At 71.7% G+C, this 57671-nt stretch carries 45 protein-coding genes, 9 tRNA genes, 1 pseudogene and 1 riboswitch (1 of these 56 running past the window's edge); of the genes and pseudogenes, 28 read left to right on the top strand and 27 right to left on the bottom strand.

What is annotated here, in order from left to right; all coding sequences use genetic code 11:
• The 3 genes from ACF1A1_RS04620 to ACF1A1_RS04610 form a co-directional block, all read left to right on the top strand.
• On the top strand, window positions 1-450 hold the final stretch of the coding sequence (locus ACF1A1_RS04620) for a hypothetical protein (protein ID WP_391646366.1). It extends 1491 nt beyond the left edge of the window; the window shows 450 of its 1941 coding nt (coding positions 1492-1941); its start codon lies off the left edge, out of view; the stop codon is at window positions 448-450.
• Window positions 451-693: 243 nt separating this feature from the next.
• Complete coding sequence (locus ACF1A1_RS04615) at window positions 694-2187, top strand: N,N-dimethylformamidase beta subunit family domain-containing protein (RefSeq protein WP_391645417.1); 1494 nt, start codon at window positions 694-696, stop codon at window positions 2185-2187.
• 353 nt (window positions 2188-2540) lie between these two features.
• Window positions 2541-3440 carry a phosphoribosylaminoimidazolesuccinocarboxamide synthase gene (locus tag ACF1A1_RS04610; RefSeq protein ID WP_391645415.1) on the top strand — a complete coding sequence of 300 codons (900 nt, stop codon included), beginning with the start codon at window positions 2541-2543 and terminating at the stop codon, window positions 3438-3440.
• Window positions 3441-3604: 164 nt separating this feature from the next.
• Here ACF1A1_RS04610 and ACF1A1_RS04605 read toward each other — a convergent pair.
• From ACF1A1_RS04605 to ACF1A1_RS04570, 8 genes are all read right to left on the bottom strand, one after another.
• Window positions 3605-3677 (bottom strand) — tRNA-Gly (locus tag ACF1A1_RS04605).
• A 23-nt stretch (window positions 3678-3700) separates the two neighbouring features.
• A complete protein-coding gene (locus ACF1A1_RS04600) occupies window positions 3701-4309 on the bottom strand; it encodes a response regulator (protein ID WP_391645413.1) in 609 nt (202 codons plus the stop codon).
• A complete protein-coding gene (locus tag ACF1A1_RS04595) occupies window positions 4306-5691 on the bottom strand; it encodes a sensor histidine kinase (RefSeq protein ID WP_391645411.1) in 1386 nt (461 codons plus the stop codon). Before ACF1A1_RS04595 ends, ACF1A1_RS04600 begins: the two co-directional genes overlap by 4 nt.
• 50 nt (window positions 5692-5741) lie before the next feature.
• Window positions 5742-6485 carry an ABC transporter permease gene (locus ACF1A1_RS04590; protein ID WP_391645409.1) on the bottom strand — a complete coding sequence of 248 codons (744 nt, stop codon included), beginning with the start codon at window positions 6483-6485 and terminating at the stop codon, window positions 5742-5744.
• A gap of 86 nt (window positions 6486-6571) precedes the next feature.
• Complete coding sequence (locus ACF1A1_RS04585) at window positions 6572-7591, bottom strand: ABC transporter ATP-binding protein (RefSeq protein ID WP_391645407.1); 1020 nt, start codon at window positions 7589-7591, stop codon at window positions 6572-6574.
• A 146-nt stretch (window positions 7592-7737) separates the two neighbouring features.
• A tRNA-Gly gene (locus tag ACF1A1_RS04580) sits at window positions 7738-7810 on the bottom strand.
• An 80-nt stretch (window positions 7811-7890) separates the two neighbouring features.
• Window positions 7891-7962: transfer RNA gene (locus tag ACF1A1_RS04575), tRNA-Gly, on the bottom strand.
• Between the two features lie 287 nt (window positions 7963-8249).
• Window positions 8250-8567 (bottom strand): Lsr2 family protein, encoded by a 318-nt coding sequence (locus ACF1A1_RS04570; protein ID WP_391645405.1) that lies wholly within the window; start codon window positions 8565-8567, stop codon window positions 8250-8252.
• A gap of 362 nt (window positions 8568-8929) precedes the next feature.
• Between ACF1A1_RS04570 and purS the strand changes: the two genes are divergently transcribed.
• The 6 genes from purS (at window position 8930) to purM (ending at window position 15931) form a co-directional block, all read left to right on the top strand.
• Window positions 8930-9202, top strand: coding sequence for a phosphoribosylformylglycinamidine synthase subunit PurS (purS, locus tag ACF1A1_RS04565; RefSeq protein WP_391645403.1), 273 nt, complete (start codon window positions 8930-8932; stop codon window positions 9200-9202).
• Entirely contained in the window at window positions 9199-9903 is a 705-nt protein-coding gene (gene purQ, locus ACF1A1_RS04560) for a phosphoribosylformylglycinamidine synthase subunit PurQ (protein WP_391645401.1), read from the top strand. Before purS ends, purQ begins: the two co-directional genes overlap by 4 nt.
• Window positions 9900-12158, top strand: a complete 2259-nt coding sequence (purL, locus tag ACF1A1_RS04555; RefSeq protein ID WP_391645399.1) for a phosphoribosylformylglycinamidine synthase subunit PurL — start codon at window positions 9900-9902, stop codon at window positions 12156-12158. Before purQ ends, purL begins: the two co-directional genes overlap by 4 nt.
• 82 nt (window positions 12159-12240) lie before the next feature.
• Window positions 12241-13038, top strand: a complete 798-nt coding sequence (locus ACF1A1_RS04550; protein WP_391645397.1) for a sterol carrier family protein — start codon at window positions 12241-12243, stop codon at window positions 13036-13038.
• Between the two features lie 222 nt (window positions 13039-13260).
• The gene (purF, locus tag ACF1A1_RS04545) at window positions 13261-14787 is read left to right on the top strand and encodes an amidophosphoribosyltransferase (RefSeq protein ID WP_391645395.1); all 1527 of its coding nucleotides are present in this window, start codon (window positions 13261-13263) and stop codon (window positions 14785-14787) included.
• 37 nt (window positions 14788-14824) lie between these two features.
• Complete coding sequence (gene purM / locus ACF1A1_RS04540) at window positions 14825-15931, top strand: phosphoribosylformylglycinamidine cyclo-ligase (RefSeq protein WP_391645393.1); 1107 nt, start codon at window positions 14825-14827, stop codon at window positions 15929-15931.
• 68 nt (window positions 15932-15999) lie between these two features.
• Here purM and ACF1A1_RS04535 read toward each other — a convergent pair whose 3' ends face one another.
• Both ACF1A1_RS04535 and ACF1A1_RS04530 read right to left on the bottom strand, forming a co-directional pair.
• A complete protein-coding gene (locus ACF1A1_RS04535) occupies window positions 16000-16248 on the bottom strand; it encodes a DUF3073 domain-containing protein (protein ID WP_391645391.1) in 249 nt (82 codons plus the stop codon).
• 338 nt (window positions 16249-16586) lie between these two features.
• Window positions 16587-17690 carry a Leu/Phe/Val dehydrogenase gene (locus ACF1A1_RS04530; protein WP_391645389.1) on the bottom strand — a complete coding sequence of 368 codons (1104 nt, stop codon included), beginning with the start codon at window positions 17688-17690 and terminating at the stop codon, window positions 16587-16589.
• Window positions 17691-17911: 221 nt separating this feature from the next.
• Here ACF1A1_RS04530 and ACF1A1_RS04525 point away from each other — a divergent pair, with 221 nt between their 5' ends.
• Window positions 17912-18754, top strand: coding sequence for a hypothetical protein (locus ACF1A1_RS04525; RefSeq protein ID WP_391645387.1), 843 nt, complete (start codon window positions 17912-17914; stop codon window positions 18752-18754).
• 558 nt (window positions 18755-19312) lie between these two features.
• On the top strand, window positions 19313-19519 hold the full coding sequence (gene bldC / locus ACF1A1_RS04520; protein ID WP_003949541.1) for a developmental transcriptional regulator BldC: 207 nt from the start codon (window positions 19313-19315) through the stop codon (window positions 19517-19519).
• Window positions 19520-19981: 462 nt separating this feature from the next.
• Here bldC and ACF1A1_RS04515 read toward each other — a convergent pair whose 3' ends face one another.
• The 8 genes from ACF1A1_RS04515 to ACF1A1_RS04480 form a co-directional block, all read right to left on the bottom strand.
• Complete coding sequence (locus tag ACF1A1_RS04515; RefSeq protein ID WP_391645385.1) at window positions 19982-20173, bottom strand: DUF6274 family protein; 192 nt, start codon at window positions 20171-20173, stop codon at window positions 19982-19984.
• A gap of 316 nt (window positions 20174-20489) precedes the next feature.
• A tRNA-Asp gene (locus tag ACF1A1_RS04510) sits at window positions 20490-20564 on the bottom strand.
• Window positions 20565-20658: 94 nt separating this feature from the next.
• Window positions 20659-24603, bottom strand: coding sequence for an ATP-dependent RNA helicase HrpA (gene hrpA / locus ACF1A1_RS04505; protein WP_391645383.1), 3945 nt, complete (start codon window positions 24601-24603; stop codon window positions 20659-20661).
• A 171-nt stretch (window positions 24604-24774) separates the two neighbouring features.
• Window positions 24775-25242, bottom strand: a complete 468-nt coding sequence (locus tag ACF1A1_RS04500; protein WP_391645381.1) for a hypothetical protein — start codon at window positions 25240-25242, stop codon at window positions 24775-24777.
• 144 nt (window positions 25243-25386) lie between these two features.
• Window positions 25387-25460, bottom strand: a tRNA-Phe gene (locus ACF1A1_RS04495).
• Window positions 25461-25484: 24 nt separating this feature from the next.
• Window positions 25485-25559, bottom strand: a tRNA-Asp gene (locus ACF1A1_RS04490).
• A 37-nt stretch (window positions 25560-25596) separates the two neighbouring features.
• Window positions 25597-25669: transfer RNA gene (locus ACF1A1_RS04485), tRNA-Glu, on the bottom strand.
• An 80-nt stretch (window positions 25670-25749) separates the two neighbouring features.
• Complete coding sequence (locus tag ACF1A1_RS04480; RefSeq protein ID WP_391645379.1) at window positions 25750-27363, bottom strand: metallophosphoesterase; 1614 nt, start codon at window positions 27361-27363, stop codon at window positions 25750-25752.
• 84 nt (window positions 27364-27447) lie between these two features.
• On the opposite strand from ACF1A1_RS04480, the gene ACF1A1_RS04475 reads away from it, so the two are divergent.
• The 9 genes from ACF1A1_RS04475 (at window position 27448) to ACF1A1_RS04435 (ending at window position 34309) form a co-directional block, all read left to right on the top strand.
• Window positions 27448-27798 carry a metallopeptidase family protein gene (locus ACF1A1_RS04475; protein WP_003999986.1) on the top strand — a complete coding sequence of 117 codons (351 nt, stop codon included), beginning with the start codon at window positions 27448-27450 and terminating at the stop codon, window positions 27796-27798.
• A gap of 193 nt (window positions 27799-27991) precedes the next feature.
• On the top strand, window positions 27992-28525 hold the full coding sequence (locus tag ACF1A1_RS04470) for a hypothetical protein (RefSeq protein WP_391645377.1): 534 nt from the start codon (window positions 27992-27994) through the stop codon (window positions 28523-28525).
• Between the two features lie 234 nt (window positions 28526-28759).
• Window positions 28760-30961 (top strand): DEAD/DEAH box helicase, encoded by a 2202-nt coding sequence (locus ACF1A1_RS04465; protein ID WP_391645375.1) that lies wholly within the window; start codon window positions 28760-28762, stop codon window positions 30959-30961.
• A 150-nt stretch (window positions 30962-31111) separates the two neighbouring features.
• Entirely contained in the window at window positions 31112-31321 is a 210-nt protein-coding gene (locus ACF1A1_RS04460) for a hypothetical protein (RefSeq protein WP_391645373.1), read from the top strand.
• Window positions 31322-31411: 90 nt separating this feature from the next.
• Window positions 31412-31484: transfer RNA gene (locus ACF1A1_RS04455), tRNA-Lys, on the top strand.
• Between the two features lie 363 nt (window positions 31485-31847).
• Window positions 31848-32654 (top strand): DeoR/GlpR family DNA-binding transcription regulator, encoded by an 807-nt coding sequence (locus ACF1A1_RS04450; protein ID WP_391645371.1) that lies wholly within the window; start codon window positions 31848-31850, stop codon window positions 32652-32654.
• Window positions 32655-32715: 61 nt separating this feature from the next.
• Entirely contained in the window at window positions 32716-33114 is a 399-nt protein-coding gene (locus ACF1A1_RS04445) for a DUF4406 domain-containing protein (RefSeq protein WP_391646364.1), read from the top strand.
• Between the two features lie 2 nt (window positions 33115-33116).
• Entirely contained in the window at window positions 33117-33797 is a 681-nt protein-coding gene (locus ACF1A1_RS04440) for an NUDIX domain-containing protein (RefSeq protein WP_391645369.1), read from the top strand.
• 131 nt (window positions 33798-33928) lie between these two features.
• Window positions 33929-34309 (top strand): ASCH domain-containing protein, encoded by a 381-nt coding sequence (locus tag ACF1A1_RS04435; RefSeq protein WP_391645367.1) that lies wholly within the window; start codon window positions 33929-33931, stop codon window positions 34307-34309.
• Window positions 34310-34321: 12 nt separating this feature from the next.
• On the opposite strand, the gene ribA is transcribed toward ACF1A1_RS04435, so the two are convergent.
• Both ribA and ACF1A1_RS04425 read right to left on the bottom strand, forming a co-directional pair.
• Window positions 34322-34957 (bottom strand): GTP cyclohydrolase II, encoded by a 636-nt coding sequence (gene ribA, locus ACF1A1_RS04430; RefSeq protein ID WP_391645365.1) that lies wholly within the window; start codon window positions 34955-34957, stop codon window positions 34322-34324.
• A gap of 114 nt (window positions 34958-35071) precedes the next feature.
• The gene (locus ACF1A1_RS04425; RefSeq protein WP_391645363.1) at window positions 35072-35587 is read right to left on the bottom strand and encodes a MarR family winged helix-turn-helix transcriptional regulator; all 516 of its coding nucleotides are present in this window, start codon (window positions 35585-35587) and stop codon (window positions 35072-35074) included.
• A 127-nt stretch (window positions 35588-35714) separates the two neighbouring features.
• On the opposite strand from ACF1A1_RS04425, the gene ACF1A1_RS04420 reads away from it, so the two are divergent.
• The 4 genes from ACF1A1_RS04420 to ACF1A1_RS04405 all read left to right on the top strand — a co-directional run bounded on the left by ACF1A1_RS04420 (window position 35715) and on the right by ACF1A1_RS04405 (window position 39739).
• Window positions 35715-36842 (top strand): dihydrofolate reductase family protein, encoded by a 1128-nt coding sequence (locus ACF1A1_RS04420; protein ID WP_391645361.1) that lies wholly within the window; start codon window positions 35715-35717, stop codon window positions 36840-36842.
• 243 nt (window positions 36843-37085) lie between these two features.
• A tRNA-Met gene (locus tag ACF1A1_RS04415) sits at window positions 37086-37159 on the top strand.
• A 307-nt stretch (window positions 37160-37466) separates the two neighbouring features.
• A riboswitch (cyclic di-AMP (ydaO/yuaA leader) is annotated at window positions 37467-37626 on the top strand.
• 7 nt (window positions 37627-37633) lie between these two features.
• Window positions 37634-38656, top strand: coding sequence for a M23 family metallopeptidase (locus ACF1A1_RS04410; protein WP_391645359.1), 1023 nt, complete (start codon window positions 37634-37636; stop codon window positions 38654-38656).
• A 138-nt stretch (window positions 38657-38794) separates the two neighbouring features.
• On the top strand, window positions 38795-39739 hold the full coding sequence (locus ACF1A1_RS04405) for an aldo/keto reductase (protein WP_391645357.1): 945 nt from the start codon (window positions 38795-38797) through the stop codon (window positions 39737-39739).
• 133 nt (window positions 39740-39872) lie between these two features.
• Here the strand turns inward: ACF1A1_RS04405 and ACF1A1_RS04400 are convergent, their stop codons facing one another.
• The 4 genes from ACF1A1_RS04400 to ACF1A1_RS04385 form a co-directional block, all read right to left on the bottom strand.
• Complete coding sequence (locus tag ACF1A1_RS04400) at window positions 39873-41330, bottom strand: PrsW family intramembrane metalloprotease (protein ID WP_391645356.1); 1458 nt, start codon at window positions 41328-41330, stop codon at window positions 39873-39875.
• A 128-nt stretch (window positions 41331-41458) separates the two neighbouring features.
• Window positions 41459-42265: a tRNA (guanosine(46)-N7)-methyltransferase TrmB gene (gene trmB / locus ACF1A1_RS04395; protein WP_391645354.1), complete on the bottom strand. Its 807-nt coding sequence runs from the start codon at window positions 42263-42265 to the stop codon at window positions 41459-41461.
• Window positions 42266-42716: 451 nt separating this feature from the next.
• The gene (gene lhgO, locus ACF1A1_RS04390; RefSeq protein WP_391645352.1) at window positions 42717-43961 is read right to left on the bottom strand and encodes an L-2-hydroxyglutarate oxidase; all 1245 of its coding nucleotides are present in this window, start codon (window positions 43959-43961) and stop codon (window positions 42717-42719) included.
• Between the two features lie 74 nt (window positions 43962-44035).
• The gene (locus ACF1A1_RS04385) at window positions 44036-45457 is read right to left on the bottom strand and encodes an MFS transporter (RefSeq protein ID WP_391645350.1); all 1422 of its coding nucleotides are present in this window, start codon (window positions 45455-45457) and stop codon (window positions 44036-44038) included.
• A gap of 735 nt (window positions 45458-46192) precedes the next feature.
• Here ACF1A1_RS04385 and ACF1A1_RS04380 point away from each other — a divergent pair.
• Entirely contained in the window at window positions 46193-48334 is a 2142-nt protein-coding gene (locus ACF1A1_RS04380; protein ID WP_391645348.1) for an asparagine synthase-related protein, read from the top strand.
• Between the two features lie 24 nt (window positions 48335-48358).
• On the opposite strand, the pseudogene ACF1A1_RS04375 reads toward ACF1A1_RS04380, so the two are convergent.
• Window positions 48359-50262, bottom strand: a pseudogene (locus ACF1A1_RS04375) (sigma-70 family RNA polymerase sigma factor); the annotation flags it as partial.
• 358 nt (window positions 50263-50620) lie between these two features.
• Complete coding sequence (locus tag ACF1A1_RS04370; RefSeq protein WP_391645346.1) at window positions 50621-51388, bottom strand: TetR/AcrR family transcriptional regulator; 768 nt, start codon at window positions 51386-51388, stop codon at window positions 50621-50623.
• Between the two features lie 376 nt (window positions 51389-51764).
• Between ACF1A1_RS04370 and ACF1A1_RS04365 the strand changes: the two genes are divergently transcribed.
• Window positions 51765-53168 (top strand): NAD(P)/FAD-dependent oxidoreductase, encoded by a 1404-nt coding sequence (locus ACF1A1_RS04365; RefSeq protein WP_391645344.1) that lies wholly within the window; start codon window positions 51765-51767, stop codon window positions 53166-53168.
• Between the two features lie 343 nt (window positions 53169-53511).
• Window positions 53512-55164, top strand: a complete 1653-nt coding sequence (locus ACF1A1_RS04360) for a SpoIIE family protein phosphatase (RefSeq protein ID WP_391645342.1) — start codon at window positions 53512-53514, stop codon at window positions 55162-55164.
• Between the two features lie 54 nt (window positions 55165-55218).
• Here the strand turns inward: ACF1A1_RS04360 and ACF1A1_RS04355 are convergent, their stop codons facing one another.
• Window positions 55219-56493, bottom strand: coding sequence for an MFS transporter (locus ACF1A1_RS04355; RefSeq protein ID WP_391646362.1), 1275 nt, complete (start codon window positions 56491-56493; stop codon window positions 55219-55221).
• A 152-nt stretch (window positions 56494-56645) separates the two neighbouring features.
• Between ACF1A1_RS04355 and ACF1A1_RS04350 the strand changes: the two genes are divergently transcribed.
• Window positions 56646-57206 carry a MarR family winged helix-turn-helix transcriptional regulator gene (locus tag ACF1A1_RS04350; protein WP_391645340.1) on the top strand — a complete coding sequence of 187 codons (561 nt, stop codon included), beginning with the start codon at window positions 56646-56648 and terminating at the stop codon, window positions 57204-57206.
• The last annotated feature ends 465 nt before the right edge of the window (window positions 57207-57671 follow it).

Raw genomic sequence — 57671 nt, 5'->3', positions numbered from 1 at the left:
GCAGCCGACGAAGAGGAAGAGCCCGCCCCCAACCCCCGCAGCGCCGCCCTGGCCGCCCGTCTCGGTGCGGAACTGGCCCGGGAGGAGACCGAGACGGCGCCCCCGGCGCCCGCACCCGCCGGGCCCCCGGCGCCCGGGCAGGGCCACGACACGGCGGTCCCGTGGGACGGCGGCATGCTCCCGCTCTTCCCCCTCCAGCCCCCGCGCACGGACCGCGAGCTGCTGACCGACCACGTGACCGCGATGGTCTGCTGCGCCGCGATGGACACCGTGGGAGCCACCCCTGGCCTGGACTGGCTCGACGGCCCGACCCTCCTCGTCGACGGCGAGCGCGTGACCGACCTGACGCCCCGCGTGCTGAGCCTGGTCGAGGACGGCGACGCGGCCCCGCTCCGCAGCTGGCTGGTGGAGCTGGGGATACGTCCGGAAAAGCCGGTACGCCTCGGCTGACGCGACCGAGACGACCGAGGCGACCACGACCAACGCCACCGACGCGGTCACCGGCCAATAGCGGAGTGACTGATTCCACTTTTGGCCAATTCGCAACGAATAGTGACTGTCTGCGCGCGTTATGTGATGTGCTGGGACCGATCGCGCCCATGGCATGGGCGCGCGACATAGGACAAACACAAGAGCAGCGGCGTCTCACAGGTCACACCACAACCACGGGGGCCACAAGGGGAGGGGAGCACCATGGGACAGGACCACATCCGCCGATGGGAGTCGGGAGCGCTGGCGCACGCCGTGACGGACCCCTTCGGACAGGGCCCGGTCCCCTGGCTGCGCGGCACCGAGACGTACTTCGACGACACCGGAAAGGTCGTCCCCTGGTACGTCGACCCGGCGCCGGCCCCCGCCCCGGACGCCGCCCCGCGGATCCCGGCCCCCCGGTCCGCCGGAGGCCCCCGCTCGGCCGACGACATCCGCCGCCAGATCAAGGGCTTCGTCTCCACCGGCGCGGTCGCTCCCGGCGAAGCGGTCGACTTCCACATCACGGTCGACCCACCCCAGGAATTCAGCGTCGACATCTACCGCATCGGCCACTACGACGGTGACGGCGCGGCCAAGATCACCACCAGCCCGCGTCTCTCCGGCATCGTCCAGCCCCCGCCGCTGACCGCCGACCGCACGGTCTCCTGCCACCACTGGTGGCTCTCCTGGCGGCTGCAAATCCCGTCGTACTGGAACGTCGGGGCGTACGTCGCCGTGCTCACCACCGCCGACGGCTACCGCTCCCACATCCCCTTCACCGTCCGCGACAGCCGCCCGGCCGACCTGCTCCTGCTGCTGCCCGACATCACCTGGCAGGCGTACAACCTCTACCCGGAGGACGGCCGCACCGGTGCCAGCCTCTACCACGCCTGGGACGAGGACGGCCGCCTGCTCGGCGAGGCCGACGCCGCCACGACGGTCTCCTTCGACCGCCCGTACGCCGGCGCGGGCCTCCCGCTCCACGTCGGCCACGCCTACGACGTCATCCGCTGGGCCGAGCGCTACGGCTACGACCTCGCCTACGCCGACGCCCGCGACCTGCACACCGGCCAGGTCGATCCCTCCCGGTACCGCGGCCTGGTCTTCCCGGGCCACGACGAGTACTGGTCGCAGGCCATGCGCCGCACCGTGGAACGCGCCCGCGACAGCGGCACCTCACTGGTCTTCCTCTCCGCCAACACCCTGTACTGGCAGGTGGAGCTGGGCCCGTCCCCGTCCGGTGTCCCCGGCCGACTGCTGACCTGCCGCAAGCGCAAGGGCCCCGGCCGCTCCGTCCTCTGGCGCGAGATCGACCGAGCCGAGCAGCAGTTACTCGGCATCCAGTACGCGGGCCGGGTCCCCGAACCGCACCCTCTGATCGTCCGCAACGCCGACCACTGGCTGTGGGAGGCGACCGGCGTACGCGAGGGAGAGGGGATCGAGGGCCTGGTCGCGGGCGAGGCCGACCGCTACTTCCCCCGCACCCCGCTCCCGCCGCACGAGGAGCGCACCCTTGTCGCCCACTCCCCGTACGTCGACAGCCAGGGCGTCCTGCGCCACCAGGAGACCTCCCTCTACCGAGCGCCCTCCGGCGCCCTGGTCTTCGCCTCGGGCACCTTCGCCTGGTCCCCGGCTCTGGACCGCCCCGGCCACGTCGACCCCCGCGTCCAGCGCGCCACCGCCAACCTCCTGGACCGCATCTGCAAGCGCGACTGACCGCGCCCGGCGGTACTCGGCCCCGGCGAGTACCGACCGTGCCGGGTATCCGCGCTGGGACGCCTCCGATCCCGTCGACCGACCGTGCCCGGCGTCCGTGCCCGGCGGTACTCGACCCCGGCGACGACCGACCGTGCCGCGTATCCGTTTGTTGACCGCCTCCGGTCCCGCCCGACCGAGCACCGTGCCAGGCGTCCGTGCTGACCGCCTCCGGTCCCGTCGACCGACCGCGCCCGGCCGCACCCGGCCCGGTTCGTCTGACCGTTCCGCTCCACCCCGCCCGACCCTCCGTCCTTGATCAAGCCCCTTGTAGGGGACAATCAAGCCATTGGACAGAACCACGGGGAGGAACCGTGTCCGGATTCGTAGAAAAGCCCGAGCCCCTCCACGTCCCGGGCCTGGTGCACCTCCACACCGGCAAGGTGCGCGAGCTGTACCAGAACGAGGCGGGCGACCTCGTGATGGTCGCCAGCGACCGTACGTCCGCCTTCGACTGGGTGCTGCCGACCGAGATCCCCGACAAGGGCCGCATCCTCACCCAGCTCTCCCTGTGGTGGTTCGACCAGCTCGCCGACCTCGTTCCCCACCACGTCCTGAGCACCGAGCTGCCCCCCGGCGCCCCCGCCGAGTGGGCCGGCCGCACCCTCACCTGCAAGTCGCTCCGGATGGTCCCCGTCGAGTGCGTGGCCCGCGGCTACCTCACCGGCTCGGGCCTCGCCGAGTACGAGGAGTCCCGCACGGTCTGCGGCCTCGCCCTCCCCGAGGGTCTGGTCGACGGCTCGGAGCTGCCCGCCCCGATCTTCACCCCGGCCACCAAGGCCGCCGTGGGCGAGCACGACGAGAACGTGTCCTACGAGGAGGTCGCCCGCCAGGTCGGCGCGGACACCGCCGCCCAGCTGCGCCAGACGACCCTCGCCGTCTACTCCCGCGCCCGCGACATCGCCCGCGACCGGGGCATCATCCTCGCCGACACCAAGTTCGAGTTCGGCTACGAGGGCGAGACCCTCGTCATCGCCGACGAGGTCCTCACCCCCGACTCCTCCCGCTTCTGGCCGGCGGACCAGTGGCAGCCGGGCCGCGCGCAGCAGTCGTACGACAAGCAGTTCGTGCGCGACTGGCTGACCTCGGCCGCCTCCGGCTGGGACCGCGCCGGCGAGCAGCCGCCGCCCGAGCTGCCGCAGGAGATCGTGGACGCCACCCGCGCCAAGTACGTGGAGGCGTACGAGCGCCTGACGGGCACGAGCTGGGCGTAGACCACGAAGAAGCCCCCCGGCGCGAGGAAGCCCCCCGGCGCGAAGAAGCCCCCCGGCGACGCAAAGAAGCCCCCCGGCGAGGCCGGGGGGCCGGGTCTGGGGGGCGACGTAAAAGCCCGCAGCGAACGAAAAAACCCCCGGCGACAACCGGGGGCTTGATCCAGAGCGGACGACGAGGCTCGAACTCGCGACCTCAACCTTGGCAAGGTTGCGCTCTACCAACTGAGCTACGTCCGCGTTGCGCCGTGGCGCGAGAGCAACTATACCCAACCCCGCTCGCGTGCGAGCCGCACCGCCGCATGACGGTTCTCCGCCCCGAGCTTGGAGACGGCCGACGAGAGGTAGTTCCGCACGGTCCCCGGTGACAGCGCGGCCCGCTCGGCGATCTCCGCGACCGGTGCCCCGTCGGCGGCGAGTTCGAGCACCTCGGCCTCGCGCGAGGTCAGCGGCGAGTCCCCGGCGGCGATCGCGTCGGCGGCCAACTCGGGGTCGACGTAACGGTTTCCCGCGTGCACGGTACGGATGATCTCCGCGAGCCGCTGCGCACTCACCGTCTTCGGGACGAATCCGCGCACACCCGCCGCAAGCGCCCGCTTCAGATGTCCGGGGCGGCCATGGCTGGTGACGATCAGCGCCTGACAGGCCGGAAGTTCGGCCCGCAGCGATGTGGCGACCTTCACACCGTCCGCGCCCGGCATCTGGAGATCCAGTACGGCCACGTCCGGCGCGTGTGCCCGTGCCATGGCCAGCGCCTCCGGCCCGGTGGCCGCCTCGGCGACGATCAGCAGGTCGTCTTCCAGCGAGAGCAGCGCGGCCAGCGCACCCCGGATCAGATGCTCGTCGTCGGCGAGCAGCACCCGCACGGTCACCCGGTCACCTCTCCCATCACGGCAGCCTCACCGGCCCCAGTGGTCCCGACCCGTTCCGGCAGCGGCACTTCGGCCACCACCCGGAACACCCCCGCTCCGGCGAACCCCGCCTCCAACCTTCCGTCCACCCCCGCGAGCCGCTCCCGCAACCCGGCCAGTCCGGACCCGCCGCCGACGCCACCCGCGGAGCGGAGCGAGACCGCTGAGACCGGTGAGGCCGGTGAGACCGACGAGAGTGACGAGATCGGCGAGACCCGCGAGGTCCCGGCGGCTCCCGAACCCCCCGAACCCCCCGAATCCCCCGAGCCCCCCGCCCCGTCGTTCTCCACCGTCAGCACCACATGTCCCTCCGCCACCCGAAGCCCCACCGAACACCGCCCGGCGTCCCCGTGCCGCAGCACGTTGGTGGTCGTCTCCCGCACCACCCAGCCGAGCGCCGACTGCACCTCGGCGGGCAGCCCGTCGGCCGTCCCGGGGGCGGCCCGCACCTCGCACTCGATCCCGGCCGCCGTCAACACCCCGTGCGCGCCGGTGAGTTCGACGCCCAGGTCGGCCTCGCGGTATCCCCGTACGACATCCCGCACCTCGTGCTGCGACTCCTGCGCGATCCGCTGCACCTCGATCATCTGCTCCACGGCCTCCGGCAGTCCCCGCCGGGCCAACTGCACGGCCAGCTCGCTCTTCAGTGCGATCACCGCCAGGTTCCGCCCCATCACGTCGTGCAGGTCCCGCCCGAACCGCAGCCGCTCCTCGGCGACGGCGAGCCGGGCGCGGGTCTCGCGGGCCTCGTCGAGCCGGTAGACGGCGTCGAGCAGCCAGACGGAGAAGACGGAGGTGGCGGCGATGAACGCGCCGCCGATCAGCACCGCCACCATGGAGACCAGGACGGCGCCGCCGGGCAGCCCCAGCGGGAGTGCCACCGCTCCGGCTCCCGCGGCGTACCCGACGACGACCGCGCCCACGCGCCGCCAACCGCGGACGCCGAGCGTGGTGTTGCCCGCCGCGAAGATCATCGTGACCCCGAAGACCCCGCCCGCGGCGGTCTCGACGGCCTTGCCGCCCGGCCCGTGCTCGGCGATCCACATCGCGGCGACACCGACCGCCGCGCTGGCGGCGGCCAGCGTCCACAGCAGCCGGACGGGCTGCGGGCGGCGCCCGCGCGTCCAGTCCAGCGACCGCGACGCCGTCACGGCACAGAGCACGCAGTGCCCCACCACCAGCACCGGCAGCCACAGCCCGGGCCCGGTCCACAGCCCACTGCCGAACGGCACACCCACCGACGTGAACTCGGCGAAGGCGAAGAAATGGAACGACCACCGCGTGTACGTCTCCACCTTCGCCGGCGTGCTCTTCCGCCGCCACCAGCCCCCCGGCCTGCACATCCGCGTCTCCCCCGTTCCCCGGTCTGTCGGCGCCCGCGTCCCCCGGTGCGTCAGCGCCGCGGCTCCCACCGGAACCACCGCCGTACAGCAAACACCGCCAGCACGGTCCAGGCCAGTGCGGTCGCCAGGGCGCCCAGCGCCTCGTACGCCGAGAGGTCGCCGGTCCAGCCGCCGCGGACGAGGGTGATGACCGGGCTCAGCGGCAGCAGTTCCAGGACGGAGGCGACCCGGTCGGGCAGCAGTTCCAGCGGGACGGCCACCCCGGAGCCGACCATCGAGACGAACACGAACGGCATGGTGGTGACCTGCGCGCTCTCCACGGTCCGCGTCACGCTCGCCGTGACCGCCGCCAGCGCGGCGCACATCACCAGCCCCGACAGCACCCCGAGGACGGCGAGATGGGGCGCCTCGGGGGCCGGCACGTCCAGGAAGGCCGTACAGCCAACCGCCAGCACCAGGCACTGCACCAGCCCCGTGGCGAGCACCGGCAGCGCGGAACCGGTGAGGACCTCGGCATCCCGCACCTCCCCGGTGCGCAGCCGCTTGAGCACGAGTTCCTCGCGCCGGGCGGTGTAGATGGCGGCCAGGGCCCCGTACACGCCGAACAGCAGCGAGAACCCGATGGCGGCGGGCAGCATCACCAGTCCGACGGTGAGTCCGGCCTCGCCGACGTCCATCTCCTCGACCACCGACCGGAGGCTGAACGGCAGCGCGAGCGGCACCAGCACGGCCGCGACGAGCGTGGCCTTGCTCCGCCCGAGCAGCGTCAGCTCGGCCCGCGCGAGGGAGCCCATCCGACTCACCGGCGTGGTCCCCGATGCCCTCCCCGAAGTCACCGCACCCGTTCCCGCCGTCACCGGGCCCCCTCCCGTGATCCCGCTCATGCCGCGACCCCCGCATCCTTCTCCGTCGTACCCGACGCACCCGACGCATCCGACGCCTCGCGCGCGATCCCCAGGAACGCCTCCTCCAGCGAGGCCGACCGCACGTCCAGCCCCCGCAGCTCGACCCCGGCCCGTTCGGCCCACACCAGCACTCCGGTGGCCGCCCGCTGCAACTGCCGCGTCCGCAGCCGGACATGGCGGCCGTCGACCTCGTGGCCGGACACCCCCAGCTCATCCAGCGGCGGCAGGTCGCCGACGAAGTACCCCTCGGGCAGCTCGAAGGAGATCCGCGACGGCTGCGCGGCGGTCACCTCGGCCGGTGTCCCGGCGGCGGCGATGCGCCCCTGGTGCAGGATGGCCAGCCGGTCGGCGAGACCCTCCGCCTCCTCCAGGTAGTGCGTGGTCAGCAGCACCGTCGTCCCGGCGTCCCGCAGGGCCCGCACCAGGTCCCAGGTGTCCCGGCGCCCCTCCGCGTCCAGACCGGTCGTCGGCTCGTCGAGGAACAGCACCTCCGGTTCCCCGAGCAGCGCCAGCGCCAGATCGAGCCGCCGCCGCTCACCCCCGGACAGCTGCTTCACCCGCACCCCGGCCTTCCCTGCCAGCCCGACCAGTGCCAGCGCCTCCTCGACCGGCCGGGCCCCGCTCACACAGCCCGCCCACATCCGCGCGGTCTCCTTGACGGTCAGCTCCGACGGAAAGCCGCCCTCCTGCAACATCACGCCGGTACGCGGCCGTACGGCGGCCCGGTCGGCGTAGGGGTCGTGGCCGAGGACCCTGATCTCACCGCCGTCGGGCCGCTCGAGCCCCTCCAGCAGTTCGACCGTCGACGTCTTGCCGGCCCCGTTGGTGCCCAGCAGCGCGAAGATCTCCCCCCGGTTCACGTGGAAGGAGATCCCGCGCACCGCCTCGAACCCGCCCCCGTACACACGCCGGAGGCCGGTGGCCTCTATCACGTGTTCTTCCCCGTTCCAGGTCTCCCTGGCTTCCCGGGCCTTCCTGGTCTCCCTGGCTTCCATGTCTCCAGCGTCCCGGCGGCCGGGCGCGGACAGCAGTGCGCGCTGTCACCACTCCGCATGACAAATGTCAGAACAGTCGTGGAGTCGCGAAGTCGCCGGGACATACGGAAAAGACCCCGGTCCATTGGACCGGGGTCTCATTCCCGAGCGGACGACGAGGCTCGAACTCGCGACCTCAACCTTGGCAAGGTTGCGCTCTACCAACTGAGCTACGTCCGCATTGCCTCCGACCGGCTTTCACCGATCGGTGCGAGCACCAGCCTACCTGATCCACCTGTGTGGTCGGGACGGCGATGCAGAGCGGGTGACAGGGATCGCACACTGCGCCTTCCCCCTGGAAGGGGGATGTTCTACTACTGAACTACACCCGCGTGGCCTCCGTGAGCTGGGCTTTTCGGCCCCGCCCGGCGGCGTGCTCCAGACATTAGCCGACCATGAGGGGGGTAGCGCAAGTCGGTTGTCCCCAGGGCCCCCTGAGGGACCCGGGGCCGCCCCGGCGGACCGGATCACCTGGACGCGCTCACCCGGACCGAATCACCCCGATGGGGTCACTCGGACCGAATCGTCCGGATTGGCTCCCCGGGGGACGAACCAGCCGGACCGAACCAGCCGGACCGCAGCCGGACCGGATCCCCCGGACCGAATCAGCCGGACCGGTTCACTGGGCCTCGGCGAACGCCTCGTAGACCTTCTTGGGGATCCGCCCGCGTGCGGGCACGTCCATCTTGTTCGCCTGGGCCCAGGCGCGCACGGCAGCCGGGTCGGGGGCGACCTCCGTCTGCTTGTACGCCCTGCCGGACCTCGACCGCTTGCGGCCGGCCTCCACGTACGGCGCGAGCGCCTTACGCAGTTTCTTGGCATTGGTTTCATTCAGGTCGATCTCGTACGACTTGCCGTCGAGTCCGAAGGCGATCGTTTCCGCCGCTTCCGAGCCGTCGATGTCGTCAAAGAGAGTGACCACGACCTTCTGCGCCACGAATATCGGTCCCTTCGTGCGACAGCTCTGCGATGACGTGCCAAGACGTCACGGAGTTGTCGACTGTCCGCCTGTTATGGGGCAAAGTATCGGCTATTGCCAATTCATTTGTACAGTGCCCGGCAATGGAATGTGAAGCTCGACTAAATCTCCCCGCGTGTCCCAGCGCAATAGGGAAGCGGTCCGCATCCGGGATCTTTCCCTGAACTTTTCGTGAAGAGCCAGCTCCGCTACCTGATCGTGATGCCGGGCGTGATCGCGCTCACGTAGATTCCTACAACTCTACTCGCGTAGAAATTTTGTGCGGGTAGTCTGAACACACCTGCAGGAACCTGCTCAGCACCACAACACCGGGAGTGCCAGTGGCACGCGTCGTAGTCGACGTCATGCTCAAGCCGGAGATCCTCGACCCCCAGGGCCAGGCGGTGCAGCGCGCACTGCCGCGGCTGGGTTTCGACGGCATCTCCGACGTACGTCAGGGAAAGCGATTCGAACTGGAAGTTGACGGGCCGGTCGACGAGGCCATGCTCGCCCGCATCCACGATCTCGCGGAATCCTTCCTCGCCAACACCGTGATCGAGGACTTCACCGTCAAGGTCGAGTCCGAAGAAGCAGTCGCGGAGGCCGTGAAGTGACCGCTCGTATTGGCGTCGTCACTTTCCCGGGCAGCCTCGACGACCGGGACACCCAGCGCGCGATCCGCCTCGCGGGCGCCGAACCGGTCGCCCTCTGGCACAAGGACAAGAACCTCCACCAGGTCGACGCCGTGGTGCTGTGCGGAGGTTTCTCCTACGGCGACTATCTGCGCGCCGGTGCCATCGCCCGCTTCTCGCCGGTGATGGAGCCCCTCCTCGAGCAGGCCAAGGCCGGTCTGCCGGTCCTCGGCATCTGCAACGGCTTCCAGATCCTCACCGAGGCCCACCTCCTCCCGGGCGCGATGCTCGGCAACGACCACCTCCACTTCATCTGCCGCGACCAGAAGCTGCGGGTGGAGAACGCGGAGACCTCCTGGACCAGCGACTACACCGCGGGCCAGGAGATCAGCATCCCGCTGAAGAACATGGACGGCCGGTACGTCGCCGACGCGTACACCCTCGACAAGCTCGAGGCCGAGGGCCGGGTCGCCTTCCGCTACCTGGTCCACGGCGAAGCCGCCGACGGCTACGGCAACCCGAACGGCTCGCTCCGCGACATCGCCGGCATCACCAACGAGGCCGGGAACGTCGTGGGCCTCATGCCGCACCCCGAGCACGCCGTGGAGCCGCTGATCGGCAGCGGCCGCACCGACGGCCTCCCCTTCTTCACCTCGATCCTCAAGAAGCTGGTCAACGTATGAGCCGGACGCCTCTGGACACGGTCGAGCACGCGGCCGCGACCCCCGACGTCGAGCTGCCCTGGGCCGAACTCGGCCTGAAGAAGGACGAGTACGAGCGGGTGGTGGAGATCCTCGGCCGCCGGCCCACCGGTGCCGAGCTCGCCATGTACTCCGTGATGTGGTCCGAGCACTGCTCGTACAAGTCCTCCAAGGTCCACCTCCGCCAGTTCGGCGAGAAGGCCCCCCAGTCCGACGCCCTCCTCGTCGGCATCGGTGAGAACGCCGGTGTCGTCGACGTCGGCCAGGGCTACGCGGTCACCTTCAAGGTCGAGTCGCACAACCACCCGTCGTACGTCGAGCCCTACCAGGGCGCGGCCACGGGTGTCGGCGGCATCGTCCGCGACATCATCGCGATGGGCGCCCGCCCGGTCGCCGTCGTGGACCCGCTGCGCTTCGGCGCGGCCGACCACCCCGACACCAGGCGCGTCCTGCCGGGCGTCGTCGCCGGCATCGGCGGTTACGGCAACTGCCTGGGCCTGCCGAACATCGGCGGCGAAGTCGTCTTCGACGCCTGCTACCAGGGCAACCCGCTGGTCAACGCCGGTGCCATCGGCGTGATGCGGCACGAGGACATCCACCTCGCGAAGGCCTCCGGCGCGGGCAACAAGGTCATCCTCTACGGCGCCCGCACCGGCGGCGACGGCATCGGCGGCGCCTCGATCCTCGCCTCCGAGACCTTCGACGACGCCAAGCCGTCGAAGCGGCCGGCCGTCCAGGTCGGCGACCCCTTCCAGGAGAAGCTCCTCATCGAGTGCACCCTGGAGGCGTTCAGGGAGAAGCTGGTCGTCGGCATCCAGGACCTCGGCGCCGCCGGTCTGTCCTGCGCCACCTCCGAGCTGGCCTCCAACGGCTCCGGTGGCATGCGCGTCGTCCTGGACGACGTACCGCTGCGCGACTCCACGCTCTCGCCCGAGGAGATCCTCATGAGCGAGTCGCAGGAGCGCATGTGCGCGGTCGTCGAGCCGGGCAAGGTCGACCGCTTCCTGGAGATCTGCGCGAAGTGGGACGTCATCGCCACCGTCATCGGTGAGGTGACCGACGGCGACCGCCTGGAGATCTACTGGCACGGCGGCAAGATCGTCGACGTCGACCCGCGCACGGTCGCCCACGAGGGCCCGGTCTACGAGCGCCCCTACGCCCGTCCGGAGTGGCAGGACGCCCTCCAGGCGGACGACGCCAACAAGCTGCCGCGCCCGCGGACCGGCGAGGAGCTGAAGGACCAGGTCCTGAAGCTGGTGTCGTCCCCGAACCAGGCCTCCAAGAAGTGGATCACCTCGCAGTACGACCACTTCGTGCAGGGCAACACCGTCCTCGCCCAGCCCGAGGACTCCGGCATGATCCGCATCGACGAGGAGACCGGCCTCGGCGTCGCCATCGCGACCGACGGCAACGGCCGGTACGCCAAGCTGGACCCGTACGCGGGCGCGCAGCTGGCCCTCTCGGAGGCGTACCGGAACGTGGCGACGACCGGCGCCAAGCCGCTCGCCGTCTCCGACTGCCTGAACTTCGGCTCGCCCGAGGACCCGGCGGTGATGTGGCAGTTCGCGGAGGCCATCCGCGGCCTCGCCGACGCCTGCCAGCAGCTCGGCACCCCGGTGACGGGCGGCAACGTCTCGCTCTACAACCAGACGGGCGAGGTGGCCATCCACCCGACGCCGGTCGTGGCCGTGCTCGGCGTCATCGACGACGTCGCCCGCCGCACGCCGGTCGCCTTCCAGGAGGAGGGCCAGCTGCTGTACCTCCTCGGCGACACCCGTGAGGAGTTCGGCGGCTCGGCCTGGTCGCAGGTGATCCACGACCACCTCGGCGGCCTGCCCCCGAAGGTCGACCTGGAGCGCGAGCGCCTGCTGGCCGAGATCCTGATCGCCGCCTCCCGCGACGGCATGATCGACTCCGCGCACGACCTCTCCGACGGCGGCCTGATCCAGGCGGTCGTGGAGTCCTCGCTGCTCGGCGGCAAGGGTGCCCGCCTGATCGTCCCGGACGGCCTGGACGCCTTCACCTTCCTCTTCTCGGAGTCGGCCGGCCGCGCGGTCGTCGCCGTCCCGCGCTCGGAGGAGGTCCGCTTCAACGACATGTGCGGCGCCCGCGGCCTCCCGGCCACCCGCATCGGTGTCGTCGACGGCGACACGGTCGAGCTCCAGGGCGAGTTCGAGCTGTCCCTCGAGGACCTGCGCACCGCGCACGAGGCGACCATCCCGGCGCTGCTCGCGTAGCCGCGGTCGTACGACGGTCGAGGCCCCGCCCGTTCCCCCGGGCGGGGCCTTCGTCCGTCCCGCACGGCATAGGCTCATGGTCATGTCCCCGGCGAAGAAGCGCACCAGGACCTACGACCCCGCCAGGATCCGCACCGCGGTCCTGGCCCAGCTCGGCCACGTGCGCCAGGCGGTCGTCACCCTGACGCCCGAGCAGCTCGCGCTGCCGACCCGGCTGGGGGACTGGACCGTGCGGGACCTGGTCGCGCACATCGGGATGGCCCTGACGGCGATCGGCCGGTCCCTCGACCTGCCGGAGCCACCGCGGCAGGACGCCATGATCCTCGACTGGCCGTTCGCGACCTCCGCGAGCTCCGCGGCCATCGACGAGTTCACCCGGCGGCTGTCCGAGGAGAACCCGGATCTGGACGCCTACCTCACGGGCGTGGCCCGGGGTCTCGCCGAACAGCTCGACGCCCACCCCGCCACCCGGCTGCTCCAGACCAACGCGGGCGCGCTGCCCCTGGCCGACTACCTGGTCACGCGCACCGTCGAACTCGTCGTCCACACCGACGACCTCAACGCCGCCGTGCCCGGCCTGGACGTCCCCTACGACCGTCAGGTCCTCGCCGCCGCCACCCGCCTCCTCGCCGACGCCCTCGCGGTCAGGGCGCCCGGCGGGGCGACGGAGGTGCGCGTGCCGCCGTACGCCGTCGTGCAGTGCGTCGAGGGCCCCCGGCACACGCGCGGCACCCCGCCCAACGTCGTCGAGACCGACCCGCTGACCTGGGTCCGGCTGGCGACCGGGCGGCTGGCCTGGAAGGACGCCGTGGAGGACGCGAAGGTGAGCGCGAGCGGGGAGCGGGCGGACCTCACGGAGCTGCTGCCGCTGATGTCCTGACGCCCAGGATGCCGATTGATGTGCGACACCTCACTTGCGCCACCGGAACCAGCACGCGGCCCGCCCCCACCGGGGCGTCCCCATCGCCCGAGTGGATCACCGTATCCATGCGCTGACCTGCGGAGATGAGGCGACTGCGGTGGGGGTGACCGACTCAAGATCGAGTTACCGGCAAGTATCCCCAATTCGGACCAGTGGTCGACCTCGCCTACACTCGATGACGTGCCACGTGGTGACGGTCGACTCAATCACGATCTGCTTCCCGGTGAGAAAGGCCCCCAGGACGCTTGTGGCGTCTTCGGTGTCTGGGCTCCGGGTGAAGAGGTCGCAAAGCTCACGTACTTCGGGCTCTACGCCCTCCAGCATCGGGGCCAGGAATCCGCGGGAATCGCGGTCAGCAACGGCTCCCAGATCCTCGTCTTCAAGGACATGGGCCTGGTCTCCCAGGTCTTCGACGAGACCTCGCTCGGTTCCCTCCAGGGTCACATCGCGGTCGGACACGCCCGCTACTCGACCACCGGCGCCTCCGTGTGGGAGAACGCCCAGCCGACGTTCCGCGCCACCGCGCACGGCTCGATCGCGCTCGGTCACAACGGCAACCTCGTCAACACCGCCCAGCTCGCCGAGATGGTCGCCGACCTGCCCAAGCAGGAAGGCCGCACCCCGCGCGTGGCGGCCACCAACGACACCGACCTGCTCACCGCGCTGCTCGCGGCCCAGGTCGACGAGGACGGCAAGCCGCTGACCATCGAAGAGGCCGCCCACCAGATCCTCCCGCAGGTCAAGGGCGCCTTCTCGCTCGTCTTCATGGACGAGCACACCCTCTACGCGGCGCGCGACCCGCAGGGCATCCGTCCGCTGGTCCTCGGCCGGCTGGAGCGCGGCTGGGTCGTCGCCTCCGAGTCCGCCGCCCTCGACATCTGCGGCGCCAGCTACGTCCGCGAGATCGAGCCGGGCGAGTTCGTCGCCATCGACGAGAACGGTCTGCGCACCTCCCGCTTCGCGGAAGCGAAGCCCAAGGGCTGTGTCTTCGAGTACGTGTACCTGGCCCGCCCCGACACCGACATCGCCGGCCGGAACGTGTACCTCTCCCGCGTGGAGATGGGCCGCCGCCTGGCCAAGGAGGCCCCGGCCGAGGCCGACCTGGTCATAGCGACCCCGGAGTCCGGCACGCCCGCCGCCATCGGCTACGCGGAGGCCTCGGGCATCCCCTTCGGCGCGGGCCTGGTCAAGAACGCGTACGTCGGCCGGACCTTCATCCAGCCCTCGCAGACCATCCGCCAGCTCGGCATCCGCCTGAAGCTGAACCCGCTCAAGGAAGTCATCAAGGGCAAGCGCCTGGTCGTCGTCGACGACTCCATCGTCCGCGGCAACACGCAGCGGGCCCTGGTCCGCATGCTCCGCGAGGCGGGCGCCGCCGAGGTCCACATCCGGATCTCCTCGCCGCCCGTGAAGTGGCCCTGCTTCTTCGGCATCGACTTCGCCACCCGCGCCGAGCTCATCGCCAACGGCATGACCATCGACGAGATCGGCACCTCGCTCGGCGCCGACTCCCTGGCGTACATCTCCATCGACGGCATGATCGAGGCGACCACCATCGCCAAGCCGAACCTCTGCCGCGCCTGCTTCGACGGCGAGTACCCGATGGATCTCCCCGACCCCGAGCTGCTCGGCAAGCAGCTCCTGGAGACGGAGCTGGCCGCGGGCCCGGCCGCCACGGCCGCGGCCGACGCGATCCGCCGCCCGTAAGCCTCGTACGTATCACCAACCCGAAAGATCCCAGGCAATGTCTGCTGTGCCAGACCAGTCGACTCCGTCGACGGGCAATCCCGGTGTTTCCGGTGCTTCCTACGCGGCTGCCGGCGTCGACATCGAAGCGGGTGACCGCGCGGTCGAGCTGATGAAGGAGTGGGTGAAGAAGACGCAGCGCCCCGAGGTCCTCGGCGGCCTCGGCGGCTTCGCCGGCCTCTTCGACGCCTCCGCCCTCAAGCGCTACGAGCGCCCGCTGCTCGCCTCCGCCACGGACGGCGTCGGCACCAAGGTCGACGTGGCCCGCCAGCTCGGCGTGTACGACACGATCGGCCGCGACCTGGTCGCCATGGTCATGGACGACATCGTCGTGTGCGGCGCCGAGCCGCTGTTCATGACCGACTACATCTGCGTCGGCAAGGTCCACCCCGAGCGCGTCGCCGCCATCGTGAAGGGCATCGCGGAGGGCTGTGTGCTGGCCGGCTGCGCCCTGGTGGGCGGTGAGACGGCCGAGCACCCGGGCCTGCTGGGCGAGGACGACTTCGACGTCGCCGGCGCCGGTACGGGCGTCGTGGAGGCCGACCGCCTGCTGGGCGCCGACCGCATCCGCACGGGTGACACGGTGATCGCCATGGCGGCCTCCGGCCTTCACTCGAACGGGTACTCGCTCGTCCGGCACGTCCTGCTGAACCAGGCCGGCCTCTCCCTCGAAGCGCGTGTCGAGGAACTCGGCCGCACCCTCGGCGAGGAACTCCTGGAACCGACGAAGATCTACTCCCTGGACTGCCTGGCCCTGACCCGCACCACCGAGGTCCACGCCTTCAGCCACGTGACCGGCGGCGGACTCGCGGCCAACCTCGCCCGGGTCGTCCCGGACGGACTGCACGCGATCGTCGACCGCTCCACCTGGACGCCCGCCCCGATCTTCGACCTCGTCGGCCGGACCGGGAACGTCGAGCGGCTGGAGCTGGAGAAGACCCTCAACATGGGCGTCGGCATGATCGCGATCGTGCCCGAGGAGTCGACGGACGTGGCCCTGACGACGCTGGCCGACCGCGGGGTCGACGCCTGGGTCGCCGGCAAGATCACCGAGCGGGGCGAGCACACCAGTGGTGCCGCCCTGGTCGGGGACTACGCCGGCTGAACCCTGCGGACAGCACAAGACCCGGTCGGTGACCGAAGTCACCGACCGGGTGAGTGCTCAGTGCAAGGTCAAGCGCCGCGACGGTGTTGTCGCGAGGAGTCGTCGTCCTCGTCCTCGTCGTCCTCGTACAGATCGGCGTACCGGCTGTAGAGGTCGTCGTCGTGCTCATCGTCCTCGAACGGGTCGCCGTTCGGCGACGTGTTCGACGTCGATGCGCCCAGCTCTTCGGCCAGGCGTGAGAGGTCCGTCCCGCCGCTGTTGTACTTCAGCTGGCGGGCGACCTTCGCTTGCTTGGCCTTGGCCCGGCCGCGCCCCATGGCTCGACCCCCTCAACGACGGGGCTCGACGGCCCCAGAGTCTTGACACGCGTTCATGATCCGGAACGGACTCTCCGCAGAGAGGCCGGTCCGTAGGGCTTCCACGGTACCTGAGCCCGCACCCATACGGTACGTCGCCCGTAGGACGCGCGTGTGCGCAGAACCTTCGAGGCGCCCCGTCCTCGCTGGTCAGTGGCGATTTTAACCACTTATTGGCGCACGACCCGCCGGTAGGAGTGAGAGTTCTCTCCAACTTTCCACCAGCAGGTACCGAACAAACCCTCGAACGGAACGAGGCCGCGGCCTTCCGGAGGCTCAGCGGAACCCCGTCCTCCGCCTCACCACCCGCGCGCCCGGGCCGCGTCGTGCATCCGCTGCTCGGCGATCCGGTCGGCCGCCGCGGCCGGCGGAATCCCGTCCGCCTTCGCACGTGCGAAGATGGCGAGCGTGGTGTCGAAGATCTTCGCCGCCTTCGCCCTGCACCGGTCGAAGTCGAAGCCGTGCAGCTCGTCGGCGACCTGGATGACCCCGCCGGCGTTCACCACGTAGTCCGGCGCGTACAGGATCCCGCGGTCGGCGAGGTCCTTCTCGACGCCCGGGTGGGCGAGCTGGTTGTTGGCCGCGCCGCAGACGATCCGGGCGGTCAGCGCCGGCACGGAGTCGTCGTTCAGCGCCCCGCCCAGCGCGCAGGGGGCGTAGATGTCGAGCCCGTCGACCCGGATCAGCGCCTCGGTGTCCGCGACCGCCGTCACGCCCTCGGCGTACCGGTCGAGGATCCGGCGCACGGCCTCCTCGCGCACGTCGGTGACGACGACCTCGGCGCCCTCTTTGCGCAGGTGCTCCACCAGGTGGTGGCCGACCTTGCCGACGCCCGCGACACCGACTCTGCGGCCGTGCAGCGACGGGTCGCCCCACAGGTGCTGGGCGCTGGCCCGCATGCCCTGGTAGACGCCGAAGGCGGTCAGGACCGACGAGTCGCCGGCGCCGCCGTTCTCCGGGGAGCGTCCGGTCGTCCAGCGGCACTCGCGTGCCACGACGTCCATGTCGGCCACGTACGTGCCGACGTCACAGGCGGTCACATAGCGACCGCCGAGCGAGGCCACGAAACGGCCGTACGCGAGCAGCAGCTTCTCGGTCTTGATCGTGTCGGGATCACCGATGATCACGGCCTTGCCGCCGCCGTGGTCCAGCCCGGCCATGGCGTTCTTGTACGACATCCCGCGCGCGAGGTTCAGGGCGTCGGCGACGGCCTCCTCCTCGGTCGCGTACGGGTAGAAGCGCGTACCGCCGAGCGCGGGGCCCAGGGCGGTGGAGTGGAGGGCGATGACGGCCTTGAGGCCACTGGCCCGGTCCTGGCAGAGCACGACCTGCTCATGGCCACCCTGATCCGAGTGGAAGAGGGTGTTGAGTACGTCAACTGGGGCGCCGGATACGTCGGTCACGGTGGTGACTCCTGGGTAACTAGCGGCTGGTGGGACGGCGGCTCCCGTACGGGTGGCGGGGCCTGTGGGATGAGCGTAGAGCCTGTGCGGCCCACCGAACGCGTGGTGGTCCGGATCACCTTCTTGCGGAGTACGGACGTGGGACGATTTGCATGTTTTCCGGCCCGTTCGGCAGGGGGCCGGACAGGTTTCCCGTTCGGCCGGAGGGGGAGGGAGGAGGCGTGTCCCAGGTGTCCTCGGTGATCGTTCCGTACGCGGCCTATCTGCGCGTGTACGAGCCGCTGGGCGCCTTCCCCGAGCCCGAGCGCGGCCACTGGGAGCGCTACGCCCGCCGTCCCGACCGCCCCTCCTACCAGGACGAGCTGCGCCGCTCACTGGCCGACCTGCTGCCCACCCCGCCGGTGGCGGTGCCGGTGCACGAGAGCGGGGACGCCTTCGTCCTCGACGTGGACGGCGTGGTGTGCGTCTGCCCGTGGCGCACCCGGCTGCGCGGCTGGCAGGCCCTCGGGGAACTGGGCGACGAGCTGCCCGGGCCGGTCCTGGACACGGTCCTGCCCCCGGTGGTCCGCCTCCAGGCCGCCCAGGACTACGAGCGCTGGCTGGCCCGCAACCCCGACGCCCGCCCCTGGATCCTCACGGCGACCTGGCACGTCCCGCTGAACTGGTTCGTGCTCGTCTCCGACGAGGAGCGCGAGTGGGACAAGGGGACGGCGGAGCTGCCCCCCGTGCTGCGCTACCGCACTCCGATGGTGCAGGCCCGCCGCCGGGTGGCCCGGGGTCTGCGCGCGCTCAGGGACGCGATCGACGAGGGGCCGCTGATCGACGGCCTGGTGGACGTGGGGCGCTGGCTGGAGGAGTTCCACCCGCGCTCGCTGGTCGAGCTGGACTACGGCGGCCTCGTGCACACCGTGCCGGCCGGGGATCTGGAGAGCGATCACTCGGCGGCGGACGTCGCCGAGGGCATCGAGGCCCTGCGGCGCGGCGACGGGAGCGCGGCGGGCGAGGCGTACGCCCGGCTCGTGGAGCGGTGGCGGTCGGTGCGGGACCGGCGCTCGGCCAACTGACGGTGTGACAGACGCGACAGGCGTTTCCTTAGTGACGTACGTCACGGCCCTGGAGGCCGAGAGCAGCGTACGGTCTACCGCACTTCACGGAACTGACGGGGCGTTGATCCCGTTCCGGGCGTATGGCGCAAGAGTCGCGAAGGGTGATGGACCGCACGTACGCGGCCCTTGCGCCGCTTGCCCCTCCTCGTGCCAAAATAGGACAAGGAGTCCGGGGAGGCTCCGTCCGTCCACTTGTGCTCCATCGTGGGGGGAATCTCAGCATTGCACGCTTTGGGGGGTCTGGTGACTCCTGATCGCCATGTGACTGATCGTCACACTGGCGTGACTGTCCGCTATGGCATGGTCCATCGGCTTCCGTCGCCGATGAACACCTGGGGGGCAATTCCATCGGTTTGGCCGACGCGGCTGGACGGATGGTGTAGTTGTAGTGCCGAGGACAAGCCGTTCGTCCTATAACCGACTCGACTCGCGTCCGCCATTTCGGGCAACGCGGGTCAAGGTGCAGAATTTAGAGGAAAGAACCGAGAAGGTTCGGTTCTCCCGAGGAGGCCGCTCATGACCGCTCGCACCCCTGATGCTGAGCCGCTGCTGACCCCGGCTGAGGTCGCCACCATGTTCCGCGTGGACCCGAAGACGGTGACGCGGTGGGCGAAGGCCGGCAAGCTCACGTCGATCCGTACGCTCGGCGGGCACCGCCGTTACCGCGAGGCCGAGGTCCGCGCCCTGCTGGCGGGCATCCCGCAGCAGCGCAGCGAGGCCTGAACAACTGAATAACCGGGCAACGCCGCAGGTCCCCCAATCTGCCGAGGCGCCCGAACCCTAGCTCCAAGCGACGCGGGTCCTGCCCCAACAGGCCCGTAACCCACACGGTGCGTCGTCGATCGCGCTGGACTCCGCCGGGTCCAGCGCGATCTTTTTTGTGCCCGCGACCTGTCTGTCGGGGGGCTCTGTGAGCGGCCTTGTCGGAGTCTGGGGAGTCTCTGGGAGGGTTCCGAGGAGCCTCCTGCAGAGGGGTGCCGGTGGGGTGCACGGAGTGGTGCAATTGCACATATTAAATTGACTAGTTGTAGGAGACTGGTAAGAACCCCGGTTTCGGAAACTCATGCGGTGACACCCGTCACATGCCACTGGCCTTGTCGTCGGCGGCGCAGGTGCGCTAGAGGAAGCGCTTGCTTCCCTCCGCCCCAGGACCCCACGCCCGTAAGGCCGTTGGGGCCGCGACGGTCACGCGGTCGAGGGCTCGTCGCCCCCGCGCGCCTCCTGCGGGGCCTGGGTGCCCCGTGGAGCGCCGTCCATCGCCAGCCGCAGCAGACGGTGGCAGATGGGGCAGTGGCGGGTCAGGTGCCGGTAGGACGACGCGGCCGACAGATGCGCGCGGAGCAGGGCCCGCGTCTCGTGCCTAGCCGATGCCGCCATACGCCACCTCCAGAAGGCCCACGCGGGGAACGTGGCCCTGAACTCTGGGGTACCGAGGGAAAGTGACGCCGTCAAGGGAGCGGGGCGCGTGCGAGGGGCCGCGCGGGCTTTCGAGGCCCGCCGGAATGCCTGGAATGCCCGGACAGGTGGCGAGTTCGGGCGGGGGGACCTGGGCTACGGGTGTGGCCGTCCCGGCGGGATGTGCCGCACCGTGACCGCGGCTGTGCCGCGGGGTGGTCTCCGCCCCGGCGGGGCGATTGCCTGGGTGCGGGCATGCGAAGAGCCCGGGTCCGAAGACCCGGGCTCTCGTTCACTGCGGTCCTGACGGGATTTGAACCCGCGGCCTCCACCTTGACAGGGTGGCGAGCACTCCAAACTGCTCCACAGGACCAGGTTTCGCGGCACTCGGTGTTGCGCTGTGCTGCGAGAAGAGACTGTACAGGAGGGTGAGCCCTTGGTCGAACTCACCCTCCGTACGCGATCCGTCACGGTGCGGCCGCGTCGATCGCCTTCACGATCCGCTTGTCGGAGACGGGGTACGCCGTGCCCAACGCGTGGGCGAAATAGCTGACCCGCAGCTCCTCGATCATCCAGCGGATCTCCAGCACCGAGGACGGCACCGGCCGGCCCTGGGGCAGCTGCTCCAGCAGCCAGGCGTACTCGTCCTGCATCTCGTGGACCTTCTCCATGCGGGTGGTGTCCCGCTGGACGTTGGTCGGCATCTGCTGCAGGCGCCGGTCCGCGGCCACCAGATAGCGCATCAGGTCCGGCAGCCGGCGCAGCCCCGCCTGCGTCACGAAGCCCGGCCGTACGAGCGCGTCCAGCTGCTTGCGTACGTCCGTGAGGTTTGCCAGCAGCGTGGGGCTGCCGACGGCCTTCAGGCGGCGCTCACAGGCCTGCCAGGCGGCCAGCACCTGCTGCACCTGGCCGACCGTGCGCACGGTCGTGTCGACGATCTCGGCCCGCACCTTGTCGTACAGCTTCCGGTACGACTCCTCGTCCCACGCCGGTCCGCCGAAGTCGCCGATCAGCTTGTCCGCCGCCGCCGTCGCGCAGTCGTCGAACAGGGCCTGGATGGAACCGTGCGGATTCGCCGACAGCGCGAGCTTCTGAGGGTTGGTCAGCTTCCCGGACGCGAACTTCGCGGGGTTGACCGGGATGTTGCGCAGGATCAGCCGGCGCGTGCCCTTCCACATCGCCTCCGCCTGCTCCGCCTCCGTGTCGAAGAGCCGCACGGAGACGGTGTCGCCGTCGTCGACCAGCGCCGGGTACGCCTTCACCGGCTGGCCGGCGCGACGGGTCTCGAAGACGGGGGTGAGCGTGCCGATCGTCCAGTCCGTCAGGCCCGAGCGCTCCAGGGACGCGCCGCCCTGCCGCTCGGCGGTGGCCGCGGCGGCCTGGGAGAGGGCCTTGCGGGCCTTCGGCTTCAGCCGGAGCCTCAGGGTCTCCAGGTCCTTGTCCTCGGCCAGCGTGCGGCGCCGCTCGTCGACGATCCGGAAGGTGATCTTCAGGTGGTCGGGGACCTTCGACCAGTCGAAGTCGTCCGCCTCGAAGGGGACGCCGACCATCCGCTTCAGCTCACGCGCCATGGCGGTGGTGAGCGGCTCCCGCAAGGGCACCGCCTGGTCCAGGAACCGCTTCGCGAAGTTCGGCGCCGGCACGTAGTTGCGGCGGATCGGCTTCGGGAGCGAGCGGATCAGCTCGGTGACGACCTCTTCCCTGAGGCCCGGGATCTGCCAGTCGAAGCCCTCGTCCGTGACCTGGTTGAGGACCTGGAGCGGGATGTGGACGGTCACGCCGTCCGCGTCCGCGCCCGGCTCGAACTGGTACGTGACCCGGAACTTCAGCGGTCCCTGCCGCCAGGAGTCCGGATAGTCGGCCTTGGTGACCGCCTCCGCGGACTCCCGGATGAGCATCTCCCGCTCGAAGTCCAGGAAGTCCGGCTGCTCCTGCCGCTTGCGCTTCCACCAGGAGTCGAAGTGGGCGCCGGAGACCACGTGTTCGGGCACCCGCTGGTCGTAGAAGTCGAACAGCGTCTCGTCGTCGACCACGATGTCCCGGCGCCGGGCCCGGTGCTCCAGCTCCTCGACCTCGCTGAGGAGTCTGCGGTTGTCGGCGAAGAACTTGTGGTGCGTCCGCCAGTCGCCCTCCACCAGGGCGTTGCGAAGGAAAAGTTCGCGGGAGACCTCGGGGTCGATCCGCCCGTAGTTCACCTTCCGCTGGGCGACGATCGGTACGCCGTACAGCGTGACCTTCTCGTACGCCATCACCGCGGCCTGGTCCTTCTCCCAGTGCGGCTCGCTGTACGTCCGCTTCAGCAGGTGCCCGGCGAGCGGCTCGACCCACTCCGGCTCGATCTTCGCGTTGACCCGGGCCCAGAGGCGGCTCGTCTCCACCAGCTCCGCCGACATCACGAACCGGGGCTGCTTCTTGAAGAGGGCCGAGCCGGGGAAGATCGCGAACTTGGCGTTGCGGGCGCCGAGGTACTCGTTCTTGTTGCCGTCCTTCACGTCCTTCATGCCGATGTGCGAGAGCAGCCCGGCGAGGAGCGAGGTGTGGATGCTGTCGGCGGGGGCGTCCTGCTCGTTGAGGTGGATGCCCATCTGCTTGGCGACGGTGCGGAGCTGGGTGTAGATGTCCTGCCATTCGCGGATGCGCAGGAAGTTCAGGTACTCCTGCTTGCACATCCGGCGGAAGGACGACGAGCCGCGCTCGCGCTGCTGCTCACGGACGTACCGCCACAGGTTGAGGTAGGCGAGGAAGTCGCTCGTCTCGTCCTTGAAGCGGGCGTGCTGCTGGTCCGCCTGGGCCTGCTTCTCGGCCGGGCGCTCGCGCGGGTCCTGGATGGACAGCGCGGCGGCTATCACCATCACCTCGCGGGCACAGCCGTTCTTGTCGGCCTCCAGGACCATCCGGGCCAGCCGCGGGTCGACGGGCAGCTGGGCCAGCTTCCGGCCGGTCTGCGTGAGCCGCTCGCGCGGGTCCTTCTGGACCGGGTCGAGCGCCCCCAGCTCCTGGAGGAGCTGCACGCCGTCGCGGATGTTGCGGTGGTCCGGCGGATCGATGAACGGGAACTTCTCGATGTCGCCGAGGCCGGCCGCGGTCATCTGCAGGATGACACTCGCCAGATTCGTCCGGAGGATCTCCGCGTCCGTGAACTCCGGCCGGGCGAGGAAGTCGTCCTCGCTGTACAGCCGGATGCAGATACCGTCGCTGGTCCGCCCGCAGCGGCCCTTTCGCTGGTTGGCGCTGGCCTGCGAGATCGGCTCGATGGGCAGCCGCTGCACCTTGGTGCGGTGGCTGTAGCGGCTGATCCGGGCGAAGCCGGGGTCGATGACGTACTTGATCCCGGGGACGGTCAGCGACGTCTCGGCCACGTTGGTCGCCAGAACGATCCGGCGGCCGGTGTGCGGCTGGAAGACGCGGTGCTGCTCGGCGTGCGAGAGCCGCGCGTAGAGGGGCAGAACCTCCGTGAACCGGTACTTCTTCTTCTCCAGCGCGTCCGCGGTGTCCCGGATCTCCCGCTCCCCGGAGAGGAAGACGAGGATGTCACCCGGGCCCTCGCCCTGGAGCTCCTCCACGGCGTCGCAGATCGCGGTGATCTGATCCCGGTCGGAGTCCTCCGAGTCCTCCTCCAGGAGCGGCCGGTACCGCACCTCCACGGGGTACGTCCGCCCGCTGACCTCGATGATCGGCGCGTCGCCGAAGTGCCGGGAGAACCGCTCGGGATCGATGGTGGCCGAGGTGATGACGACCTTGAGGTCGGGCCGGCGCGGCAGCAGCTGGGCGAGATAGCCCAGCAGGAAGTCGATGTTGAGGGACCGTTCGTGGGCCTCGTCGATGATGATCGTGTCGTAGGCGCGCAGCTCGCGGTCGGTCTGGATCTCGGCGAGCAGAATGCCGTCCGTCATCAGCTTCACGAAGGTCGCGTCCGGGTTCACCTGGTCGGTGAAGCGCACCTTCCAGCCGACGGCCTCCCCGAGCGGCGTGCTCAGCTCGTCCGCCACGCGCTCGGCGACGGTCCGGGCGGCGATCCTCCGCGGCTGGGTGTGCCCGATCATGCCGCGCACACCGCGGCCGAGTTCCAGACAGATCTTCGGGATCTGGGTCGTCTTACCGGATCCCGTCTCACCTGCGACGATGACGACCTGATGATCACGGATGGCGTCCGCGATCGTGTCCTTCTTCTGACTGACGGGGAGCTGCTCGGGATAGCTGACGGCAGGCACCCGTGCCCGCCGCGCGTCCATGCGCTCCGCGGCCAGCCCGACCTCCGTCTCGATCTCGGCGAGAACGGCGGCACGGGCCTCCGGCTTACGGATCTTGCGCGCACCTTCGAGCCTGCGTCCGAGCCGGTGCGCATCGCGCAGGGACAGCTCGGCCAGGCGGGGGGCGAGGGCGCCGAGGGCGGGGGCAGGGTGCGTAGACATACGCGATCCAGGATCTCATCCCGGGGAAAAACGTGGCGAACCCTTTTGGCTCCAGTGGTGGACGCCGGTTCGTGCGGGTGGGGCGGGGTGACTGCCAGGGGCAGCCTCGTGGACGCCGCTCCCGGCCGCTCGGGCCGTCGGGCCCAGTACCACCCAAACGTCGGACTGCCGTCAAGCTCGTGACAGCAGCTCGATCTTGATGGGTGCCGCCGAATCGAGGTCGATGGTGTCGCCCTCTTCCTCTGCGTACGGGTTGTGCGGGCGATCGACCGGCAACACGATCACCATGGTGTGAGGCCTCGGCAGCCACCCCACGTCGATCGGCGGGTCGTAGTGGCCGATGTCAACGATCCGTACGAGCGTTTCGGGGATGCCCACCAGGCAGGTTGCGCCGACTTCCAGGTGCTGTGGACCAGGGGTGGTGCGAAAGAGCCCGCTCCACTCGTCGGTGCGCTCAGCGCGCGGTATCGCCCTTTGGCCGTTCCACCGGTACGCCGACCCGGGATCGATCCGCGCCCATGGCCACTCGACTGTGACGTCGAACGGAGTCGCATGGACGACTCGTGTCTGTGCGGAGGCGCAGCTGACTCTCAGAACGTCGCCCACCTGGAACTGCCGGCCATCGATGTCCTCCGCCATGGCGTGTTCTCCCCTCCGCGATGACGGCCGCACGCCACAACGCGGTCGGTGGAGCGGACCGACGACGGGTGACTGCCGTCAGTACACCAACGCGAAACCCCCGCCGATGATCTCGACGGGGGTTTCTGCCCTGGTGGGCTGCGGTGGCTGGGGCCGGGGTCGAACCGGCGACCTTCCGCTTTTCAGGCGGACGCTCGTACCAACTGAGCTACCCAGCCGCGAGGTTTCACGTGAAACCTCAGCGGTCCTGACGGGATTTGAACCCGCGGCCTCCACCTTGACAGGGTGGCGAGCACTCCAAACTGCTCCACAGGACCAAGCGATGTGTACGACAGTGTCGCACACGGTGTTGCGTGCCCCCAACGGGATTCGAACCCGTGCTACCGCCTTGAAAGGGCGGCGTCCTAGGCCGCTAGACGATGAGGGCTATCGGCCCGCCTGGGCGCTTCTCAGCGCGTCGGGGACGTGAGAAGCATATGGGATGGCGGGAGGTATCGCCAAAACGGTTTACGGAGTGGCTCCGGACGGGATGGGGGACGGGGTCGAGGGGGTGGGGGTCGGGGACGGACTCGGGGACTGGTCGGCTCCTGGCTGGTTCTCCTTGGGCAGGTGGCGGCTGACCTCCGCCGTCGTCAGGCCCAGGCCGCCGAGTTTGATCGCGTCCCAGGCCTGGAGGCGGCGGGTGTCGCGGTCGAAGTAGAGGATCGACGCCTCGATGGGGTCGGGGTACTTGCCTTCGACGGCGCGCAGGCCGCTGCCGCCGGTGGAGCCCTCTGTGCGCAGCCGGGTGCCGTTCTCGAGGACCTCCATCTTCGCGTGGTGGATGTGGCCGGCCAGGACGAGGGGGACCTCGCCGTCGGTCCGGCGGGCGGCGGAGGGCTCGTGGGCGATGGCCACGTCGACGGGGGTGCCGGCGGTCCGCTGGGCGCGCAGGGCGGCCGCGAGGCGGTCGCCGGCCGCCTCCTGGAGGCCCTCGCCGCCCGGGACCTTGGAGCGGTCGGGGGTGAACTGGGGGTCGCCGATGCCGGCGAAGCGCAGGCCGCCGATCGTGACCGCGCGGCCGTCGTCGAGGACGTGGACGTTCTTGATCCCCTCCAGGTAGCGCTGGGTGACGGCCGAGTCGTGGTTGCCGCGGACCCAGACGTAGGGCGCGCCCAGGTCGGCGATGGGGTCGAGGAAACCGTTCTCCGCCGCCGAGCCGTGGTCCATGGTGTCGCCGGAGTCGACGATGACGTTGACCTTGTACTGCTCGACGAGCGAGGCGATGATCTTCCAGCTGGCGGGGTTGAGGTGGATGTCGGAGACGTGCAGGACGCGGACGGTGGTGGGGTCGGGCTGGTAGGCCGGGAGGGTGGAGGTGACGTCGTAGAGCTTGGTCACGTTGGTGACGAGGCGGGCGAGTTCCCGCTGGTAGATGTCGAACTCGGTGACGATGTTGCGGGCGTTGCCGACGAGGGAGGGCGCCGAGGAGAGCAGGCCCGAGAAGCGGGGTTCGAGGACCGACTTGGGGTTCCAGGTGGCGTACGCGGTGGCGCCGGAGGCCGCGAGCAGGGCCAGGGCCAGGCCGCCGGCGGCGAGGGCGCGGCGGGGGCGGCGGTAGACGGCGAGCCCGAGGGCGGTGGCGCCGGCGACGACGGCGACGCAGGAGCGGACGGCGAGGTCGAGGGTGCCGTGTTCGACGTCGCGGGCGACCTCGTCCTGGAGGCCGGAGAGGCGTTCGGGGTGGTCGACGAGGGCCTGGGAGCGGGCCGGGTCGAGCTGGTCGACGTTGACGTCCAGACGGACGGGGGCGACGTGGCTGTCGAGGTGGAGGGCGCCCAGGGGGGAGATGTTGATCTTGGTGCCGCCGGTGGCGGACGGGCGCAGGGTCATCGTCGTGTTCATGGGGCCCACGGGGGCGCGGACGTTTCCGACGATCAGCAGGCCGAGCCAGGCGCCGAGGAGGACGACCGCGGTGAGACCGAAGGCGCGGCCCCAGGGGCCGGGCTGGGCGGCGAGTTCGGGGGTGGTGGGGGCGGAGCGGCGGCGGGGGCGGCGTGTGGTGCGGAGCGGGTTTCGGTGCCTCAGGTGGTTCATGGGGTTCGGTGCGGTGGTGGGGACACGGGCTCGGACTCGGGCCATTGGTCCCGTATGCCCAAGTGCGCGCCCGGATATGCGAGCCGTTCGTGCCCCTCGTGCGGCGGTGTCGTGCCGGAGAATGGGCGTGTGCTGGAGATGACGCGCGAGGAGTTCGAGGAACTGGTCGCCGAGGCGCTGGACCGGATCCCGCCGGAGCTGACACGGCTGATGGACAACGTCGCCGTGTTCGTCGAGGACGAGCCGCCGGCGGACGATCCCGAGTTGCTCGGACTGTACGAGGGGACTCCGCTGACGGATCGCGGGGAGTGGTACGCGGGCGTGCTGCCGGACCGGATCACGATCTACCGGGGGCCGACGCTCAGGATGTGCGAGACGCGGGAGGAGGTCGTCGAGGAGACGGAAGTGACCGTGGTCCACGAGATCGCGCATCACTTCGGGATCGACGACGCCCGGCTGCACGCGCTGGGGTACGGCTGAGCCGTGGGCCGTGTCTTTCGGATCGTCCCGGGGCCGCGGGGCTCGGCACGCGCATCTGCCGGATCGGCCAGGCGCGCAGGCCCCGAGTCGGGCTGATCCGAAAGACGCGGCCCGGGCGTGCGGTGCGCGTGTCCTCATGCGGGCGGCGGGAGTTGGGGAGGTTGACTCCTGCGTCTGCCCCCGGAGGTGGCCCGTGCGCCCCTTGTACCTTCCCGTTCGCCTGGCCGCCACGGTCATGGCCGTCGCCGCGGCCGCCGGATGCATGAGCGTCGGGGACCAGGAGGGGGGCCGGGCCGGGCCGTCGCAGTCGGCGGGCCGGCCGGGGGGTGAGGCGCCGGACGGCGGGCCCGGCGGATCGGCCGGTGCGCACGGGTTCGACGCGGCGGGCCGCGACGACGAGCGCGGGCGCGGCAAGGACGGCAAGAAGGGCAAGAAGGGCGAGTCGGCGACGCCTTCGGCCTCGCCGTCGGCGGGCGCGAGCGAGTCGGCGGCGGGCGCGAGGCCGGGGAGGAGCGAGAAGCCGGACGGGCCGGGGCACGCCGAGCCGCCGAAGGACGAGCCCACGCCCACCCGTTCGGCCGATCCGCAGCCGCCGCCGTCGCCGGAGCCCCCGTCGTCGCCCTCCCCGGAGCCGACGGTCGCGGAGCCCTCGTCGTCGGCGCCCGAGGAGCCGTCGCCGCAACTGATGGAGCGGGAACCGGCGCCCGAGGCGGGGTCGCCGGCATAGGAGGCGGGGTCCTGGCCGATGTGACCTACGTCCCTGGGGGCTCGGTTTGCCTTCGGGGGTGGTGGGTGCGTATGGTGGTAGATCGTTTGATCCCATTTGCCCGGCGCCAACGCAGAGCGCGCCGTGTGGCGCGTACTCTCCCTTGCCGTGGCTGACCGCATTGAGGCGGTCGTATTGCGAATCACGGAGTTGACGGGCGCGTGCCGACGAGACTCCGGAAGGTTTCGCATACGCATGTCCATTTCCACCACTGATCACGTCGTCGTGCCCGAGAACGACGAGGCCGTCGAGGCCGTCGAGACCCTCGAGGCCGTCGCCGAGGAGGCCCCCCAGGCGACCTTCGCGGACCTGGGTCTGCCCGAGGGCGTCGTGCGCAAGCTCGCACAGAACGGCGTGACCACCCCCTTCCCGATCCAGGCGGCGACCATCCCGGACGCCCTGGTCGGCAAGGACATCCTCGGCCGCGGCCGCACCGGCTCCGGCAAGACCCTCTCCTTCGGTCTGCCGACCCTGGCCACGCTGGCCGGCGGCCGCACCGAGAAGAAGAAGCCGCGCGCGGTCATCCTCACGCCGACGCGTGAGCTGGCGATGCAGGTCGCCGACGCGCTCCAGCCGTACGGCGACGTCCTCGGCCTGAAGATGAAGGTCGTCTGCGGCGGTACGTCGATGGGCAACCAGATCTACGCCCTCGAGCGCGGCGTCGACATCCTCGTCGCCACGCCGGGCCGTCTGCGCGACATCATCAGCCGTGGGGCCTGCTCCCTGGAGAACGTGCAGATCTCCGTCCTCGACGAGGCCGACCAGATGTCGGACCTGGGCTTCCTGCCCGAGGTGACGGAACTGCTGGACCAGGTTCCGGCGGGCGGTCAGCGGATGCTGTTCTCCGCGACGATGGAGAACGAGATCAAGACCCTCGTCGACCGTTACCTCAACGACCCCGTCTCGCACGAGGTCGACGCGGCGCAGGGCGCGGTGACGACCATGTCGCACCACATCCTCATCGTGAAGCCCAAGGACAAGGCGCCGGTCACGGCCGCGATCGCCTCCCGCAAGGGCCGCACCATCATCTTCGTCCGCACCCAGCTGGGCGCCGACCGCGTCGCCGAGCAGCTGCGCGACGCCGGCGTGAAGGCGGACGCGCTGCACGGCGGCATGACCCAGGGCGCCCGCACCCGGACCCTGGCCGACTTCAAGGACGGCTACGTCAACGTCCTGGTCGCCACGGACGTCGCGGCGCGCGGCATCCACGTCGACGGCATCGACCTCGTCCTGAACGTCGACCCGGCCGGCGACCACAAGGACTACCTGCACCGGGCGGGCCGTACGGCGCGCGCCGGCCGCACGGGCACGGTCGTGTCCCTGTCGCTCCCGCACCAGCGGCGCCAGATCTTCCGCCTGATGGAGGACGCGGGCGTCGACGCCGGGCGCCACATCATCCAGGGCGGTGCGGCCTTCGACCCGGAGGTCGCCGAGATCACCGGTGCCCGGTCCATGACCGAGGTCCAGGCCGAGTCGGCGGGCAACGCCGCGCAGCAGGCCGAGCGCGAGGTCGCCCACCTCACCAAGCAGCTGGAGCGCGCGCAGCGCCGTGCGGCCGAGCTGCGCGAGGAGGCCGACCGGCTGGTCGCCCGGGTCGCGCGCGAGCGGGGCGAGGACCCCGAGGCGGCGGTGGCCGAGGCGCAGGCGGCGGCAGCGGCCGGGGAGACCGTCGAGGCTCCGGCCGCGACCGAGGTCTCCGTGCCGGAGCAGCCGGCCGCGCGGGACATCGACCGGGACGACCGGGGTGCGCGCGAGGAGCGTCCGGCGGCTTCGTCGTCGTACGAGCGGCGTGAGCGGCGGCCCTTCGAGCGGGACCGTGAGCGTTCCTTCGAGCGGCGGGACGACCGGGGCGGCTTCCGGGGGCGTGACGAGCGGGGCGACCGCGGTGACCGTGGTGGCTTCAACCGTGACCGCGACCGTGGGTTCAACCGGGACCGTGACGACCGTGGTGGCCGTGGCTTCGAGCGGCGCGACGACCGTCGTCCGGTCGACCGTGACCGCGACCGGGACCGTGGTGGGCGCGGCTTCGAGCGGCGCGACGAGCGGCGTGACGACCGTGGCGGCCGGAGCTTCGAGCGGCGCGACGACCGTCGTCCGGTCGACCGTGACCGTGACCGCGGCTTCAACCGCGACGACCGCGGCGGCCGTTCGTTCGAGCGCCGTGACGACCGGGGCGGCTTCCGCGGCCGTGACGAGCGCGGCGGCCACCGTGGCAGCGACCGTCCGTTCAACCGCGACCGCCGCGACGACCGCCCGGGCTTCCGCTCCGGCGGCCACGAGCGCCCCTACGGCCGCCGTGACGACCACCGCGGCGGCGACCACCGTGGCGGCGACCACCGTGGCGGCGGCTCCTTCGGGCGCCGCGAGGACAAGCCGCGCTGGAAGCGCAACGGCTGACCGCAACGGCTGGCCGCAGCGACTGACCGCAGTGGCCGAGCACAGCGACTGACCACAGCGACTGACCACCGCAGTGGCCGACCGCGACGGCACAGTGAGTGAACGCCGTGGCCCCCACCGACTCTCCGGTGGGGGCCACGGCGTTTTCTGTTGCCCGAGCTGTCCCACATCCTCTTCCCGGTCACGGTCACGGTCACGGTCATGGTCCCGGCGACGGTGACGGTGACGGTCCCGTTCACGGTGACGGTGACGGTCACGGTGGCGGTGGGTGGTGTCGCGGCGGTGGGGTGTGGGGTCGACCGACTTGGCCGGTCCGGGCTCGCGGAGCGGGGGGTGACCGCCGAAACGGCGGATCCGTGAGCTTTCTCCGTCTCCCGGCAGGGCCGTGTCCCCGATACCCGATCGGAGACACGGCCTCGTCCGGCTATGCTCGGGGTGGCAACATCGCCTGGGCCCTTAGCTCAATTGGCAGAGCAGTGGACTTTTAATCCATTGGTTGTGGGTTCGAGTCCCACAGGGCCTACCGCGTCGTCAGTGTCCGCAGGGATCTGACCAGCAGGTCTGTCGCCCTGGTCGCATTCGTGGCCAGGGCGACAACTGTGACCGGAGGCGTCCAGCGCGGCGAGCGTGCGGGAGCGGTCGAGGCTCCTCCCGCTCCCGTGTACGGAGGGAGCACCGGACCCGCCGGACCCTCATGGCCCGGTCTCCTCCCACCTGCTCCGCAGCGCCCGAGTCGGCTTCGGCCGGCTCGGGCGCTGTTTCGTTTTCGAGCACAGGAGGGGGCCCGGGCCCGACAGCCTGTCCGGCCGTTCCGTTGCCGCTCACCGGCAGCGCCGGCTGCACATTTCTGTGTTCGTTCGAACAGGGGCATGATAGAAAGGCTCCCATGGGTGTCGCCAACCGTCTGGATCTGACTCTCCGCCTCGTCCAAGGAGCCCAAGCAGCCGAAGGGGCCGAAGGCCGCGTTTCCGTGGCCGAGTTGGCCCAGCGGCTCGGGGTGTCCGAGATGACCGTGCGCAGGGATCTCGACGCGTTGGAGAAGCAGGGGCTGGTGCGGCGGGTGCACGGTGGGGCCGTCGCCGGTCGGGCGCGGGAGGAGGGGGGCGGGTTCGCGGCGCGGGAAGGGTGGCAGGCCGCCACCAAGGACCGGCTCGGCGCGGCCGTCGCCGGGCTCGTGGAGCCGGGCGCGCGGGTGCTGCTCGACGCCGGGACGACGACCGTGCATGTCGCCGAACACCTCGCCGCACGGGGGCCGTTGACCGTTGCCGTGCTCTCTCTTCAGGCGGCCGTGCGGCTGGCCGACCGGCCCGGGATCGAGTTGCTGGTCGTCGGCGGGCGGTCACGGCCGGGGGAGCGGTCCCTGGTGGGGCCGTTGGCCCTGCGCACCGTGGAGTCACTCTCCTTCGACCTGTTCGTGATGTCCATCGGCGGGGTGCACGCCGCGCACGGCTGGTCCGAGTTCTCCCTGGACGACGCGGCCGTCAAGCAGGCGGGCCTCGGCCAGGCCGGCCGTACGGTCGCCGTGGCCGACGCGACCAAGCTGGGCGTACGCGCGTTCAGTCGGGTCGCCCCGCTCGACGCCGTGCACACCTTCGTCACCGACGCCGCCGCGGCCGACCCCGCCACCCACCCCGGTGGCCCGCAGACCCTGGACGCCCTGCGTGAGGCGGGCGTCGAGACGCTGCTCGTCTGAACCGTCTCAGCCCTTCCCAGGAACCCGAGCCAAGGAGTGAGCCGTGCCCCGTCCACCGCTGATGATCCTCGTCGCCGGCCCGTACCGTTCGGGCACCGGCGACGACCCCGCCAGGCTCGCCGCGAACGTACGGGCCATGAACGAGGCCGCCCTCGCCCTCTTCCGCGCCGGACACCTGCCCGTCACCGGTGAGGCGCTCGCGCTGCCCCTGCTGGAGACGGCCGGCAGCACCGGGCCCGGCGACCCGCTCTTCGAGGAGCTGTTCCACCCGGTCGCCGAACGCCTCCTCGACCGCTGTGACGCGGTGCTGCGCATCGGCGGGCCCTCGCAGGGAGCCGACCGGATGGTGGCGCGGGCTCGTGCGCGGGGCAAGGACGTCCACACCGACCTCGCCGTCCTCACGGCCACACCCACCTCACCGGGAGCGGCGACCGTCACCGGCACAGCGGTCGGGGGCTGACGATGACGGAGAGCAGTGAACCGGGGCGACCGGGCATCGAACTCCCCGACCCCCGCGGCCGTACCGGACTCGACCGCCAAGGGCGCGACCTGACCGGGAACCCCCGGGTCCGCATCCGTGACGTCGAGGTCCTCGCCTGCGACTGGTCGGTCCTGCGCCGCACCACATTCGACTACCGGCACAACGACGGCCACTGGAGCCGCGAGCGGCGCGAGACGTACGACCGGGGCGACGGCGCGACGATCCTGCTCTACGACCCCGAGCGGCATACGGTCCTGCTGACCCGTCAGTTCCGGCTGCCGGCCTACGTCAACGGGCACCCCGACGGCATGCTCCTGGAGACCGCGGCCGGGCTGCTGGACGGCGACGACCCGCAGGAGGCGATCCGCCGTGAGGCCGAGGAGGAGACCGGCCGGACCGTGCACGAGGTCGAGCACGTCTTCGACGCCTACATGAGCCCCGGCTCGGTCACCGAGCGCCTGAGCTTCTTCGCCGCGCCCTACGACGGATCGGTGCCCGGCGCGGACACGGCCGGTGTGGCCGACGAGGGCGAGGACATCACCGTCGTGGAACTGCCCTTCGGCGAGGCGCTCGCTCACGTCCGCAGCGGTGCGATCGCCGACGCGAAGACGATCATGCTCCTCCAGTGGGCCGCGCTCGACGGCCCCTTCCGGCACGCGTGACCCTTCGGCGCGCGTACCCCTTCGGCACGCGTGACCCTTCGCCCCACATGGCCCTTAGGCACGCGTATCCCTTCGGCGCGCGTGACCGGAGAAAAGTGACGTGACGACAGATGTGGCCAGGGGTCGACGGCATGCGGGCGATGGAGCTCGGCATCGCGGACCGGATACGCGTCCGGCTGAACTCCCCCGTCCTGTCCGGGCGAAGGACGGCCACCACCGGGCTGCTCGCGGAGTACCCGGAGGAGACGGAGGGCCTGGAGTACGTCGGTGAGCGCCTCGCCCTCCTCGACGGAGACGGCCGTTCCGTCGCCACCGTCGAGATCACCGGCGCGGAGGGGACCACCTTCGCCGGCGTGACCCGGGAGCATGCGGCGGCCGAGGGGGAGGGTGACGCCGGCCTGGAGGAGTGGCGTGCGGGTCACCGCCGGTTCCGGAGCGCGCAGGCGCGCCGGTGCGGGACGACACGCCCGTGGTGTGCCCGGCGTTCCGGGTGGGTGGAGGAGAAGGCCTGAAGTGGAGGGGCGTCAGCCCACGCCGAGTTCCGTGAGGTCCGCCAGCGGCAGCGTGTGCTGCGTCTGGAGGACCTTCGCGCGCAGGTAGCGCACGTTGTGCGGGGTGGTGAAGACGCCCGTCGGCACCCGGTCGTGGACGTCGATGCCCAGGGTGCGGAGCTGGTCGGCCTTGTCCGGGTTGTTGGACAGCAGGTCCAGGGCGGTGACCTTCAGGGCGCTCAGCATCTGGGCGGCGGCCGTGTAGTCCCGGCCGTCCTCGGGCAGGCCGAGGGCGGCGTTCGCCTCGTAGGTGTCCAGGCCCTGGTCCTGGAGGGCGTACGCGTCGAGCTTGTTGTAGAGGCCGATGCCACGGCCCTCCTGGCGGAGGTAGAGCAGGACGCCGCCGCGGTCGGCTATGCGCTCGACCGCCTCGCGCAGCTGGGGACCGCAGTCGCAGCGGGCGGAGCCGAAGACGTCCCCGGTGAGGCACTCGGAGTGCAGCCGGACCAGCGGGCGGGGGCCGGGGTCGCCGAGGACGACGGCCACGTGTTCCTGGCCGTCGACCAGGCCGTGGAAGGTGACCAGTTCGGCGTCGACCGAGTAGCCGTCGTGGAAGCGCAGCGGTACCCGGACGCGGGCTCGCGGGGTGGCGGCGGGGGTCTGGAGCATGAGGATTCTCCCGGGTCCGGTGGACAGGGCGGTTCTGCTTCAGTTTTGAAGCATTCCGACGGTCGAGACACTACCTCATGCTTGAAATTTGAAGCAATGCTGTTGTGGCGCGACTCACGAGCAGGAGGGCGACGAACGTCTGCGCCACGGGACGTCCTCGGGCGCGCCCGCACCGTCGTCCCCCTGGAGCCCCTGGGCGATGTGCGTGCAGATCTCCTCGAGCTGCCCGACCTGCTCCGGGGTGAGCCGGTCGAAGAGGGAGGCGCGGACCGTCTCGACGTGGCCGGGCGCCGCCCGTTCCAGGACCGCCATGCCCTCGTCCGTCAGGACCGCGATGCTCCCGCGCTTGTCCCAGCGGCAGTTCTCGCGCCGCACCAGTCCGTCCTTCTCCAGGCGCGTCACCGCGTACGTCAGCCTGCTGCGGGTGATCTTCAGCTTCTCCGCCAGATCGGTCATGCGCAGGCGTCGCTCGGGGACCTCGGAGAGGTTGGCCAGGATGGAGTAGTACAGGTGGGGCATGCCGGCCTCATGCTGAAGCTGCCGGTCGATCGCGTCCTCCAGGAGCAGGGAGGCGGCGACGTACGCGCGCCAGGCGCGCTGCTCCTCGGGGGTGAGCCAGCGGATCGTCATACCCCCAGTGTAGGTTTGCTTCAAACTTGAACCAAGGGCTGCGGCCGGTCCGGCCCCGTACCCTCAGCCCTCAGCCCTCAGCCCTCAGCCCAGAGCCCACAGCCCCTCGCCCGGAGAGACCGCGCCGATGCCGTACCCGTACGTCCTGCTGTCCGCAGCCGTCTCCCTCGACGGTTACCTCGACGACACCGGCCCCGACCGCCTGCTGCTCTCCAGCCCCGCCGACTTCGACCGGGTCGACGAGGTGCGGGCCTCCGTGGACGCGATCCTGGTCGGCGCCGGCACCATCCGCGCCGACAACCCCCGCCTCCTGGTCAACTCGCCCGAACGCCGGGCCGCGCGCCTGGCGGCCGGCAGGCCGGAGTACCCCCTCAAGGTCACGGTCAGCGGCTCCGGCGAGCTGGATCCGGCGGCGAAGTTCTGGCACACCGGCGGCGAGAAGGTCGTCTACACGACCGACAAGGGCGCCGAACGCGCGCGGTCACTCGGCCTCGCGGCCGACGTCGTGCCCCTCGGCCCCGGCCTCGACTGGCGGCGGCTCCTGGAACACCTCCACGACGTACGGGGCGTACGGCGGCTGATGGTCGAGGGCGGCGGAACCATCCACACCCAGCTCCTCCAGGAAGGCCTGGCGGACGAACTCCAGCTCGTCCTCGCCCCCCTCTTCGTGGGCACCCCGGACGCCCCCCGGCTCTTCGGTCCCGGGGGCTACCAGGGCGGACGGCTGCGACTCGTGGAGACGCGGCGCATCGAGGACGTCGTCCTGATGCGCTACGAGCCCACCGCGCCCGGCGCCGGCCCGCTCCCCACCGCCGCCGACCGGCACTGGCTGGCCCTCGCCTGCGAGCTGGCGGCCGCCTGCCCGCCGTCGCGGACGGCGTTCAGCGTGGGCGCGGTGGTGGTGGCCGCCGACGGGACCGAGCTGGCGCGCGGCCACTCCCGGGAGGCCGGCGACCCCGTCGTCCACGCCGAGGAGGCGGCCCTCGCCAAGATCGACCCCGGCGACCCCCGTCTGGCCACGGCCACCGTCTACACCAGCCTCGAACCCTGCACCCACCGCTCCTCACGCCCGACCCCCTGCGCCCGACTCGTCCTCGACGCGGGCGTTCCCCGGGTGGTGACGGCCTGGCGCGAGCCGGACACCTTCGTGACCGACGCCGACGGCACCGGACTGCTGACGGCCGCGGGTGTGGACGTCGTCGTCCTCCCGGAGTACGAGGAGCGGGCCAAGGCGCCCAACAGCCATCTCCTGTAGGGCCATTGGCCGAGCGGAGGTCCCTCGGGAAGCCTGCGGAGGGAAGCCCGGTAGGGAAGCCCGGCAGCGGGCCCTCAGGGAGGTCCCTCGGAGGTGCCCCGGGGGTCCAGGGGGAAGTCCCCTGGAGATCCCCCGAGGTCACCAGGGGGTCCCCGGGAGATCCCCGGGGAAGCCCCCAGAGAGGCCCCGGATCAACCCTGGTCTTTCGTGTCCCGCGGATGGCGTACACTGGTGTCATACCGACGCGGGGTGGAGCAGCTCGGTAGCTCGCTGGGCTCATAACCCAGAGGTCGCAGGTTCAAATCCTGTCCCCGCTACTGAAGGTCGAGGGCCGGAATCCTGATACAGGGTTCCGGCCCTCGGTGTGTTCACTCGCTCAATCAAGCTCACGGATCGTGATCGGATGAGCGCCCTGCGCATCACAACTGAGTCACCATCAAAAACGTTGTGACTGCTGAGATGTGGCCGGAGCGAGGTCAACTCGCCCGTTTTTCACCGCTCGTGGGGCGAAAGTCCAGGCCAGAAATGTTGTTGATCAAGAGGAACAGCTTGGAAACCCGGCCCCGCGTCTATTAACGTTCGATAACGCAGCGCGGTCGTCCCAGCCGTCACAAGAGGCGGCTCCGTGCGCACGCGCCGAATCCCGTAAGGGAACCGGGGAACCACCACCTTGGGGTGAATCACGCGTAAGCCGCCGTGGAACAACGGCCGGTATACGCGCGTAGGAGACCTTCCCGCTCCGAACCCGTCAGCTAACCCGGTAGGCGACGGAAGGAAAGGAGTACGCCCGCGTGGCGTCCAACCGGCCTGCCCCAGAAGCCCCCAGCGCGCCCAGCCAGACCTTCGGCTACGGCACCTACCGCACCGACGAGGGCCCCTGGGAGGAGTGGAACCCCACCGCGGAGTCCATTCGCCCGGTACGCGGTCGGCACCGCGTCGCCAAGCAGCGCGGCGGGCTCGCCCGCAGCTCCACCGTTCTCGGCGTCGGCGTCATAGCCGCCGTCGGCGCGGGCGGCATGGCCAGCGCCAACACCGGCAAGCCGCCGGTCTCCATCTCCATGCCGGACCTCCCCTCCGTGGGTTCCCTGATCTCGGACGACGACACCCCCGAGGAGTCCGCGCCCGCCCTCAGCACCTTCGGCACCACCGTCGCCGCGGACGACAGCAGCGAGAGCGCCTCCGACGCCGGCGAGGCGCTGCGCAGCCGGATCATGGCGCAGGCCGAGTCGCAGCAGACCCAGATCGAGGCCAAGGCCCAGGCCGCCGCCGAGGCCGCCGCGGCCAAGGCACAGGCCGATGCGGCCGCCAAGGCCAAGCAGGAGGCGGAGGCCAAGGCCGCCGCCGCGAAGAAGAAGGCCGCCGAGGAAGCCGCGAAGAAGGCCGAGGCCGAGCGCCTCGCCGAACTCGCCAAGCAGTACACGCTGCCGACCTCCTCGTACACCATCACCTCCACCTTCGGTCAGGCCGGCGCCTACTGGTCCTCCGGGTACCACACGGGCCTCGACTTCGCCGCCCCCACCGGCACCCTGATCAAGGCCGTGCACAGCGGCACCATCACGTCGGCCGGCTGGGACGGGTCGTACGGGTACAAGACCGTGCTCACCCTCGACGACGGCACCGAGGTCTGGTACGCCCACCAGTCCTCCATCAGCGTCAGCGTCGGCCAGAAGGTCGCCACCGGTGACGTCATCGGCCGCGTCGGCGCCACCGGCAACGTCACCGGCGCCCACCTCCACCTGGAGGTCCACCCGGGCGGCAGCGCCTCGGGCATCGACCCGGCGGCCTGGCTGCGGGACAAGGGGCTCAGCCTCTGAAGTCTTCCGGGGAATTTCCGGTGGTTCCCGGGGGTCGGTGAGGTCTCCCGTACACGACCCGGACGTTTCCCGGATGTTTGCGAACCCTTGGCCGGAGGCGTGGAATGCGCGCCTCCGGCCGAGGCGTTGACGAAGAGCATGACGTCTCTGCGCAAGCTCGGCTCCTCCGACCTCGAGGTCTTCCCGCTCGCCCTCGGCGGCGACGTCTTCGGCTGGACCGCCGACGAGGCGGCCTCCTTCGCCGTCCTGGACGCCTACACGGCCGCCGGCGGCAACTTCGTCGACACCGCCGACTCCTACTCGGCGTGGGCCGAGGGCAACGGCGGCGGTGAGTCCGAGACCCTGATCGGCAAGTGGGTCAAGGCCCGCGGCAACCGCGACGACGTCGTGATCGCGACGAAGGTGAGCCAGCACCCCGACTTCCAGGGGCTGACCGCCGCCAACATCAAGGCCGCCGCCGACGCCTCGCTGCGACGCCTGGACACCGACCACATCGACCTCTACTACACCCACTTCGACAAGCCCGAGGTGCCCGTCGAGGAGATCATCGGCGCGCTCGACGAGCTGGTGAAGGCGGGCAAGGTGCGGCACATCGCCGCCTCCAACATCTCCCCCGCACGCCTGCGGGCCTCCCTGGAGTTCTCCGACCGCGAGGGCCTCGCCCGGTACGTCGCCCTCCAGCCGCACTACAACCTGGTCTCGCGCGACACGTACGAAGGCGAGCTCCAGGACCTCGCCGACGCCTCCGACCTCGCCGCCGTGCCCTACTTCGCGCTCGCCTCCGGCTTCCTCACCGGCAAGTACCGGCCCGGTACGACCGTGGACAGCGCGCGGGCCGAAGGGGCCGGCAAGCACCTGGGGACCGAGCGGGGGCAGAAGGTCCTCGCCGCCCTGGACGAGATCGCCCGCGCCCACGACACCGAGGTCGCCACGGTGGCCCTGGCGTGGCTCGCGGCCCCGCCGACGGTGGCGGCGCCGATCGCCTCCGCGAGGACCGTGGAGCAGCTGCCGGCGCTGGTGGCGGTGGCCGAGCTGGAGCTGACCCGGACCGAGATCGGGCGGCTCACGCAGGCCTCGGTGTAAGGGCCCGCACTGCGGTGTCCGGTGGGGGGCGGCCCCTACGACGCAGGGCTCACGACATGCCGGTCACGGTTTCAGGCTCACGGCTTCCGGCTCAGGTTTTCCGGTTCGCGTTTTCCGGCGCACGGTTTCCGGTCTACGGCTGGTAGGGGCCGTACCCGGAATACCCGGGCTGCGCTGAGCGGGGGTGCGGGTACTGGTGCTGCGGGTGCGGCTGTGGGTGCGGCTGTGGGTGGGGCTGCTGATGGGGAAGCTGGTGCTGCGGATGCCGGGCCGGTCCCGTCGGATGCCCGTACCCCTGTCCGTGCCCGGGGACCCCGTAGACGGGCCAGGGCGGCATGACGACCTGGACCGGAGGCGCCGTCATACGGGCCGCGTGGTCCAGCGCGGGGCGGGCGATGTCCTTGCGGCGCCACAGCTCGTTCAGCAACTCCCGTTCCCGTACGACGAAGTCGGCGCCGGCCCGGCCGAGGCGTCCCCGGTGCCGTAGGAACGCGAGGGACGTCGCGTACGCCTCGTACCGCGCCACCTCTCGCGCGGCCGGCTTGCCCAGGTGCCGGCGGGCGTGGTCGCGGGCCAGCCGCCGGGCCCGCATCGAGCCGAGCGCGTACGGCTCCGCGGGGGTGAGCCAGCCCGCGGCCGCGTAGGCGGGCAGTTCCTCGCGTACGGTGCCCAGTTCCCGCTGGCGCGTCCACACCACCAGCCAGGTCAGCACCGCGAAGGCCGGCACCATGAACGCCCCGTACACCGCGAGGAAGCCCCACTCGCCGAGGGTCGCCGAGCCGTTCCACAAGGCGTGCATCGTCATCGCGAGCAGCAGACCGGACAGCGGGAGCAGGACGCGGCGTATGCGCTGCCCGTCCCCGGAGAGCGCGGCGATGCCGAAACCGATACCGGTCAGGACCGTGAACAGGGGGTGGGCGAACGGCGACATGATGACGCGCACGAAGAAGGTCGCGACGGTGACGGAGGCGATGCCGCCGTCCCCGGTGAGCTGGTCGGTGCCGAAGGCGTTGCCCAGGTAGAGGATGTTCTCGGTGAACGCGAAGCCGGTCGCGGTGATCCCGGCTATCACCACTCCGTCGACGATTCCGGTGAAGTCCCGCCTGCGGAAGAGGAAGACGAGGAGGACGGCGGCCGCCTTGGCGGACTCCTCGACGATCGGGGCGATGACCGTCGAGCCGAGGGTGTCCGCGCTGGAGGGGTCGGCGGTCGCCGTCGCTATCCATCGGGTGGCGAAGCTGTTGGCGACGATCGCTATCAGCGCCGCCGCGCACGCGCCCCAGGCGAACGCGAACATCAGGTTCCGCCAGGGGCCGGGCTCCACCCGGTCCAGCCACCGGAAGGCCGCGATGAGAAGGGGGACGGGCAGGACGGCGAGTCCCAGGCCCACCAGGAACCCGTGCGTGCCCGTCTGTTCGCGGACGAGGGCCAGGATGACCAGTCCGGAGAGCGCGAGCAGGGTGATCAGGGCGCCGTAACGCACCCACTTGTGCTGCCACCAGTGCGCGTGCCGGAGCACACCGCCCTCGGGTGTGCCGCCCGGCTGGGGCGGTTGCGGCGGGTGCGGCGGGTACGGGGGACTGATGGCCACGGCATCGACCCTAACGAGGGAGAGGACGGCGGTGGAGGCAATTCGGGGTCGGGGGCGGCAGGGACGGAGGTACGGAGGGACGGAGGGGCCGGCGGCGCGGGTGGTGGGGAGCCGCAGGGGCGTTTCGTTCAGCCGTGCTGTACGCGACGGAACAGCAGATCGTTCACCACATGACCCTTGTCCAAGCCCTGTCCCTCGAAACGGGTCAGCGGCCGGTAGTCGGGGCGGGGCGCGAAACCGCCGTCCGCCCGCGTGTTCTCGAAGTCCGGGTGCGCGGTGAGCACCTCGAGCATCTGCTCCGCGTACGGCTCCCAGTCGGTCGCGCAGTGCACCAGCGCGCCCGGCCTCAGACGCGTCGCGGCGAGGGTGAGGAACTCCGGCTGGATGAGGCGGCGCTTGTGGTGGCGCTTCTTGGGCCAGGGGTCGGGGAAGTAGACGCGCAGGCCGTCGAGGGAGTCCGGGGGGAGCATCTCGCGCAGCAGGATGATCGCGTCGCCGTTGCCGACCCGGATGTTGGTGAGGCCGTTGCGGTCGGCGAGGTTCAGCAGGTTGCCCTGGCCCGGCGTGTGGACGTCGACGGCGAGGATGTTGGTGTGCGGGTCCGCGGCGGCCATCCGGGCGGTGGCCTCGCCCATGCCGAAGCCGATCTCCAGGACGACGGGGTGGTCGTTCCCGAACAGCTCCGGGAGGTCGACGGGGCGACCGTCGATGTCGAGCCCCCACTTCGGCCAGAGCCGCTGGAGCGCGTCGGCCTGCCCCGCGGTCACCCGGCTGCGGCGCGGCTGGAAACTCCGGATCCGCCGCTCGAAGTGCGAGCCGGCGGGGTCGGCCTTGGGACCGTCCGGGAAGCGGGGCTCGCCCTTGGCACGGACGCGACGGAGCGACTCGCCGGAGGCGGGCCGGGAGGAGTCGGGGGCGTTGAGGGAATCAGACACAGTGGGATCGATTTTACGTGGGCGGGTGGGCGGGTGGGCGGGTGGGCGGGGGGACGGGTGGCTGTGGGTTCGCTCCGCTGTAGGGGTTCACTCTGCGGGTTCGCTCTGCGGGTTCGCTGTGTGGGCGGGGTGCGGGTTCGGGTGCCGGGGAGGGCGGGTGCCGGTACGGGTACGGGTCGGGGGGGCGGTGCGGTGGGGGTGCCCGCGCTGCCGGTGGGTGGCTGGGTGAGTCGACATCGTGGCCGTACGACGAGCCCGCCGCCGGCCGCGCCCCTCTGTCCGCTGTCCCGGTGGTCCGGTACTGGGGCCGGCCGGCCGGCGGGCTGCGCCGCACCGCCACGATCCACTCCCGTGCGGGTGCGGGTGCGGGTGCGGGTGCGGGTGCGGAGCGGGAGCGCCGTGGCGGAGCATCGCGGGGACGGACGGGACGGGCCGGGCGGTGGGGGCGAGGTCACTCGCCCAGGACTCCGAGCGCCCTGCGGGCCACCTCCCGGCCGATCGGCAGGGAGGCTGTCGCCGCGGGGGACGGTGCGTTCAGGACGTGGACCGCCCGCGGGCCCTCCCGTATCAGGAAGTCGTCCACCAGGCCGCCGTCCCGCAGGACCGCCTGCGCCCGTACTCCGGACGCCGCCCGCACCAGGTCGCCGTCCTCGACGGCCGGCAGCAGTCGGCGTACCGCGTCCGCGAAGGCCGCCTTGGACAGTGACCGGCGCAGCTCGCCGACGCCGTAGCGCCAGTGCCGTCGGGCCATGTGCCACACCCCGGGCCAGGCCGCCGTCGCCGCCGCCTCCCGGGGGCGTACGACTCCCCAGCCGTACCCTTCCCGGGCCAGCGCCGGTACCGCGTTGGGGCCGACGTGCACGCCTCCGTCGATGCCGCGTGTCAGGTGCACCCCGAGGAACGGGAACGCCGGATCGGGCACCGGGTAGACCAGGCCCCGCACCAGCTCGGGGCGCGCCAGCTCGTAGTACTCGCCGCGGAACGGCACGATCCGCACACCGGGCTCGTCGCCGGTCAGGCGGGCGATCTCGTCGCAGTGCAGGCCGGCGCAGTTCACCAGGACGCGTCCCCGGACGATGTCGCCGCGGGTGGTGCGGACGGCGACGCCGCGGTCCGGGCGTCGGTCGATGCGGGCCACCTGTGCGCCGTAGCGGATCTCCGCGCCGGACGCCTCGCCCAGTTGGCGGGCGACCGCCGTGAAGTCGCAGATGCCGGTCGTGCGCACGCGGATCGCCGCGAGGCCGCGGACCTCCGGCTCGTACTCCGCGATCTGGGCGGGGCCCAGTTCTCTGACCGGTATGCCGTTCTCCCGGCCGCGCTGGACGAGGGCGTGCAGGCGGGGCAGCTCGGAGCGGTCCGTGGCGACGATCAGCTTGCCGGTGACGGCGTGCGGGATGCCGTACTCCGCGCAGAACTTGATCATTTCGGCGGCGCCCCGGACCGCGAAGCGCGCCTTGAGGGAGCCGGGGCGGTAGTAGATGCCGCTGTGGATGACGCCGCTGTTGCGTCCCGTCTGGTGACGGGCCGGGCCGGGCTCCTTCTCCAGCACCGTCACGCGCGTCCCCGGCGCGGCGCGCGTGATCGCGTGCGCCGTCGACAGGCCGACGATCCCGCCGCCGATCACCAGCACGTCGCAGTCGTAGCCGATCGCCCGAGTCTCGCGCACCTGCACCACCTCCCGGCTTCGATAGTGCACTGCGCCACTGACAATGCCCTCAAACCCGTGGGAGGCGGGCCCGTGGCCCGTGGCCCGTGGCCCGTGCGGAGCGCCTACGCCGGGGCCAGCAGCGGTCGTGCCCGCTCGCGCAGCTCGACCACGCGGGGTTCGTCGCCGTACGGCTCGAGGCGGTGCAGGAGGTCCTTGACGTACTCGGTGGTGCGGGCCGAGGAGATGCGTCCGGCCACCTCCACCGCCCGCACGCCCTGCTCGCAGGCCGCGTCGAGGTTGCCCGACTCGAGCTCGGCGACCGCCGAGACGACGAGCCTGAGCCCGTGCGAGCGCACGAACTCCTCCGTCGGCTGCGACAGCGCCTGCTCCGTGAAGCGGCGCACCTGTCGTGGTGCCTTCAGGTCGCGGTAGCACTCGGCGGCGTCGGCGGCGAAGCGGTCGTAGGAGTAGAAACCCAGCCAGGAGGGGTCGTGGTCGCCGTCGCGGGCCCGCTCCAGCCAGCTCTCGGCGGCCTTGAGGGCCGCGCCGGCGGCCTGGGCGTCGCCCGCGCGCGCGTGGGCGCGTGCCTCGACCAGGCGGAAGAAGCTCATCGTGCGGGCCGTGGCCAGGCCACGGTTGCGCTCCAGGGCGGCCTGCGCGAGGTCGACGCCCTCGTCGCCGAAGCCGCGGTACGTCGCCTGGAGGGACATGGAGGCGAGGACGTAGCCGCCGAGGGGTACGTCCGCCGCTGCTCGCGCGAGGCGCAGTGCCTGGATGTAGTAGCGCTGCGCGGCTTCCTGCTGGCCGGTGTCGAAGGCCATCCAGCCGGCGAGACGGGTCAGTTCGGCGCTCGCCCCGAACAGGGCACGGCCGACCTCGTCGGAGTACGAGCCGAGCAGCAGCGGCGCCGCCTCCACCCGCAGGCACTCCGGCACCATGGACGAACGCCAGTCGCCGCCTCCGTACTTGGAGTCCCAGCGCCTGGCGTCCTCGGCGGCCTCCCGCAGTTTCTGCACATCGCTGTGGCCGACTTTGAGCGGTGCGCCGGAGCCCTCCAGGGAGTGTGCCTCGCGCGCCACCGAACTGTCGGCCGGGGTTATCAGCCACCGCGAGGCGGGCGTTGCGTACGCGCTTACTGCGAAGGAACCGGCCAGCGACTGCCAGATGCCGCCGGAGCCGGCCCGGCGGCCCGCGAGGTCGAGGCGGTACAGCTCCGTCGCCGAGCGCACGGCCTGGCCGACGTCCCTGGGGAAGGCGAGGCCCACTTCGGGCGCGGGATCCGCGTCCGCCAGGCCGATCTCGTGGAGCGGCACCGGCCGGCCGAGCTTCTGGCCGATCGCGGCCGCTATGAGGTGCGGTGCGGCGCCCTGCGGCACCATGCCCTTCGACACCCAGCGCGCCACCGACGTCTTGTCGTAGCGAAGGGTCAACCCACGTTGAGCGCCGAGGTCGTTGACACGCCGTGCGAGCCCGGCGTTGCTGATTCCCGCGAGGGCGAGAACGGCGCCGAGTTTTTCGTTCGGCCCGCGTTGCTCCCTGGACATTGCGCCACCCCTCGACACAGACGGCTGCCGCGCTGGCATAACCACGCGGCATTCGTAAACCCAGCGTAGTTCGCCGCATCCCAAGCGTTAAGGGGCATTCTTCCGGATGGCGGGATTGTGGCCCGTACGGAAGTACGGGCACCAGTACGGACGGTGGCGGCGTGCTCCCGCTGTGTGGCCGTGCGCCTGTCCGTGCGCTCTTCTCCGGCCATCGGGGGAGCGGTTCCATGGGTCTCGCGTGGGTCGGCCCGCTGTACTGGATCCAGTGGGCTGGGGGACACCGCCGCCACAATCCCCGCGGGCGGCGGAACGGTCCGGGAGGCGGTCTCCGTCTCCCGGACCGGCGCGCCGGTCGCGGCGCGCGACTGTGCACAGAGCGTGTGCGAAACGTGTGCGGGCCTGCCGCAACGGCGGCTCGCCGTCCCGGATTTGGCCGAAAATCGCCCCTGTGTTCTGTGGGTGATTGCGCTTCCCACCATGGAAATCGACGGCGCGCGGGGCGTTTTGGGGGAGCGTATCGGGGGCGCATTCGCGTCGCACACGCGGGGGTACACGCGGTGGCCGCCGCCCCGCGCGGGTGAGTGCCCACGGTCCCGCAGGTCGGCACGGGGGCGTTCACAGGGGCGCACTCCGGGGATCTCAAGCGGCGTCACCTCCTTCTGCGGCGCGTTCTTCGTGGCAGCATGTGAACCGTTCGTACGGTGCACTGGTTGTCCACAGCCTGTGGAGGCGTCGATGCGGTGGTTGGTGGGATGGAGCAGCACCGCCGCGGGCGCCGTCGGCCCCGGCGCCACAGGAGCGGGGGGCTACGGCGGTCCCGGCACGTACGCCGGTCCCGGCGAGGACGGCGGGCGCGTCGGGTTCGACGGCGAGACGCTGCAGCCGGTTGGCTCCCAACTCCTGTGGGGCGACCCGGATCCGCTGTGGGCGGTCGGCGACTGGCGGCCCGACGAGGTGCGCGTGGTGAAGGCCGACGCCCAGAACCGGATCGCCGTCCTCGGCACCTGCGGGGCGACGGACGAGCAGCTGCGCGTCGGGCTGTTCGCCGCGCGCGGAGGGGCACTTCGGCATCTGACGGCCTGGCCGGGCAGCTACACCGCGATCGTCCAGGCCGGCCGGCGTATCACCGTCTGCGGCGATCTGGCGGGTGCGCGCCCGGTGTTCCACACCCCGTGGGCGGGCGGCACGGCGTACGCGACGGCCGCGCTGCCGCTGGCCGACCTCATCGAGGCCAACCTCGACTTCGGCCACCTGGCGGCCCTCCTCGCCGCCCCCGACGTCCCGGCCGCCGTGCACGACTCCACGCCGTACGACGGCGTGCGACGCATTCCGCCGGGGCATGCGCTGATCCTGCGCGCCGGGGCGCGCGAGATCGCCGGGTACGAGCCGGTCGCCTCCCTCGCCGTGGCGGCGCCCCCGGCCGACCCGGACAGCGCGGTCGACGCCGTGCGGGACGCCCTCGTCGAGGCGGTACGCGCGCGTCTGTCCGCGCCGCGGCATGTCCCCGACATCGACCCCGGTCCGGTGCCCGGCATGGGACCCGCCGAACGGCGTGCCGCGCGCGGGATGCCGGTCCCGGGTATCGGGGCCGACCTGTCCGGCGGTCCCGCCTCGGGCACGCTGGCCCTGCTGGCGGCCGGCCTGCCCGGCAGACCCGGCACGCTCCTGGGCCACGGCACCGGCGCCGGCGAGCGCCTGCTGGCCGTCACCTTCAACGACCTGGCCGTCGGCGGCCACGAGGCGGAAGTGGAGCGGGCCGGCACCCTCGCGGCCAACCCGCGCCTGCACCACGTCGTCGTGGCCGGCGGCGAGGAGAGCCTGCCGTACGCCGACCTGGACGGCCCCCTGACCGACGAGCCCGGGCCGAGCCTGGTGACGGCCGCCCGCCACCGCGCGCGCCTCGCCGCCGGCAGCGCCGACCACTTCACGGGCTACGGCGCCCGCCAGGTCCTCGACGCCCACCCGGCCCGCCTCGCCGACCTGTTGATGGACCGCAAGCGCCGCCACCTCGTCCGGCCCGTCGCCGCCCTGACGAAGGCGGACGGCTCCGTGCTCGTCCCCGCGCGCGTGTACGGCGCCGCCCGCCGGCTGGCCCGTACGCCGTACCGGGCGGGCGTGGAGGGCCTCGCCGAGCGGCTCCTGCACCGCCGCTTCGACGACCCCGCGGGTGCCGCGGGGGCCGTGGGAGCCTCCCTGGCCGCTCTCGTCTGGGGCGGGCCCGGGCCGGCCGCCCGCTGGCTGACCGGTGAGGCACTGGCCGAAGTATCGGTTCGCCTCCAGCAGATGGCGCACCGCGCCGGCGTGGGCCCCGGCCAGCGTCCCGGCGACTATCGCGCGCGTGCCGCCCTCGCCCGCCATGCCGCGGACCTGCGCGTCCTGGAGCAGGCCGCCGAGATCCGCTCCCAGCGCCTGCACGCGCCGTTCCTCGACAACCAGGTCGTCCGCGCCTGCCGGGCGCTCCCCGAGACCCTGCGCGTCCAACCCGGGGCGCGCGCCGCGATCCTGCGCACCGTCCTCAGGAGCTCCGGCGTCGCCGACCTCCCGCCCGGCTGGGGCGCCCCCTCCCTCGGCTCCACCACCGCCGCGGCCCGCGCGGGCCTGCGCATGGCCGCGGACCCCCTCCTCGCCCTCTTCGACGCCCCCCTCCTCGCGGAGGCCGGCCTGGTCGAGGCCAGAGTCGTCCGCAAGGCCCTCCGAGGCGCGGCGGCGGGCGAACCCCTCCCCCTGGACGGCCTCGCCGACCTCGTCTCCCTCGAACTCTGGCTCCGCCGCCTCCTGTCCCGCCGGGGGACGTGCTGGACGGGCACCCCGGCACGCGCGCGTGCGGTCCCGGCGGGGATCGCGCCGCAGAGGCGGGCGGTCTCCTCCGGGGGATGAGGGGATGAGGGGACGGGGTCCGGGGTCCGGGAGCACCACCCCGTCGAGGCGGTCGTGCGGCCCGGCCACCGGGCGAACCTCCCCCGGCCGACGAGGTCCCAGGGAAGGGGTACGGCCCGGTCGCCGCCCACGACCTCCGGGGACGCCCACAGCCGGACCCCGCCGGCGTGCACCGCTGACCTCGCCGAGCCTCGTCGTGAGGTCGTCGACGCCGGCGACAGGGCGTCGTGAGGAGGCGCGTGCCCGGTGGGTCGACGGTGACCGGAGGGGAGCCGCCGTGGACGTCACTCCGCGCGCGTACCACCGCTCGCCGACCAGGGCAGCCGGGGGTCCCGCCACACCCAGCCGCTGCCGCCGAGCCGGATCCCGGGCCCGGTGCCGTCGCTCTCGACGTCGAAGGACAGCTCGCCGAACCGGTGGACCGTCGGGGCGGCCGGGGGAGCGGGCGCAGGCGTCGGGGGCGGTGTCGGGGCCGGAGAAGGCGTGGGGGTCGGTGTGGGCGAGGGGGGAGGCGTCGGGGCGGGCGCCGGCTGCCGGGCGGGTGAGGGGGCGGGCGTCGGCGTGGGGGCCGCGGCCGGGACGATCACCGCCGACTCCGGCTCCCGCTCGGGCTCCTCCGGCGTGCGGGTGGGCGGCTCCGGCCCCGGCTCCTCGGGCAGGACCACCGGCGCGGAGGCGGGGGGCTCCGCCACCGGCTGCCCGGCAGGGCTGTCGTCGCCGACCAGGGCGAGGACCGCCACCGCGGCCGCCACCGCGACCACACCGGCCGCGACACCGGCCTTCACCGGCGTCCCCAGCCCCTCCGAGACCGCCGCACCACCACCCCCGGCAACCGCCCCGCCCGACGAACCGCCGCCCGTCGCGGCGGCCGCGCCCGCGACGCCCGCCCCGGCGCCGCCGGAGACGAGCGCGGCCGCCTTGGCGTAGCCGGCGGCGCCGAACCAGCCGATCACCGCGACCGGCACGGCGGCGGGGATGCCGCCGGCGACCTCCTCGATCTGGAGGGCGGCCAGCCGGCACCTGGCGCACTCCTCCAGGTGCTTGCGCAATCCCCGCTCGGCGCGGGTGCGCAGACGGCGGCGGGCGTGGGTGCCGAGCCGGTCGGCGTAGCGGGCGCACTCCTCGTCGCTGGTGAGGGTGGCACTGACGTGGGCCTGGAGGTACGCCTGCTTCAGGCCCTCGCGGGCCCGGCTGGCGAGGACGCGGGTGCCGTTCGCGTCGAGTCCGAAGAGCGTGGCGACCTCGCTCGGCGACTCGTCCTCGACCTCGGTGTGCCACAGCACGGCCTGCCAGCGCTCCGGCAGCGAGCGGAAGGCCCGCATGGCCATGGACCGCTCGGCCTCGTCCATCGCGCGCACGTCGGCGCCGAGGTCGAGCGTGTCACCGCCGTCGGTCTCGGAGGAGCGGGTGGCCTGCGTCGCGAACACCGCGAAGTCGTCGACGAGCTGCTCGCGTCTCGCCGACCGCGTCCAGCCGGCGGCGACACGACGGACGGAGGTGAGCAGATAGGGGCGTACGGCGTGCTCGGGGCCGCAGCCGCCGCGTACCGCCTGGAGCATGCGGGCGAAGACCTCGGCGGTGAGGTCGTCGGCGGTGTGGGCGTCCCGGCAGCAGGTGCGCGCGTACCGGCGCACGGCGTCGGCGTGGCGCCGGTACAGCTCCTCGTACGCCGTGTCGTCGCCCGAACGCATCCGCCCGATGAGGTCGGCGTCGCCCGGCGGCACACTCGCCGGTGGCGGCAGGAGGCCGCCGTCCACCCCCCGCTCGCGCTGTGCCGGAACGCCGCCCTGCGGCGGTACGGCCGCGGCGGCGTCACGGTGCAGGGGCGCCCCGGCGCGCCCGCCCTGACTCGCCACCTGCGGGGAGATCCGGCCACCGGCCTCCGCGTCACCGTCGCCCGGTGACCCGTCCCGCCCGTCAACACTCATCGCGGAAAGCCCTCGCCGCCTGCTCAACCCGTCCCGACCAGCGTCAGAGTGCCACAGCGGCTCTGGTCGAGGACCCGACGGACGAGGCCGCCCACTCGTCCGTGGGGACTTGTCGCCTCTCCGTACGAGGGTTCACCCCGACGGGGTGGGTGCGACTGCCGTGCCATGGGGGACGGTTGGGTCGCCTGCGCGAAGTGCCGGGCTCGTCTCTCCGTCCCAGGGTTCACCCGGACGGGGTGGGTGCGACTGCCGTGCCGTGGGCGACGGTTGAGTCACCTGCCCGACGTGCCGGACTCGTCCGGTCCGGCGGGCCGGGGGCGGAGCGCCAGGGCGCCCCACCCCACAGCGGAACCGGTCCTCACAGAGCCGGGCGGGACCGCAGACCCTCCAGCAGGATGTCCAGCAGTCGCGCCGAAGCCGCCGCCTGCTGTGCCGCGTCCGGCAGCGAGGGAGCCGCCGTCGCGATCACCAGCAGGACGTCCGACACCGACACGTCCGGCCGCAGCTCACCCGCCGCGCGCGCCCGCTCCACGAGCTGGCCCACCACGTCGAGCAGCGCCGCCGCCCCCGCGTCGTCCACGGTGGCCGGCACGCCCTCCTCGGGCACCAGCCGCAGCTCACCGCCGACCGGCTGGGACCGCTGCTGCGGCACCCGCGCCTCGTCGGCCACGGAGCCCTCGGTGCCCTCGTCGGAGACCCCGACCCTGAGCACCTGCGGCGGCAGCAGCCGCCCGGCGCCCGAGGCCACCGACGTCCGCAGGAAGCGTGAGAGCGCCGACCACGGCTCGTCCTCCTGGCCGAGCGCCGCTCGCGCCTGGTCGGTCAGCCGGGAGGTCTCCTCCTCGGCTATCCGGCGCACCAGGACGTCCTTGCTGGGGAAGCGCCGGTACACCGTGCCGACCCCGACCCGCGCGCGCCGCGCCACGTCCTCCATCGGCGCGCCGTATCCCAGCTCGCCGAAGACCTCGCGCGCCGCGCGCAGTACGTGCTCCAGATTGCGCTGTGCGTCCACGCGCAGCGGCGTGGTCCGCGGGCCGTCCCCGCGTCCGTTGCCCACCGCCGCACTCACCGCGCCGCCCGGTGCAAGGGCGGACGCGGACGACCAATGCGTGTCCTGAATGTGCATGAATGATCCCCCGGTAATGACGTCTCCCCCCGGAGACTCTCCCCGCCATCGAAAGCCGGGGCGCATGGAACGAGGGATCTCCGCCCGGACCCGCTGCACGCGAACCCGAAGAGCGCTTCCCCCTACACCCCGTCGACAGACGAACATAGTTGAGAGGCAGTCAATTCAGAAGAGGCAGGTTCCGCACGGAGCGCCCCTCGATCGGAGTACGGGTCGCATACGTCCCGATTGCGCCCCTTCCCGCACTCCGGCGCACGCCGTTGACCTGCGCTCTCTCCTCCACGCCCCTGTTTCGGCCAACCCCGCGCGCACCGGGCCCCGTGTCACACGAATGGTCGGGCCTGTGGACAAACTCCGGCGTCGGGTGCGTCATGGGATGGTGAAGGAACGTGCGCGCATTCTCGTTGTCGGCGGTGGCTACGTCGGGATGTACACGGCCCTGCGGCTCCAGCGGAACCTCAGACAGGAACTGGGCCGGGGCGAGGCCGAGATCACGGTCGTCACCCCCGACCCGTACATGACGTACCAGCCGTTCCTGCCGGAGGCCGCCGCCGGTGCCATCTCCCCCCGCCACGTCGTCGTCCCGCTGCGCCGCGTCCTGCCGCACTGCCGGGTCGTCGTCGGCGAGGTCACCGCCATCGACCACGCCAAGCGCACCGCCACCCTCACCACCCTCGCCACCGACGAGGAGGGCACCGGCCCCCGGCAGCTGTCGTACGACGAACTCGTCCTCGCGCCCGGTTCCGTCTCCCGCACGCTGCCCGTCCCGGGCCTCGCCGACTACGGCATCGGCTTCAAGACCGTCGAAGAGGCCATCGGCCTGCGCAACCACGTCATCGAACAGATGGACATCGCCTCCTCCACCCGCGACCCCGCGATCCGCGACGCCGCCCTCACCTTCGTCTTCGTCGGCGGCGGCTTCGCGGGCGTCGAGGCGCTCGGCGAGCTGGAGGACATGGCCCGCTACACCACGCGCTACTACCACAACGTCACGCCCGAGGACATGAAGTGGATCCTCGTCGAGGCCTCCGACCGGATCCTGCCGGAGGTCGGCGAGGACATGGGCCGCTACACGGTCAGCGAACTGCGCCGCCGCAACATCGACGTCCGCCTGGGCACCCGCCTGGAGTCCTGCGCGGACCGCGTCGCCGTCCTCAGCGACGGCGCCCGCTTCCCGACCCGTACGGTCGTGTGGACCGCCGGCGTCAAACCCCACCCGCTCCTCGCGGCCACCGACCTGCCCCTCACCGAGCGGGGCCGGCTGAAGTGCACGCCCGAGCTGACGATCGAGGGCGTCACGCACGCCTGGGCCGCGGGAGACGCCGCAGCCGTCCCCGACGTCACCGCCCGCGAACCCGGCGCGCTCACCGCTCCCAACGCCCAGCACGCCGTACGCCAGGCCAAGCTCCTCGCCGACAACATCGCGCACTCCCTGCACGGCCGGCCCCTCCAGACGTACTCCCACAAGTACGTCGGCTCGGTCGCCTCCCTCGGACTGCACGAGGGCGTCGCGCACGTCTACGGGCGCAAGCTCAAGGGCTACCCCGCCTGGTTCATGCACCGCGCCTACCACCTCAGCCGCGTGCCCACCTTCAACCGCAAGGCACGCGTGCTCGCCGAATGGACGCTGTCGGGGCTGTTCAAGCGGGAGATCGTCTCGCTCGGTTCACTCGAACACCCCCGTGCGGAGTTCGAACTGGCCGCGGGTGGAAAAACTTCCCACGACCGGAAGGACGGTCCGCGGGGCGACTCGGACAACAACCCGAAGGGGTTGTCCTGACCGGACCCAGGAACTAGCCCGGCCGCCCCGGCGTCTGACGGATGTCGGCCCGGACGGCCACACTGCCAGACTGCTGCCCGAGCCCTTCCCCGAGCCCTTCACCACGCTCCTCCCAACCCCCTCTCCAAGCCCTCCCCGAGCCCTCATCAACCCCCTCTCCCAGCCCCTCTCCAACCCGTCCCCGAGCCCCGGCGGGCCACCGCCCGCCCCGCGACCTGACGAGGCTGTTCCCACGTGCTGCATTTCCCGGGTGCTGCAACAATGTGCGGTCACCGCCGCGCGGCCCCCGGAGCCCAGGCCGGGCCCGGAGCCGGCCGTCGACGACTACACGAGGCAAGGATTCGTGAACTTCACGCGCTGGAGCGCCCGGCTCCCCGGAACGCAGCGCCGCGCCGCCGCGCGGGCCGAGCACACGGTCACCACCACGGACCGACGGAGCGAGGGCTCCGTACCCGCGGCCCGCGTCGAACAACTCACCGACGAGCCGCCCCCGGTCCCCGCCGTCGACGAACTCCCGGTCCGTGAGGTCCTCGACCGCGTCCCGGCCCTCGTCGCCCTCGTCCACGGCCCCGACCACCGCCTCGCCTACGTCAACGACGCCTACACGGCGGCCTTCGGCGCACGACCGCCCGGCGAACCGGCTGCCGAAGCCCTCCCCGAACTGCGCGACCTCGGCCTCGTACCCCTCCTCGACCAGGCCCTGCGCAGCGGCAAGCCCCGCACCCTGAAGTCCCGCAGGGCCCCCGACGGCCGCTCCTACACCTTCACCTGCACCCCGGCCGCCGAGAACAACGGCGACGGCGCGGTCCTCGTCTTCGCCACCGACGTCACCGACCACGCCGAGGCCGCCGAACGCCTCCGGGCCAGCGAACGCCGCCAGCGCGAGACCGCCGTCACCCTCCAGCGCTCCCTGCTCCCCCAGGAACTCGAACACCCGGACGACCTGCGCATCGCCGCCACCTACCAGCCCGGCGGCACCGAGGCCGCCGTCGGCGGCGACTGGTACGACGTCATCACCCTCGGCGGCGGCCGCACCGCCCTCGTCATCGGCGACGTCATGGGCCGCGGCGTCCGCGCGGCCGCCGTCATGGGCCAGCTGCGCACCGCCGTCCGCGCCTACGCCCGCCTCGACCTCCCCCCGCACGAGGTCCTCCAGCTCCTCGACGGCCTCGCCACGGAGATCGACGCCAACCAGATCGCCACCTGCGCCTACGCCGTCCACGACCCGAACGAGGGGCAGCTGGTGTACGCCTCCGCCGGTCACCTGCCCATCCTGGTCCGCGACGAGACCGGCGCCGTCCAGCGCGCCGACGAACCCACCGGCCCCCCGCTCGGCACCGGCGGCTGGATGCACGCCTCCGGCTCGATCCCCCTCGGCCCCGGCTCCACCGCCGTCCTCTACACCGACGGCCTCGTGGAACGCCGGGACGAGGACCTCGACGAAGGCATCGCCTCCCTCGAGCGCGCCCTGGCCGGCGCGACCGGCACCCCCCAGGTGGTCTGCGACCGCCTGGTCCGCTCGGCGGGCGTCACCGCCGACCACGACGACGACGTCGCCGTCCTCGTCCTCCAGCACCCCCACCGCACCGGCGCCGACGGCGAACTGTTCCGCAACGCGGCCCTGGAACTCCTCGGCGGCGTGGAAGCCGCGCCACGCGCGCGTGCCTTCGCCTCCGGCGTCCTCACCAGCTGGCGCTTCCCCGCCGACCTGCACGACCTCGGCGTCCTCGCCACCAGCGAACTCGTCGCCAACTCCCTCCAGCACGGCACCCCGCCCATGCGGCTGCGGCTGCGCCGCACCGACCGCCGCCTGATCATCGAGGTCACCGACGGCGACGACCACCTCCCGCGCCGCCGCCGCGCGGAACCCGGCGACGAGTCCGGCCGCGGCATCGCGATCGTGGCGACCATCGCCTCCAACTGGGGCAGCAGACGCACCCCGGGCGGCGGCAAGGCGGTGTGGTGCGAGTTCGTCCTGCCCCGCGGCACGGCCTGACGAGCACACGAAAGGCGGCCGTCGTCCACGACGACGGCCGCCTCTCCTACCGCCTCACGCCTCGGCGGCCACCGGCTCCGCGGCGGCTCCGCCCCGGGCGACCACCCGCTTGCGCCCCAGCCACGGCTGGTTCTGCACAGCGGTGAGCTGCCGCCCCAGCCGCACGGCGAGGACGCTGATCCCCAGCGAGAACAGCAGGAACACCACGATGTACGGCACGTGCAGAGAGGCCCCCATCGGCCCGCCCACGGCCGGCCCGACCGCCAGCGCCAACTGCTTCACCAGGGCGAACGCCGAGTTGTACTGCCCCGCCAGCCCGTCCGGCGCCAGATCGGCGACCAGCGGCGCGACGGTCGGCGACAGCATGGCCTCACCCAGCCCGAACAGCGCGTACGTCGACACGAACGCCGCCGTGGCCATCTCCTGACTGCCGTGCCCGAGCCCCGCGTACCCGGCCACGGCCCACGCCACGGCCCAGATCAGCCCCACGGCCGCGATCACCCGCGACCGCTTCTGCCGCTCGACGAACCGCAGCACGGCGAACTGCGCGACGACGATCATCGCGGTGTTCGCGGCGAGGGCGGTCCCCAGCGCGGACGTGGAGATCCCCGCGGCCTCGACCCCGTACGCACTCAACCCGGACTCGAACTGCCCGTAGCAGGCGAAGAACAGCACGAAGCCCAGCACGCACAGCTGCACCATGGCCCGGTTCCCCAGCAACTGCTTCCAGCTCCCCTTCGCGGACCCCCGCGGCGCGTCCCCGACCCGCGGCGAGTGCGGCATCCGCACCGTCGCCATCACCACGACCAGCAGCAGGAACATCGCCGCCTCGATCGCGAACAGCAGCGTGAACGAGGACACGCGCGTGGTGTCGACGAGATGCCCGCCGATGAGCCCCCCGACACCGAGCCCGAGGTTCTGCAGGAAGAACTGCGTCGCGAAGGCCCGCGACCGCGTCTCCGCGGTCGAACAGTCCACGATCATCGTCGCGAGCGCCGGCTGCATCACGGCCTGCCCGGCCCCGAGCAGCGCCGCCGCGGCCAGTACGGCGGCGGCGTCGCCCGCGAGCCCCAGGCTCAGCGCGCCCAGCGCGGCGGTGACCAGGGCGGTGAGGAGGACCGGCAGGGGGCCTCGCCGCACGATCGCCCGGCCGGCGAACGGCAGCACGATCAGCGCGGCCACGGCGAAGACGGCGAGGACGAGCCCCGCCGTCACGGCACCGAGACCCCGCACCTGCGCCACGTAGACGTACAGGTAGGGGACGGTGAAGCCGAGCCCGAACGCGCTGAGTGCGTTGCCCACGTGGATCCGGCGCATCGCTGCGCCCATCGCCCTGGTCACGTTCACCTCTCTCAGATAGCCGCTCGCTAGTTGCGAAGCGACAGTACTTAGAACCGAAGACTTCGAAGATAAATTTCGAAGCTAAACAGTACAGGACGAAGAACTTCAACGCGAACGACCCGCGTGCGATACTGACGGCCATGGGCGACACCTCCGGCAGCACAGGCATCGGCAGCGAGCCGACCCTCGAAGAGCAGATCGCCGCCTACCAGCGCGAGTTCCAGGACCTCGACCCCCAGGTCGAGAAGATCGTTTCGGCGCTCTCCCGCCTGAACCGCCGGATGAACGTCGCCTACGGCCGCCAGACCGCCGCCCTCGGCATCAGCAACGCCGACTGGGAGGTCCTCAAGGAACTCGTGCTCTCCGGCGCCCCCTACCGCATGGGCCCCAGTGACCTGGCCAAGCGCCTCGGTCTGACGCCGGCCGCGATGACCCACCGGATCGACCGCATGGTTGCCGAGGGACTGGTGACCCGTGAAAGGGACGAGTCCAACCGGGTCCGGGTGATCGTGGAGCTGACGCCCGAGGGCCGTGAGAAGTGGCTGGAGGCGATGCGACTGGCGACGGTCTTCGAGGAGGATCTGCTCCAGGACCTCTCCGCCGAGGACCGCACGGCCCTCGGTGACGTCCTGACCAGGCTGCTCCGGCGGGTGGAACACGCCCAGCCGGACGCCGGCGGACGTCTCGCCGACCTCGACTAAAAGATCTTGACAGGGGGTGCTTGACACCCCCCTCCCCGATACGTAGAGTTCTTCGGGTTGCCGGGGAGCCGTAACGGTTCTTCGACACCACATCCGCCGCAGTAGCGGCACCTCACACCACAGCAAGATCTCCCAGCGAGGTCGAATTCGGCGTGCCCGAATTCGATATTCGATTTGGGTCCGGCAGCTCGATCACCTCGATTAGCGCTCGCCGGGACGGATCCGCTAAGGTTTGGGACGTCGGAACGGCCCAAGGGCCGGGAAGGCAACCCCCTCTGACGGGGAATCAGGGCCGAAAGGATCTGATAGAGTCGGAACCGCCGGAAAGGAAACCGCGAAACAAAAGCGGGAACCTGGAAAGCACCGAGGAAATCGGATCGAGAAAAGATCTGATAGAGTCGGAAACGCAAGACCGAAGGGAAGCGCCCGGAGGAAAGCCGCGAGAGAGTCTCTCGGGTGAGTACA

This window comes from Streptomyces sp. NPDC014995 (assembly GCF_043080745.1).
Lineage (GTDB): Bacteria > Actinomycetota > Actinomycetes > Streptomycetales > Streptomycetaceae > Streptomyces.
Note: the sequence above shows the minus strand (reverse complement) of the source record. Positions and strands in the feature narration are given on the sequence as shown.

Coding starts and splice junctions, on each gene's coding strand:
- ACF1A1_RS04465 (WP_391645375.1), top strand. CDS start 28,760: ATGTCCATTTCCACCACTGATCACGTCGTCGTGCCCGAGAACGACGAG.
- ACF1A1_RS04440 (WP_391645369.1), top strand. CDS start 33,117: ATGACGGAGAGCAGTGAACCGGGGCGACCGGGCATCGAACTCCCCGAC.
- ACF1A1_RS04370 (WP_391645346.1), bottom strand. CDS start 51,388: ATGCACATTCAGGACACGCATTGGTCGTCCGCGTCCGCCCTTGCACCG.
- hrpA (WP_391645383.1), bottom strand. CDS start 24,603: ATGTCTACGCACCCTGCCCCCGCCCTCGGCGCCCTCGCCCCCCGCCTG.
- ACF1A1_RS04500 (WP_391645381.1), bottom strand. CDS start 25,242: ATGGCGGAGGACATCGATGGCCGGCAGTTCCAGGTGGGCGACGTTCTG.
- purL (WP_391645399.1), top strand. CDS start 9,900: ATGAGCCGGACGCCTCTGGACACGGTCGAGCACGCGGCCGCGACCCCC.
- ACF1A1_RS04380 (WP_391645348.1), top strand. CDS start 46,193: ATGCGGTGGTTGGTGGGATGGAGCAGCACCGCCGCGGGCGCCGTCGGC.
- purM (WP_391645393.1), top strand. CDS start 14,825: ATGTCTGCTGTGCCAGACCAGTCGACTCCGTCGACGGGCAATCCCGGT.
- ACF1A1_RS04405 (WP_391645357.1), top strand. CDS start 38,795: ATGACGTCTCTGCGCAAGCTCGGCTCCTCCGACCTCGAGGTCTTCCCG.
- ACF1A1_RS04385 (WP_391645350.1), bottom strand. CDS start 45,457: ATGTCCAGGGAGCAACGCGGGCCGAACGAAAAACTCGGCGCCGTTCTC.
- ACF1A1_RS04535 (WP_391645391.1), bottom strand. CDS start 16,248: ATGGGGCGCGGCCGGGCCAAGGCCAAGCAAGCGAAGGTCGCCCGCCAG.
- ACF1A1_RS04550 (WP_391645397.1), top strand. CDS start 12,241: ATGTCCCCGGCGAAGAAGCGCACCAGGACCTACGACCCCGCCAGGATC.
- ACF1A1_RS04590 (WP_391645409.1), bottom strand. CDS start 6,485: ATGGGCTCCCTCGCGCGGGCCGAGCTGACGCTGCTCGGGCGGAGCAAG.
- ACF1A1_RS04585 (WP_391645407.1), bottom strand. CDS start 7,591: ATGGAAGCCAGGGAGACCAGGAAGGCCCGGGAAGCCAGGGAGACCTGG.
- ACF1A1_RS04425 (WP_391645363.1), bottom strand. CDS start 35,587: ATGACGATCCGCTGGCTCACCCCCGAGGAGCAGCGCGCCTGGCGCGCG.
- ACF1A1_RS04450 (WP_391645371.1), top strand. CDS start 31,848: ATGGGTGTCGCCAACCGTCTGGATCTGACTCTCCGCCTCGTCCAAGGA.
- ACF1A1_RS04350 (WP_391645340.1), top strand. CDS start 56,646: ATGGGCGACACCTCCGGCAGCACAGGCATCGGCAGCGAGCCGACCCTC.
- ACF1A1_RS04355 (WP_391646362.1), bottom strand. CDS start 56,493: ATGGGCGCAGCGATGCGCCGGATCCACGTGGGCAACGCACTCAGCGCG.
- ACF1A1_RS04445 (WP_391646364.1), top strand. CDS start 32,716: ATGATCCTCGTCGCCGGCCCGTACCGTTCGGGCACCGGCGACGACCCC.
- ACF1A1_RS04365 (WP_391645344.1), top strand. CDS start 51,765: ATGGTGAAGGAACGTGCGCGCATTCTCGTTGTCGGCGGTGGCTACGTC.
- ACF1A1_RS04615 (WP_391645417.1), top strand. CDS start 694: ATGGGACAGGACCACATCCGCCGATGGGAGTCGGGAGCGCTGGCGCAC.
- ribA (WP_391645365.1), bottom strand. CDS start 34,957: ATGCTCCAGACCCCCGCCGCCACCCCGCGAGCCCGCGTCCGGGTACCG.
- ACF1A1_RS04480 (WP_391645379.1), bottom strand. CDS start 27,363: ATGGCCCGAGTCCGAGCCCGTGTCCCCACCACCGCACCGAACCCCATG.
- ACF1A1_RS04515 (WP_391645385.1), bottom strand. CDS start 20,173: ATGGCGGCATCGGCTAGGCACGAGACGCGGGCCCTGCTCCGCGCGCAT.
- ACF1A1_RS04435 (WP_391645367.1), top strand. CDS start 33,929: ATGCGGGCGATGGAGCTCGGCATCGCGGACCGGATACGCGTCCGGCTG.
- bldC (WP_003949541.1), top strand. CDS start 19,313: ATGACCGCTCGCACCCCTGATGCTGAGCCGCTGCTGACCCCGGCTGAG.
- ACF1A1_RS04595 (WP_391645411.1), bottom strand. CDS start 5,691: ATGTGCAGGCCGGGGGGCTGGTGGCGGCGGAAGAGCACGCCGGCGAAG.
- ACF1A1_RS04420 (WP_391645361.1), top strand. CDS start 35,715: ATGCCGTACCCGTACGTCCTGCTGTCCGCAGCCGTCTCCCTCGACGGT.